Source organism: Bacillus sp. FSL L8-0099, assembly GCF_038006385.1.
Classification (GTDB): domain Bacteria; phylum Bacillota; class Bacilli; order Bacillales; family Bacillaceae_G; genus Bacillus_A; species Bacillus_A toyonensis.
The window spans coordinates 3,217,985-3,275,655 of sequence record NZ_JBBOVC010000001.1 but is presented as its reverse complement, the minus strand read 5'-3'; the positions used below and the strand labels follow the sequence as shown (position 1 = coordinate 3,275,655).

Genomic DNA, 57,671 nt, shown 5'->3' with positions numbered 1-57,671 from the left:
AGGATATGGGTTGGCAGAAGTCTCATTGAATGTAGAAGGCTCTTCAATAGAGCAGAAATTAGGAATGACACTTCTACCGAAATTCCACGGTTTTTTTAGCGTAGGAACTTTAGTAGGCGCGCTCAGTGGCACTGTCGCCGCCTCGCTTCACATCCCAATCCTGTATCAGTTTCTTGCGATTTCGGCCGTGTTTTTATTACTTGTATGTATGGTGTATCGTTATCTTCCGCACGGAACAGGAAAGAAAGAGAAATCGCAGAACAAAAAGCGAGCGAAGCGTACTTCCTTACGTATGGAAAAAAAGGTGCTTTTAATTGGTCTTTTTGTGTTTGGAATGGCATTTGCAGAAGGAAGTGCAAATGATTGGCTGCCTATCGTGATGGTAGATGGACATCAGCAAAGTGTAGTGACAGGTTCTATTATGTACACAATTTTTGTATTGGCAATGACGTTAGCTCGTATGTGTAGTAGTTATTTCCTTGATCGATTCGGTCGTGTCGCTGTCGTACGTGCTACTATTATGGTGGCGATTATAGGAATTTTAATCGTAATATTTGGGAGTAACTCGTATTTTCTAGCAGTTGGTGTAGTGCTGTGGGGGATTGGTGCGGCGTTAGGTTTCCCAATTGGTCTTTCTGCTGCTGGAGATGATCGTGAAAATGCGACTTCTAATGTTGCTGCAGTTTCTATCATCGGTTATACAGCTTTTTTAGTCGGACCGCCATTTTTAGGTATACTAGGGGAATCATTCGGAATACGTAATGCCTTGCTAGCTGTTTTATTATTTGTTCTCTTATCTGGAATTGTATCGTCTGTTACGAGAGAGAATAAATCGAGCTAAACAAGGGGTGCATGCAGTGGAAATATATCATCTCTATTGCTTTAGAAAATGATGTGTGATATATTGTCAACGCAACTTATTAAAAGTGTTTAATAAGTATGTTGATTAAGGTGGTGAGCGATTTGAGTGAACAATTTGTTACTCAAAAATCGATTAAAGAGACGATCCTTCGCGGCATTCGTACAGCTCTTTTAGAGCGAGGTAGTGCAACGAAAGTTGAACTTAGTAATACATTAGAAATCAGTTTTCCAACGATAAGTAAATTTATAGAAAATATGAAACAAGACGGTGAAGTCACTTTAGTCGGTTTAGATGATTCAAGTGGTGGAAGAAGAGCGAAACGATATGCTTATAATCCGGAATATATGTTAGGTTTAGCGATATTTTTAGAAAAAAATGAGACAAACTATACGATTTTTAACTGTTTAGGGGAAGTAAAAGAAAAAGGAAGTACTTCAAGTGTATTAATTGATACTGGCGTAAACCTATTATCTAAACATATTGAAAGTCTTATCGCTACATTCCCGAAAATAAGCTCTATATCAATTGGTGTGCCCGGTTCGGTAGATAATGGTCGTATTTTTTATATACCTGGTTATGAAAAGTTCCAAAATTTTAATTTAAAAAGTCATTTGGAGAATCTGTTCTCTATACCTGTAGTAATAGAGAACGATATGAATGCCGCAGTGCTTGGTTATTATAAAAACACTGGAAACCATGACAATTCCTCTCTTGTATATTTGTATTCAGGTCAAAATGGTCCAGGTGCGGGTATTATGATAAATGGGGATGTAGTCCGAGGAAGTACATTTTTCTCGGGAGAGATATCTTTCGTTCCGCAGTATGATAATAAAAATTTCTTACAAGCTTTGAGAAGTGGAGATGAAGTGAGAGATTCGAATAATCCAGAGGAATATAATATAGATGCTATTACTCGATTAATTTCTACATGTATAGCTATTATTAATCCACATGCGTTTATTTTCTGTGATGATGAAGTGAATCAATTTGTAATAGATCAAATTGTAAAAAGTTGTCCACAGTACATTCCGGCGGAACATATTCCGAAAATAACAGTAAGCGATTGGAAAGAAGATTATTTATATGGATTAAAAAGCCTTGGACTTGATCTTATGATTACAAGAACAAGCAAAGAAAATTAAATATCAAATTGTTGGTTGAATACCATAAAAAGAAAAGGTGTCGATTATGAGAATTGAACATGTAGCAATTTGGGTGAATGATTTAGAAGGCATGCGTGATTTCTATAAACAGTACTTCAATGGTGAAGCGAATGTATTGTATCACAATCCGAAAAAAAAGTTTGAATCTTACTTTATAACTTTTGAAGGTGGTGCGCGTCTAGAACTTATGAGACAGGTAGGGATAGACGATGTAATAAAAAAACAAACAGTAGGATATGCGCATATGGCATTTTCTGTAGGTAGCAAAGAAAAAGTAGACCAATTAACGGATAGGTTAAGAGAAGCAGGATATCCTCTGTTAAATGGCCCACGCACTACAGGAGATGGTTATTATGAAAGTGTAGTAAGTGATCCTGAAGGAAATCAGATCGAGATAACAATCTAACATTTTATTTACTAATAACGAATAAAAAATATAAAACTTTGTTGTTCCCCAAAATGTTTAAGAGAAAGCTATTATTTCTTCAGAAAGGGGGACATAACATTGAGTGAGTCAATTTTTATTTTCTGTATATATCCATTGCTTATTTGTATGTTTTCAATAGCTGTGACATATAAAATAGGTACATTTTACGCGATGCCAATGGTAACATTTCTTATTTTTCTTATGTTCAATGTTACATTGTACGATCCATCATTTTTCTTTTGGGTGGGCATGTATACTGTTTTTTCATTCATTATTTCTTATATAACTATTTTATTTGTAAAGGGATATAAAGCTGTAGAAAAAGAACGTTAAATCATCTAATTATTTTTTGGGGAAATAGGGATTTACGGTGAACGATAACAACCTCATTTCACGTTGTAATGACGAGAAATGAGGTTGTTATATTTTTATATAAAATATAAGGTACTTATTTTGTAATGTTTTTTAATTAGAGTGCTGAAACTCTTTAATAATCCGCTCAATGACTGGATGAAGAGTAATAGGCAACCTATCAAGCGGAAAAAAGCGTAATTCTTTTGACTCAGCTTGATCACATATAAGTTCACCGTGGAATTCTCGGCAAATATAAATAACGAGTACACCGTGTACTTGATCGCCGTTTGGATAGATTTGAAAAAAATCTGGTCCTGAGTATGTACGGAACAGTTCTGGATTTTTAATGATAAGCCCAGTTTCTTCAAATACTTCTCGTTTTAAAGCATCTTCTAACGTCTCGTTATATTCTAAGGCACCACCAATAATACCCCAACGGTTAAAGTCTGTTCGGAGCTGTAGTAATACTTCATTTTTCTCATTTAATATAATGGCGTGTGAGCCTATTAATATAAGTGGATGATTTCCTACTAGATTTCTTACGTCTTCAATATAACCCATAATTTTTCTCCTTGTATTTAATAATAGTTTGGAAGTTCTTTTAACATTTTTTCTGTTTTACGTGCTGTATAGGCTAAGTTATGATCATCTTTTGTTCTAAAAAATAATGTACGTAAAAAGGTTTTAATGTTGGCACATAAAATACAATACTCATTAAGCGAAAGGCGTTTTCTAATTTGAGGAAGCCTTTTTATTTTTTTATAAATAATTGAAATTAACTCATCTTGCTGGAAGTCATGATACAGCATGGATATTAATGGCGTAACAATACGCTCATCTTCGTTATTATGAAAAATATCAGATGGAATGAAGATTTTATTTAATAAACAATGAATGAGCTCTTCATACCACTCAAAAGTCGTATGTGAATTATGAACAATTTCAGTGAAAGCATCAGATACGTGGGCGATACAATGAGCCCATCCTTTATTTTCGATATATCCTCGAAAGTCCATTTCTAAGTTTGTATATGTAATAAGTTTATTTTTTATCTCTTCAATATCCTCTTCTGTAAAAAAGTAGTGAGAGTTAGCGAATTGAAGTATTAACGCAATTAAAGAAACAGTGTAAGAACGTGTGAAAACCCCATCTGTATGTGGGGAGTAAATGTCACAATATAAATACTCATCACTTAAACATGTTTGCAACAGTAATTTCAGCTGATCGTCCATAAGGAATTCATGATGAATGAAATGCGCAAAACATTTATATATAAGTTGGTAACGAACGTAACTATCAGTCGTTCCGATGTACTGAAGCATGTTCAAAGTTAACTCATTTACATTTATATGATGCAGTTGCGTATAGTCATTTTGTTGTATAAGCTCTAACTGTTGTTGCAATGCTGTAATATCCAATGGAGAACCTCCTCCGCACTTTAAAGATGCGATCTTTTCTAGTATTCTATATATTCAAGGACAATCCTGCTCATGCAAGGAGAACCATTAGAAATTCGAGTATGACATAGATGAGGGAAGAATATGACGACAATAGAACAGTTAGAAAAACATTTTAAAATAAGAAGAAGTGCTTCTTCTATCATGATAAAAGAAAATAATGCAGAGGCTTTTACAGAAAAGCAATTAAAAGAGATCATGCAATATTGCGTTGCTGAGGCTGAAAAAGAGGGGGTAGAAAAATTACATTTTGAGATCTCTTCAAAAAGTCCAAATTATGATGTGTATAAGAAATGTTTTGAAACGTATTCATTTGAATATGTTACTGAAAACATGATTGTATTTAAGGATATATATGAAGTAGAAGATGTAGAAAGTGAAATTGATTTTAAGCTGATTGAAGAAGTAGGAGAGGATACTTTTTATTCTTTTTGGAACGAAATGACGGAAGAACAAGTCGACTATAATCAATTTGTACATATGATGGAACAAGAAATTGGTGAGCAATGGAAAGAACATTGTTTAACAGCAGTTGCAAGCGAAGAGCCAATAGGAATTGTAATCCCGCATATTGAGAAAGGTACGTTAGAAGAAGGGAAACTTATGTATTTCGTAATGGCTCCAAATATGCGAAATAAAGGGTACGAAGCAGCATTCTTTACAGGTGCAATGTTTGTCTTAAAGGAAATAGGTGCATCTTATTATATTGGCGAGACAAATGTACAAAATGAGTGGATGAAGGATGTTTTTGGGAAGAATGGATGTCAGCTGCTTAGTTCTACTGAGCGATATGTGAGGAAGTTTTAGGAGGATGAATGATGTACTCTCTCGAACTCATTTCGAGGCAATCCGTGTACAAATTATGAACAAGTAAAAGAACTTTTTGCCTGTTTGTAAGATAAAAAGAAAAATGAGAACGACAAAGTAGATATTCCTATAATACAATAGAGAAAGATTCGATTATAAGAGAAAGCGTTGGTGAAAGAATGGAGCAGCAAGAAAATTGGCTACAAGCAACTGTAGAACGAAATGAAGATAATATGTTACATATAAAGTGGGAAAATAATATAGAAGAAGTACGCATTTATTGGAGTACTTCACCAGATTATATTGAAGAAAATGGAGAATTACTTGTAACTGTAAACGGGGAATCATCATGCACTATTGAAAACCCGAGTGAAAATGAACGCCCATATTTTAGACTAGTAGGAAATAATGGACAAGCAGTGACAGTAGCTGAGCGTAGATTGCCACTACAAGGAGCGTTTAACTTCCGTGATATGGGAGGATATGAAACGACAGAAGGCCGTAAAGTAAAATGGGGCAAATTGTACCGTTCTGAAGAATTAGCGGGACTAACAGAGTGGGATATTGCGTATTTACAGAAGTCTGGATTAAAGTTAATCTGTGATTATCGTACAGACTTTGAAGTGAAGCATAAGCCAAATCCAGAGATTACAGGTGCTCGTCAAGTATGCTTACCAGTTATGCAAGACTTGGCGAAAGACTTAAATATAAATGAGTTTTTCCAAGTTGGTGACCTTTCTCTGTTGGGGAAACCAGGTGAATATCTTGTGAAAATGAACCAAGATTTCGTAAGTGGTAACGAGGCGTTCGTGAGCTTCTTACAACTTGCACAAAATCCGGAAAACTTACCATTAGTAAACCACTGTACAGCTGGAAAAGACCGTACTGGATTTGGATCAGCATTATTACTACTTCTATTAGGTGTGCCAGAAAAAACAGTAATGGAAGATTATTTACTAAGTAACGGTTTCCGTGAAAAATTAAATGAAAAAATGATGGCCTTTTTAGGTGCAAAACTACAAAACGATGAGAGTAGAGCGATATTAGGTGCAATGTTTGAAGCACGCGCCGAATATTTACAAGCTGCGATTGATGGAATCCATAAGCAATACGGATCAGTTGAAGCATACGCTGAAAAAGCTCTTGGCTTTACGAAAGAGTCGTTAGAGGAAATGAAAATGTTATTGTTAGAAGAAAAATAAGAAGAAGGGAGGCTGATTTGGATTAGCCTCCTTTTATTATTATTGCTATAATTTTGTTTATGAGGATGTTGTGCACCGAGGAGAAAATGGATGAAAAGAACTTACGAATCGGGGGATAAAATGATCCATACACGTTTAAAAGCAGAGGAGTTAAGGGAAAGTTTAACAACAATATTAAGTCAAGAATATAAGGAATTAGCTGTGCAGGATTTAAAGGTGATTGGAACGGGAGTGCAAAATATTGTTTTTCGCGGAGATTCAGGAAAGGGACCTTTAGCATTTCGAGTGCCGTGGGAAAGAGAAGTAGAAAATATAAATGAAGATTTATTTAATAGTCGGATTTCGTTGCAAAAGGAAGCAGAGCTTTCTAAGTATTGTCATTCAAAAAGTATTCCAGTACCAAGTATACACAGATTGCATCTTTCTACCGAACTTGATTTTTTAATATCGGATTATGTGGCTACGGATCATATGCCAATTTCGGCATACGAAATAGGGAAGTTAGTCAGCAAGCTTCATAGTATGCCAATTGAAGGTTTACATTACGAGCAGAATATTAAAGAGCCAATTAGTAAGTATATAGCGGAACGCATTGTGAAACGAGTAGAAGGTTTTAATACAATTACGAATTGTGGTATTAAACTTCCAGATGCACAAACAATTGAACATATTCTTAGTACAGCTAATCATGTAAAGTGTTTATTACATATGGACATTCGACCAGCCAATTTAATTGGGTATAATGGAGAAGTTAAAGCAATAGTTGATTGGGATAACGCTTTAATTGGTCATCCGTTATTGGAGCTTATGAGAATAGCTGAAACAAATGAGGTTAGTTGGGATGAATTTAAAGATGGATATAAGAATGATAGTATCTTTAATGCTACCCCTCATATTGTTAATTTATTTTATAGACTAGATACAGCGGTCATGCTAGCAAACTTATTTATAGCACATTTGAAAATAAAGGATAAAGGTGTATTCTATAAAGAGCGAGTCAAAGCACTTTATAATGAAATATATAAAAGTTTATAATGAAGCTATGAAAATGAAGTTTTGAAAATAGGAATTGAGGAGAACATCATGAAATACAACGTTATATTATTCGACGTAGACGATACATTATTAGATTTCCCTGAAACGGAAAGAAACGCATTACATAACGCGTTTGTACAGTTCGGCATGCCTACAGGGTATAATGATTATCTTGCAAGTTATAAAGAGATTAGTAATGGGTTATGGAGAGATTTAGAGAATAAAATGATTACGCTAAGTGAATTAGCGGTAGATCGATTTAGACAATTATTTGCACTTCATCATATAGAAGTAGATGCGCAGCAATTTAGTGATGTATACCTTGAAAACTTAGGGAAAGAAATACATCTTATTGAAGGTGCAGTGCAATTATGTGAAAATCTACAAGATTGCAAGCTAGGTATTATTACGAATGGATATACGAAGGTGCAACAATCGAGAATTGGAAATTCGCCTTTACGTAACTTCTTTGAACATATTATTATTTCTGAAGAAGTGGGGCATCAAAAACCAGCACGTGAGATTTTTGATTATGCGTTTGAAAAGTTTGGGATTACGGATAAATCAAGTGTACTAATGGTTGGAGATTCGCTAACTTCTGATATGAAAGGCGGAGAAGATTACGGCATTGATACGTGTTGGTATAATCCGAGTTTGAAAGAAAATATGACGGGTGTTAAGCCGACTTATGAAGTGGAGAGTCTGCTACAAATTTTAGAAATTGGGGAAGTGGCGGAAGAAAAGGTAGCTTCATTTTAATTGTGCTGATATTTGTCGAAAAATCGATATATTGAAAAAATCGTTGATATATTGTAAGTTGTGATAGATATATTAGAAAAATCGTTGATATATTGTAAGTTGCGATAGATATATTGAAAAAATCGTTGATATATTGTAAGTTACGATAGATATATTAGAAAAATCGCTCATATAAGTTCATATACTAAGATATAGAATAAAAAATAGCGCTACTATACAAGGTCATTCACGTGTTATAATGCGTGAATTAAATATACGTATATAAATAGTTTCTCAGAGTAATGCGATGTCATGTATGATTAGTGTAACAACTAGAGGTGAATAAAGGATGTTAACGTTTTTATTTGAGTTAGACAAAAGTCTCCCGCAGAAGGATGAGTCACGGTATGATGCTTATTCAAAGGGCTTTATCGAAGGAGATGTAACGATTTGCGCGAGTGAAAGAGTACTTTTTCAAAAGTCATGCATGAAGGTTGCAGAGCTCGGCATTTATTTAGGACAGTGGATGGAACAAGTTCAATACGGGCAGAACGTACATATGAATTATGAAACGGCTGACCGTGATGAGATAATTCTTGGTTTTTCCTATGAAGAGGAAAATCAGTGGAGAATTTATTCCAGTTGGCAACAATTTGAACTTCAGGAACGTATATCTACTACAGCATTAATAGAGAGCGTTGGGCGTTGTTTATATGAGCTAAATAAGGAACTGCGTGCGATAGAATATCCTGTGACGTTTGATCAGTACTTAAGAGGAGAGCGAATGATGCAGCTTTCTTACAAACGACCGTGTGATAGTAAAGCGGATACAATATCAATAGAAGTTTATAATGAAAGCAAACAAGTAGGCGTAGTACGGGGCTACTATAAAAATACGTTGATGAGAGTACTAGACTTCATTCCAAAAATCGGTAGTAATATCATTTATGAAATAAAGGATAGTAAGGATAATATTCGCGTCATTGCAAAGGATGTAAGTAGGCAGCGCCAAAGAAAGATTTTAGTAACGTACAAAGATAATAATGATGCAGAGCATGAAATACTTGTATGTGACGGAAAGTTATTAGACGCAAATTTCTTATTTACCTTTACATATAAGAGAGAAGAATATGTTGTTCACAAAACTTCAATTGGGCTTGGAAAGTTATTACGAAAGGGCTATGTAATCGCAGATTGGAATATTCGTCTTGAGGAAGATATGTATTACATCGAGATGAATGTGTATGATGATGATTATATAGAGGATCAATACTTACTGTTAGGCGTATTTCATGCAGTTTTATATGGATAATCAATGAGAAATACCGTCATTCTTTTTGGAAAGAATGATGGTATTTTTTTATGTGATTATGGTGACAGGATGCCTTTAATCAATCCTCAAAAATAAAAATCTCATCAATCTTACTATGAAGTGCTCTCGCTATATCGTGAGCAAGTTGTAAGGAAGGATTGTACTTTCCTTTTTCAAGATGGCTAATTGTTTCACGGCGTACACCAACGCTCTTTGCTAAATCTTCTTGTGTCATATGTAGCTTGGCGCGGTATTCTTTTATTTTCGTTACGAACGCCATGGTACATCTTCCATTTCATCAACTGGTTTATCGTAAAAGAACATAGAGAAACCGAACGTAAGAATAAGTGTAGCGAAAATAACAGCAATATCAATCTCTTGTAAAGTAGGGTTTGGAAATAACATTTCAATAAACAGAATGATAGCGGTAGTTAGTAATGTAACGATAAATGCATTGCGGCACGATTTATTGACAATTTGTTCAAACCGTTCATCGTGTTGAACCGTTCTATACGATGTGAAGAAGGAGAAGAAACAGAACATAGTAAAAAATCCTTTTTCATAAAAAAATCCGAGAAAACCGAAGAAACCGAGAAATCCTAAATATTTAATCCAAGTTGTTTTCATAAATATATCCTCCTTATCATGTTAGAAATAAATCACATTATGTTATAAATATATCACGTATAGAAATGTATGGTAATAATAGTTTTCCAATTCTTTTCATAATAATAGTAAAAAGAGGAAATATACTGCGAAATAAAGAGGATAATATTGTAAAATGATTGTAAGGAAGGGGAGGAAGGAATGCTAACTTGGATCATGATTGTTGTATTACTTGTAGTGATTACTGTAATTGCGACGGTGTTAATTGGGAGAAATGGTGATGCGAATTATAGTAAAGCGACAAAAGGAAATATTAAACGTCTTACGATGATTTATATTATATTAGCCGTCGTTTTAATTGTTGGATTAGGGGTGTACATTTATTTTAAAGGTTAAATAAACTGAAAAATGTAAAAATCTCAAAATAGAAGTATGCTATAATATCAATATAGTTATTTGGTAATTAAGGAAAGGATTGGATGGAATGATTGAAATTACGAATGTGTCAAAAAGTTATAATGGGTCTACCTATGCAGTAAAAGATTTAAGTTTATCTGTGCCTAGCGGAGAAATCTTTGGTTTTTTAGGACCGAATGGTGCTGGTAAATCAACGACAATTAAGATGATTACTGGTATTCATGGGGTGGACAAAGGGACTATTACGATTAACGGCAAAAATATTATGGAAGAGCCGATGGAAGCGAAGAAGACGTTTGGTTATGTTCCTGATAGCCCAGATATGTTTTTACGATTAAAGGGAATTGAATATTTAAACTTTATGGCAGATATGTATGAAGTGCCGAAAGAAGTACGCCAAGAACGAATAGAGTCTTTAGCGAAGAAATTTGACCTTTATAATGCTTTATCTGATCAAATTCAAAGTTATTCACACGGTATGAGACAAAAGATTGTTATTATTGGTGTGCTCGTGCATGAGCCAGATGTATGGATTTTAGATGAACCGTTAACAGGGCTTGATCCGAAATCTGCCTATATTTTAAAAGAAATGATGAGAGAGCATGCGGATAAAGGAAAGATTGTATTTTTCTCTACACACGTATTAGAAGTAGCGGAAAAAATATGTGACCGGGTTGCTATTATTAATAAGGGGAATTTGCAGTTTAAAGGAAATTTAAATGAAATGAGAGATCATTTTAAATCCAATGAATCACTTGAAAAAATGTTCTTGGAGATGACGGGCAATGAGTAAAATTTGGACGTTAACGAAAGTATTATTGAAATTAAATTATGCAGATTTCATAACAGATAAGAAGAAGCGATGGGCATATGTATTTTCATTTGCAGCTATTTTATTTGTTGGTTTTTTAATATTTGGTTCGATGACGCATGGAATGTATGAAGGTATGAAACAATTAGGGCAAGACCCAGGAATGATTATCGCAATGGGACTTGCGATTGCGAGTATATGGGTATTTTTAATGAGTATTACGAACATTTTAACTGTATTTTACTACAGCAATGATATTGAAATGTTATTGCCGTTACCATTAAAACCAGCGCAAATTATTTCGGCAAAATTTTTAACGGTATTAATTACACAATACGTAATGAGTTCATTCATTTTATTACCCATCTTCATTACGTACGGTTTAAAAAGTGGCGCATTTATTACATATTACATATATATGATTTTTATTTACTTACTTTTCCCGATCGTGCCGTTAGTATTAGCTTCGTTACTGATGACAGTAATCATGAGGTATACAAATATAGCAAAAAATAAAGATCGAGGAAATATATTTATTGGAATCGTAAGTATACTATTTATTGTAGGAATTAACGTATTTATGCAGTGGAGAAATAAAAGTGCGTTTTCTGGAGACGGGGCTGCGGAATATCTTGTAAATAATCAATCTTCTCTTATAGTACAAATGACAAATTATTTTCCAACTACATATTTTGGAGCAGTGGCATTAGTAGAAAGTGCAAATTGGAAGGGACCTTTATATGTAATGATCTTTGCCCTTATTTCATTTGTCTTCTTTGTGTTGTTTTATTACATTGCAGAGCGTACATATTTAAAAGGGGTTATTGGACTTTCAACGAGTACAGCAAAAAAAGAGGTCATTTCAGCAGAAGGTTTACAGAAATCAACCGTACAAAGTTCACATTTGAAAGCGTATGTGAAAAAAGAATTTAAAACGTTATTCCGTACACCACAATTTTTCTTAAATTGTATCGTACAAACTTTCGTTATGCCGATTATGTTGTTCTTTATTTTATTTGTACAAGATGGGAATTTAAAGTTTATTACAGAGTATATTAACAATCCAGAGACAACGGGGTTTGCAATCGGTGTTGGTCTTTGTGCATCGTTATTTTTGATGGGTAGTAACGTCATTGCAACGACGTCATTTTCACGTGATGGAAGCTCATGGTTTGTGAATCGATATTTACCAGTAAAAGCTTCGGATATCTTTTTTGCGAAAGCGATCACTGCTTGGTTAATTAATGTGATTATTTTAGCAGTATTTGGTATTACGATGGCAGTTGTAGCTGGAATTTCTCCAGTCTTCATGATACTGTGGTTTTTACTAAGTGCGAACGGGTTGTTATTAATTAATTTAATTGGAACACGCTGGGACGCACAAACTGCAGATATTCATTGGGATACAGAGCAGAAATTATTTAAAAGTCGATATACAACTTTGTGGAATTTTTTAGCTAATATTTTAATAGCTTTAATTATTGTAGCCGGAGTAAGTGTATTATACTTCTTCCTTCAAGTCGGACTTTGGGTTATGTTTATCGTTTTATTTGCAATGTTTACGATTGTAAATTATATCTTTATTAAAATTTTAAAATTAGGTGCAGAACGTATATTGTCAAATATTAATTAAGAAGGTAGATCCTCTGTATTCGTGCAGGGGATTTATCCATAGATGGAGGAGAAAAGGTGAAGAAAATAGCAATTGTAACAGGGGCAACTCGTCTGAATGGAATTGGTGCAGCTGTATGCAAGGTGCTTGCTCAAAAAGGGATAGACATTTTTTTCACATACTGGTCTCAGTATGATAAAGCGATGCCATGGGGAATGAATGATCAAGAGCCCTTTTTGTTGAAGAAGGAGATTGAAAGTTACGGTGTTCGATGTGAAATGGCAGAAATCAATTTATCACAGTCTTATTCACCAAATCGTTTGTTTTATATGGTATCAGAACGATTAGGTGATCCATCTATTTTAATTAATAATGCAGCGTATGCTACTCATACGAGAATTGAGGAATTAAATGTAGAACAGTTAGATAAACATTATACAGTGAATGTTCGGGCAACTATGTTATTAAGTTCATTATTTATAAAACATTATGCATACAAGAAGAGTGGAAGTATTATTAATCTTACTTCAGGGCAGTCATTAGATCCAATGCCAGATGAACTAGCATATGTGGCAACGAAAGGAGCAATTGAAGCATTTACAAAATCAGTAGCACCAGTTGCGATGGAGAAGGGGATTACCGTTAATGCCGTTGATCCAGGACCGACGAATACGGGGTGGATTACAGAGGAATTAGAACATTATTTAGTATGGAAATTCCCGCAAGGTAGAGTTGGAGAATCATTGGATGCTGCGCGCCTAATATCTTTTTTAGTAAGTGAAGAAGCGAAGTGGATTACTGGGCAAGTCATTCATTCGAATGGTGGTTTCTCATAAAAACATTATGTTAACAATTGTTGAGAAACAAAAAAATTAAGATATTTATATTTTTTTGTATAAATAAAATGTCAAGAAAGAGAAAAATTTGATAGGAGAGTATATTGTCATATGAGGATAGTAATTCTTGATGTGACAATATACTCTTTTTCTTTTACAGCAGAGAGGAAAAATGAAGTAGAAGAAACTCGAATATTCAAATCGGTTTATCAGTTTTTGTACGTATTATTATGAAGATTACTGTCGGAAAGATGGTGATTCGTATGAAAAGGGATTTTTTAAGGGGAAATAGAATCGTAAAGGGGAGGATAAATTAAGTAAACATAGGGGGATTTATATGAAAATGAAAAAGGTCGCTATCGCATCGATAACAATTGGTACAATGCTTACTATGGCAGCTTGTAGTCCATCAGCAGATAAAGAGGCAGAAAAGAAAGAGCAAGTAACAGCACAAAATGAAGGAGAAACAAAAACGACAAGTACAGATGAAGCGTCAAAAACAACGAAAGATACTGAAAAAGAAACAAATACTTCTTCAAATGAAAAAACAGATAAGGATGCAAAAAATACAAAAGAATCATCTGGAACAGAAAATAACGGCAAAACGACAAAAGAAAAAGAAACGACAGGAAAAACGAATGAGCAAACTACAAGTGGCAAAGCAACCGATCAAACTACTAGCGGGAAAACGACAGACCAAACGACAAGTGGAAAGACTACTAAAGATCCGAAGAAAAGTGTTGCTGTGAAAACGAACGTAAAAGAAGTCGTTACATTAATTGAAAGCTTAGACAAGCAATTAGCTGCTAACCCTAAATTAGAAACAGTGAATAAACTTGGAAAACAAATTAATGAGAAGTGGGATGTCATTGAAAAAGAGTTAGAAGCATCACATCCGACGGATTCTAAAACAATCGGTCAAAGTATGTATCCGTTAATTGTAGGCGCGGAAAAAGAAAAGATCGATATTACGAAAATGAAGTCGTTAACGTCGAAAACGAAAAAAGATTTAAATCAGTTATTGACGAAGTTATCGTAGTATGAAAAAGCCTACTTGTGTTGAACTGAACCCAAAAAATTAGACAAATATATTAAGCAGCTACTAAGGATTGAACTCTGTATTGCACAGGGGACAATCCTTTTAGTTTTGTTTTAATTCTTTTGTGATTGTAGTAATGAATATAAGTTTCTAGTTCTTGCTTAAATTGTTCCATACTTTCAAACTCTTTAAGATAAAGTAATTCAGACTTTAATAAGCCAAAGAAATTTTCCATGACTGCATTATCTAAGCAATTTCCCTTACGGGACATACTTTGGATAACGTTATGTTTTTTAAGCGACTGATGATATTGTCGCATTTGATAATGCCAACCTTGATCCGAGTGTAAAATAGGAGTTTCCTTATCATTCAAACGTTGAAACGCCTTATTCAACATTTTAGAAACAAGGGAATAGGCAGGTCTATGTTCTATATTGTAAGCTATAATTTCTCCGTTATATAAGTCTAAAATGGGTGATAGATATAGTTTTTTACCATGTAAGTGGAACTCCGTCACATCTGTTACCCATTTTTCATTTGGTTTTGATGCGTGAACATTACGTTTTAAAATATTAGGAGCGAATTTCCCGACAGTCCCTTTATATGAACGATATTTTTTTAATCGAACAAGACATTTTAATCCCAGGATATTCATTAAACGTCGAACGGTTTTATGATTTAATGCATGGCCTCGATTACGTAATTCCAATGTAATACGACGATAACCATACCTCCCAAAATTCTCACTAAAGATCTCTTTAATTAATTCTTTAACTTTCTTATATTTATCTGGACGTTTCGCTTGTTTCATCCAGTAATAGTACGTACTACGAGCGATATTAGCGACTTTCACAAGGTCAACGACCTTGTATTTATGCCTTAATTCATAAATCAATTGCGCTTTGTCTTGGTCTGTGATGTTTTCTTCTTTTGAACTAAGGCATTCAACTTTTTTAAATAGTCATTTTCCATACGCAGACGTTCATTCTCTGCTTGTAGCGCTTCTATAGAACCTTCAAGAGATACTTCGTTTTGTTTTAAATGTTGTAGCTTAGCTTTTTCTTTGGCCATGGTTAGACGCCCCTTTTTCTTTGATTTTAGGGCATCTAATCCTTCTGTTTCATATGCTACTTTCCATTTTCGGAGTGTTTCGCAAGAAGGAATATTAAAAAAAGCAGCTGTTTCTCTCAGAGATGTCCCATTTTCATTCATATAATGAATTACATCTAGTTTATACTCGAGAGAGTAAGTTGTATAGCGTTTTTCAAACGCCTTTTCCCCTGAAAATTCAAACCGTTTAATCCATTGATAAAGTTCTCTAGGATGAACCCCTATAGAATTAGCAATGGTTTTTCCGCCTTCCGTACCTTCTAGATATCGTTTTACTGCTTGTATTTTATCTTTTGAAGAAAATTTAGCCATAAAAAATGCACCTCCAATTGTTAATTATGTGTCTAACAATTGGGGTGCACTTCAGTGTGAGTAGGCTTTTTACGTTGTTGTAATTGTATAAAGTGGGAACATATTTATTTTTTATTTTCAATTACGATACGAAATGAACCGTATGCTTGTTGACTGACATAATGATCTTCACTAACTTTATAAGGAAATGGGAATGCGACTAGTTGAAAATTACTTTCCTGTTCCACTGTAGGTAGTGTGAAAGTAAAAGTTTGTCTCGTTTCTGGTGCCACTGTAGTATAAGCGACGTTTTTATTATGGAATAATTCAACTTGTTCCCAATCTTTAAAGGCCACGATTGCATAAGGTATTTCATCTTTTGTTTCATTTCCGTTCGATAGAGTTAATGTTTCACCTTCCTTTTCAGAAAATACCGTTTGTAATTTCTCTTCATTGCTCGTAACAAATAATGGCTCATAAAGACCATCTTTTAAAATAGTATTTGGCTGTATAGGGGTAGACTTTAATGTTTCACTTTCTTTATGAGGATGATGTATTGAATATCGCATACTTAAAATCTCTTCTAGTATAGACGCTTTATGTAAGTCATTATCTTTTAACTTATATTCAGGTTTTTTAATAATTAAAAAGGCTAATTCGCTTGCGTTAGGAGAAGTGTGTAAAGAGATTTTCGTAGTAATCGAACTATTTGGTTTCATATCGAAAGAGTAGTGTGATAGTTCATTTACAGTATTTTCTATTTTGAAAGGTTTTTGTACGTAATCTTCTAGAACAATTAATCCATACTTTCGGTCTTCGTCAATATTATGTATAAAGGATAAAGATACGTTAATTGTATTATTCTCACTAGTAATTTCACTACCGTTGTTAATATGTTGGCCTTGATTATCCTTCAAGCCGTATGAAATAGTATTGGTTTGTTTCTCTCTCTTATTTTCTTTGGAAGGTGTATAAGGTTGTATAATTGAAGCATGGAACAAAACATACATTGTAAAGAAAGAAATAAGTAAAAAACCGATAATGATATATATATTTTTCATAAATAACACCTCAATATATTTAAAATATAAGAGAAAAAAGATATGCAAGATGCATATCTTTTTTCTCTTTCTTACCAGGAAGCTTTTGTTTCGTGATTCACATCATTATAACCATTTAATTTATAGGTATGATTACCAATAGCGTAATCATCTCCATAATAAACGCTTGTGTTGGTCGCTGTAGCACTTACATAAGATGATTTTTTTGCATTATTACTTTTCGTATTCACTAATGAGCCATCGCCATTGAAAGTCCTTGCTTTTGCATAAATATAGTCTTCGGTCGTAGTTGATTTCGATTTAGCAACTGCATATGGGTTACCAAAAAAGGGAGTATAGACGCTAATGTTAGAATCATTCTTAGGTGCAGCTGCAACAGTCAAACTAGAAACATTGGATGTTTTTGCTGATTGAATTGTATCAAAGTCAACTAAAACAGGCTGCTTGTCTGCAGCACCCACCTCTGAGGCACTTGCGTTATTAGTAAAACCAAAACCTAAAACCGCTAACCCTAAAGTTGTCACCGCTAAAGATTTTTTCATATTCACTAATTTTCCCACCTTTTTTAATTTTTGAGTTCGAACTCAACTCATACAATATACGAAAAATTCGAAACTCTCAACAACCTATCCGATACTTAACTTTTCTTTTACTTTTGATTTAACATATCTTCATTTTAATAATTTGAATATAGCTTTAACTGCTTAGCGAACATGGAAATAGGGTTACCAATATGAAATTCATGTAAATGTAGATTTACACTTATAGAAGAGCACATGAATGAAAAGTAGGGTGGTAATGAAAGAGAGTTAGAAGAATGTAATACAAAACAATCGGATTATGTATTCATTAATTGTAGCGGCGGAAAAAGAAAAGATAGTAAAGGAGAGTATTAACGGTAAAAACGAAACACGGTATAAATCAATCATGTACGAAGCAATTCTACGTTTGTATGTAGGATTACTTCGTTTGTAAAGTTTAAAGCTGTTATTGTATTCCCTATGTTATTTTTAAATTTTTGTGGGAAACCTATCTGAAAAAGGATGGTGGCAAGAATGACAATTGATCGAGTGTGTACAATAGGACCAGCAAGTAATAATAAAGAAACGTTAGTGCAGTTAATAAAGAATGGTATGAAAATTGTTCGGCTAAATTTATCACATGGCACGCATGAAAGTCATAAAGACATCATTCGTTTAGTGAAATCTTTAGATGATTCTATTAAAATTTTAGGTGATGTGCAAGGTCCTAAAATAAGATTAGGTGAAATGAAGGAAGATCAAATTACACTTAAGGCCGGGGATTCTTTTCTTTTACATACGCAACCAGTCATAGGGAGTAATACAGAAGCAAGTGTGGATTATGTAGGTATTGCGAATGATGTGAAAGTAGACAGTAGAATTTTGATTAATGATGGAGAGGTTGAATTAATTGTTGAAAAGGTAAGTAAGGAAAAAATAGAAACAAAGATCAAAACAGGTGGTAATATCTCATCTCATAAGGGGGTGAATTTACCAGGTGCGACAGTTAGTTTACCGGCTATTACAGAGAAAGATAAAAAAGACATTCAATTTCTTTTAGAAGAGGATGTTAATTTTATTGCGTGTTCTTTCGTACGAAAACCTAGTCATATAAAGGAAATACGAAATTTTATACAAGAGCATAAAGAAACGTCCCCAAGTTTAATTGCAAAAATAGAAACGATGGAAGCAATCGAGAATTTTCAAGATATATGTAAAGAAGCAGATGGAATTATGATTGCAAGGGGGGATTTAGGAGTGGAATTGCCGTATCAAATTATTCCGCTTTTACAAAAAATGATGATTCGTGAATGTAATCGAACGAATATATATGTTATTACAGCAACACAAATGCTTCAATCTATGGTAGATCATTCTATTCCTACAAGGGCAGAGGTCACCGATGTTTTTCAAGCTGTACTAGACGGGACGAATGCAGTGATGCTTTCTGCTGAAAGTGCATCAGGAGAGCATCCAATCGAAAGTGTGAGAACACTACGTCTCGTTTCGGAATTTGCGGAGCAAGTTAAAAAAGATGGTCCTTTTGCGATGAAAGATGTACTGGAATGGCTGCATAAGTCTCTTTAATACATGTAGCTTGGTAAGTGATGAATAAAAAAAAGAGGGCGGATATGCATCCCCCTCGAGTTTTTAACGAATATTACTCTTGCTCTTCTTGCTCATCCAAAATCTTATCAAAAGCAGCCGATACTTTGTCAAACTCTTCGTCATTTTCGATGTATGAAAACTCATTATCTTCTTCTACTTTTAAAAAGAAGATATCAATGTCTTCCTCAGTTTCTGTTTGAATGTCTTCTACGAAGGCAACTGCAATATATTCTGCACCTTCGACATCCATCGCTCCAAGTACTTCTACTTCCTGATCCTCATTATTCTCATCACTAAGAGTAAACACTTCGCCAACTTCAATATCAGACATATTCATTCTCCTCCTGTTCGACTCTAAAAATAGAGCACTCAAACTGTATACATACTAACATATCTTTCCATGAAAAAACAAATTCATACGTAAGAAAACAACTGATTCTTCTTTAGTATGAGTATACAGCTATAAGGAGCATTATTTTTTGCGTGCTATGTTACTAAATCCATTCAACAATTATATCCGTAGTCTGTCTTGTTTTATCACGCTTTGGCTCTTCTTTACGGTAACCAAAGGCAACCATAACAGATACTTCAAAATTATCGTCTTTTACAATGCCTTCTTGACGAAGTAAAGAATCTACTTTCTCTTTATCAAATCCTTCTATTGGACAAGAGTCAATACCAATTTGAGCTGCACTCGTCATCATATTACCTAAAGCGATATAAGATTGTTTTGATGCCCAATCAAATACAGCACGGTCGGATTGTAATAAGTTAAAATCTGATTCCTGGAACTTTTTGAAGAATTCATATCTAATTTTTTGAGTGTCTTCAGGCAATCCAATAATATCGTTCATCATATATTTAATATAATCTGCATCATAATGCATATCTTTAATGTTTCTTGAAAGAACAATAACAAAGTGACTAGCTGTTGCAAGTTGCCCACCAGCACCCCATGAATATGGTTGTAGTTTTTCTCTTACTTCTTTATTTTGTACGATAACAAATTTCCAAGGTTCATATCCAAAAGAAGAAGGAGATAATCTGGCTGTTTCTAAAATGAAATTAAAATCCTCTTCTGAAATTTTTTGCATAGGATCGAACGCTTTACATGCATGTCTGAAATGAAAAGCCTCCATAATTTTTTCTTTTGTAATTTCTTTTATATTTGTCATAAAAGTTCCTCTTTTCATTAATTTATTTTGTAACCAAATTATATTTTTAAAGTAACATAGAAACAAGTACGCACATTTATGTGGTATAGTATCAAAAAAGATACTAATGTTAAGGGAAGGGATTTATTATGGATTGTTCAAACGAAAATAATATAAATTACCCATTTTTAAATAAATATTCTTGTCCAGTGGAAGCGATGGTTGAGGTCATTGGAGGGAAATGGAAAGGGGTTATTTTGTATCATTTATTAGATGGTACAAAGAGGTTTAATGAATTAAAAAGATTAAAACCTAATATCACACAAAGAATGTTAACACTGCAGCTTAGAGAACTTGAAGCAGATGGTATCATACATCGCGAAGTGTACCGCGAAGTACCTCCAAAAGTAGAATATTCGTTAACTGAGCTTGGTGAATCACTTCGTCCAATGATTCTATTAATGATGGAATGGGCAACTCATAATATGGAGAAAGTTTTGGAAAGTAGAAATACACAAAATAAAAGTTAAGAGTTGAAATGGATATAGGAGAGATATGTGAAATAGTTGTAGAAATAAAAGGTGTTTCCATATGTGGAAACACCTTTTATCCCGCATTAACGGGCAGTAAGACCCCCACCTCAAAATTCAGTGGAAGCAAAGAAGTTAGGTGGGGATCGGGCTGCCCGTAAAAGCCCGATTGGTGAAGGCTAATAATCAGTGGGGGATCAACAAACCCCCCACTGATTAAAGTTTCACTTTATTTCTATGTTTTTTACTTTTTAACTTCAACTGCTGAAGTTAAAAAGTCACTCAAGTTTGCAGTTTTACCATACCAATCAGCATGTCTAAAAACAACACCTTTTCCATATCCTTCAGTTGAAGTACGTTCCCATAGCGTTGTTGAATAGCTAGCAGTAGGAGCTGCTGTACGTACAGAAACAATTTGATTTTGCCAACTAGGAGACAAGTTTTTATAACCGCTACTTAGAGAAAAATACTCGCTACCTGTACGTTTATAGAAGTCTGTACTACCAGGTCCGCTCCCTCCAACACCAAGGGGAGTGATTGTATGATTCAACCTTTGTTTATCTTTTTCAATAAAAGACTCTAAACTTTCTTTGTTCGAAAATCCATAAGATAACCAGTCTCCATTTTGATTTTGTTTCGGTAGAACTAAAGTTATTTTTACGTCTTCCTTTGATGGAGCACCCAATTTGTGAAACGAATCTACAGCCTTTTCATCCACAGTTACATATTCGAAAGAGGCAATCGTATAATCCTTTTCGGTACTAGCTAATACTGATCCCAATCCGACAGTTAATGATGAAGCAGCTAACATTGCACCTACTACCAACTTTTTAAGCATGAATTCATCTCCTTTAAACTTAGATTTTTTTGTGTAACTAAAATGTATGTTAGTTTGAGTTTATTGTAAATATTTAGAATTTTATAAAAATAAATTGGAATATTCTTTCATTAATCCAAAGTAAGGAATTCGCTTTTCTATTAAAAAAGGATCTACTTAAAAAGTAAATCCTTTTTGGATATTAGCAATAAGGCTAGAGTGTGCTACTGATTTTGCTCTTTGCCGATTCACCTCAAAACTTTACTGAAGCAAAAGAGTTAGCGGGAGGCGTGCTACTTGTGAAAAAGACTTTGGTGTGTGCTAATATAGACAACACCATCGGTAATAAAAATTTCGATTTATCCTACTATGAGTTAAAAACTTCATTTTTAGTAGTGGAAGTAGCGTTTAATAAAAGGAAGATTGCTGCTATAATATGTAGAACGATTGCTATATAAGGAAAGAAGGCAACTAGAGTAACGATAATACCGATATAATGAGGATACGTATTCATGCCTTCTTTTTTAGCTAATAAAAAAGTAGTGATATGTAAAACAATCAATAGTAGTAAAGGTATCCCATATAGGTTAACAAGACTTGGAAATAAATAATAACAAGGAAGTAATAAAAGATGATAGATCCCTGTAGTCCATTTTAGTGCTTGGATGTAGGTTTTCAAAGTTAATCCTCCTAAAACAATCTATATCTATATATTACCAAAAATAACAGGTGATTGGATATTATATATTTGTAGTTTTGAGTGGATTATAATTATTTTATGTAAACTAATTATAGGTTATTTATAAAATAGAAAAACCACCCAAACGAGGGTGGTTTTTATTATAAATAATTACTTAAAGAAGCAAGAGGAACTTTCACCTCACTACCTTCTTTCATATTTCTTAGCATAACGGTTTCTGCACTAAGTTCCTCTTCACCAATAATAAGTACATAAGGGATGTTCTCTTTATTGGCATAATTAAGGGCGCGTTTTAGTTTGCGTCCTGCTAGTTCAAGTTCAATTTTCAATGAAGTAGTGGATCGTAATTGCTGGGCAATTTGCAAGCATTGTAATTCTGTCCCGAGTGGGATAATAAATAAGTCCGCTGTAGAGGATTTTGTTTCTTTTTGTGAGAGTGCTGTATAAATAACGTCTAAACCGAATGAAATACCGACTGTTGGATAGTTCATATTATCACCACGGAATGCTCCGATAATATTATCGTAACGACCACCACTACCGATGCTAGATGTAATCGAGCCATCTTTTAGAAAGATTTCATATACGGTACCTGTGTACATTGTGAGTCCTCGTGCTAAAAACGGATTGAATATAGCATTCTCGTTTATTCCAAGAGCAATTAAATATTGCTGTAATTGTTGTAATTCGTTTATTCCATCGGTAACGAGTTGATTATTGAAAGCTTCTTTAAAGTCAGCAATTGTAAGCTTTAGACAAGATAATACGGTATTACATATCGTATCAGCCATTTCTTCAGTAATTCCACGCCCCAATATATCTTTCCGTACACCATCAATCCCGATCTTTTCAATTTTGTCTAATGATAATATTACGTCACTCATTAATTCAGTAGGGATGTTAATCGCCTGAAGAATACCGTTTAATAATTTTCGGTTATTATATTGGATCGTTACTTCTAAGTTTAACGTTCGGAACAGTTCAAACGCCATGCTCATAAGTTCAGCTTCTGCCATGACAGACTCAACACCGACTATATCAACGTCGCATTGTATAAACTCACGAAATCTCCCTTGTTTAATCGGACCATCTCGAAATACTTTCCCAATTTCATACCGTTTAAAAGGTAGACGAATATTTGGATTCATCGCCACGACTTTTGCGAATGGAATTGTTAAATCGTAACGTAAAGCAAGCTCACGTTTTCCTTGATCTTGAAGTGTATATATTTCCTTTAAAATTTCATCACCACCGCCATACTTGTAAGACATAAGTTCATACATATTTAACGTAGGTGTCTCTAACGGTTTACAGCCATAACGTTTAAAAGTATCTTCACACGCTCTTTTAATTTTATTTCGCAGCACTTGCTCCTCTGGTAAATAGTCCTTTGTTCCTTTTACATTTTTCATTTCCACTGTAATCACTCCTTTTTTAAATTAAAAAAAGCTATGCGGGTATAAAAATACCCACATAGCTTTATGAACGCTTCGTGGGTAAACAGGAAAAGCCCTGTACCCACGAAGAAAAAATTTTCTTCGGATACACGGCGTTACGTATGATGATGAAGTTGGAAAGAAGTATTAAAATTTCGCATTACAAATCTCTCCTTAACATAAGTTTTTCCAAATTATATCAGATGATTTTTGAAATATCAATATTTTCAGTTTTGAAAAATGCGTGAAGTTATGTAGGAGAAATGGAAAAGGGTGTATAATAAAAGAAAACTTAATAATATGAAATAACCTTTTAAGGAGAAGCACATGAAAAAAGATAAAACGAATGCGATGCGAATATTAGATAAAGAAAAAATTGAATATTCGATGATGTCATATGATCCAGACGATGGGAAAATTGATGGCGTGTCAGTAGCCGAGAAAATTGGACGAGAAGTGAGAGAAGTATATAAAACGTTAGTCGCTCAAGGGAATAGTAAAAATTATCATGTGTTTATCATTCCGGTAGATGAGGAACTGAATTTAAAAGCAGCGGCAAAAGCAGTTGGTGAAAAGAAAATTGAAATGATTCCAGTAAAAGATATTACGAAAGTGTCAGGATACATTCGCGGTGGTTGTTCACCAGTCGGAATGAAGAAGTTATTTTCTACATGTATCGATGAAAGCGCCCGATTACTTGAAACGATCATTGTAAGTGGCGGAAAAATTGGTATACAAATTGAGCTGAAAGTGGAAGATTTGGCGAAAGTAACGAGAGCGCAGTTTGGTGAGATAACGAAGTAAATATACATAGGGGAAGAAGTTCTAAATATTATGGAACTTCTTTTTATTTTAGATAGATGTTTCTTAACGGTTGTTGTAGGATAATCTAATTAAGTATACGGATTATGTTTTTCGCGGTATAAAACATCAAAAAAAAGATTTTTTCAGTATAAAACATTTTAAAGACGAACATTTTTAGGGTGAAATAAAATAATGTTCATATTTATATTGCGTCTACACTAATAGTTTGTTATATTATCCATATAATAATTTTGAATAACATCACTCGTATATACTCGGTAATATGGTCCGAGCGTTTCTACCTAGTTCCCAATGAAAGAACTGGACTACGGGTTAAAGTATTCGGTCGGTTTGTGTATGGAGCCGCTACCGTTCTATAATGTAGCATTGACCTCGTCTTTTGCTTCATTAACTTTGACTACCGTAGTTCTAGAAAGTAGAGATTCTTCTACAATTTCTAGAACTTTTTTGTTTGGACCAAAAGTATCGAGTATAGAAAACAACAAGAGAAAGAGGAGATTATTTATGAAGAAGAATACGTTGAAAAAATGTGCTGCCCTAGTAACTACTGCTGCATTGTCACTCTCGATACTTGCGGGATGTAATGCGAGTCCGAAACAAGTTGAGGCAAAAACCAATCAAAAACCAATCTTAATTCAAGGGCCAATGCCGATAGAAGCTGAAAGTTTTGCGAAAAGGTTGAAAAATGTGAAAGAAGAAAAATCTGGAACATTTGTATTTTATAAAGGAACTGTCGACAATTATCCTGTAATCGTTGCGAAAACAGGTAAAGGAATGGAAAATACAGCAGCTGCTACAGCAGTGGCTATTGAAAAATATAAGCCTATAGCGATTATTAACCAAGGAACATCGGGTGGCCATGATCCTAATTTAAACGTATTTGATATTGTGTTAGGAAAACAAGTTGCAAATATAGGTACATTAAAAACCACAAATATGGATGAGAATCAAGGGATTGAGCCAACAAAATGGATATCTATGGATTTAATGGCTTCTGAAGGAAGTGCAGGAGAAGATCCAAATGCTGAGAAAATCCGATACTACGAGGGAGATAAGGATTTACTTGCAGCAGCTAATGCAGTGAAAGATACATATACAAAAGGTAAAGTGGTTGAGGGTACGATAGGTTCAGCAGACGTTTGGAATAATGAAGTTGATAGAATTAAGTGGTTCCATACAAAATACGGTACATCTGTAGAAGAAATGGAAGGCGCTGCTGCAGCGCAAATCGCAAAAGCTTATGACGTACCATTTTTAGGAATTAGAGTATTATCTAACAATAAAACAAACGGCGGAAAATACAATCCAAATACAGCAGCGGCAAATCAAGAATATGTATATGAAGTAGTTAAAAAGTATATGGCTTCGATGCCAAATAAATAGAAGTAGTTGTATGCTCAACATAAATGTCAATTAACTCCAAAAGTTTCCGAGACAGATAGATTTACCTTAGGAATGATAGTTGAAAAAGAAAAGCTTGTTTCTTATTGAAAAATATAAGAAATGAGCTTTTTTATTTAGAAAAAATTGAGTAATTAGTTTATAGCGTTAATATATAACATTGAATATCGTAATAATATAATGGAGGTGAATGTAAAATGGCTTTTACTACAGGTCCTATTGAAAACTTGGGAAATCAACCTGCTAATGCAAATAGAGTTAGGGTGAAAATCCTTAACCGTACTGCTGGCCCGCTTACTGGAGTAGCTAGAGTTTTTAGACTTGACGGTTCAATAGTATTAATTGAACAGGTGAATTTCAATGTGAATTCTAATGCTTCTACTATTGAAACTCTAAGTTTAGTTCATCCTGCTTTTGGACAAGCATTAGAATATGAAGTTCAAATTGTTCCTAATCAACCTGGTGGACTATATAGTGTTTATGGAATAACAGCTGAAAGTGTTATCATTACTGCACAACGTGTTGTCAATGCAGAATTAACACAGTTTCTTTAATAAAAATAGATTGGTGCCTACATGGTATCCAATCTATTTTTGTACTTATTTTTCAGAGAAAGAAGAGTTTTACACAAAAAATAAAGACAGTTATGGAAAAAGGAAGAGCCGAGCTATCATCTCGATTTGTACGATTGCTGTCCTAGACTCTATCTGTTTTATTGCACGGTTTTTTTTGAAAAATTTATTAAATATGCATAATTGCATAAAAAAATTGAAATTTATAAGTTAACATTAAACTACTTTTTAATTGTAAAGAATAGTTTAATAATCTTTACTAGGGAAGGATATTCCTTGTGAAAAGTGAATTTGTTTGAAAAGTAGATAAACCAAAAGTATGGAAATGATACAGACTGAATAGGGTTTTGTATTAAATAAAAAGAGAAGGGGAATGGAGTTTTAAACGTTTTCGTAGTTTTAGGGAGGACATTTTTAGTAAATGACTTCAAATTATATTTTAAAGGGGAAATGGGTATATGAAGTTTCGAAATACAAAGCTTGCTATGGTTACACTATCTTCATTCTTTATTTTAGGTTCTGCATCTCTATCATTCACAGATACTATACATGGTGAAGTAGCTTCTGTATCACCACAAGAGATGACTGTAAAAAGCTATGACGATACATATTATAATAATGCAATAGGAAAAACGGGTTTGGAACTAAAGAAGGAACTTCATAATATTATTGATGATCATACAAAGTTATCATACAGTGCGGTTTGGGAAGCGCTAAGAGATACGGATGAAGATCCAAATAATAAAAACAATGTAATACTCTTATATACTGGGCGTTCGCAAGGGAAACTTACGAATGGTTCAGGAGTTAATAACTGGAACCGAGAGCATGTTTGGGCAAAATCTCATGGTGATTTTGGAACGGCTGCAGGACCTGGAACAGATCTGCATCATTTAAGAGCGACGGATGTATCTGTAAATAGTTCACGTGGAAATCTGGATTTTGATAATGGTGGTGTGAATCATTTGGAAGCGACAGAATGTAAATATGATAGTGATTCTTGGGAACCTCGTGATAGCGTAAAAGGAGACATCGCTAGAATGCTGTTTTACATGGCTGTTCGTTACGAAGGGGATAGCGGTGAAATAGATTTGGAACTAAATGAAAAGGTGAATAACAATAAAGATCCGTACATGGGGAAACTCTCTGTATTACTAAAATGGAATGAACAAGATCCGGTCGATGATTTAGAGCGAAAGCGTAATGAAATAATTTTTACAAAATATCAACATAATCGCAATCCTTTTATTGATCATCCGGAATGGGTAAATAAAATTTGGAACTAAGATTTGTAAAGGTATTATATTTTGTAAGAAGGGATTGATCATAATGATCAATCCCTTCTTACATCTATACTAGAATCAATAATTTTCATAGGATTGGAGAGGAAAATAGAATAGATGTTTTTGTATCATCAAGTTAAGTATATTGTAAACCTTTTAGTACGGTCCCCACTCAATATTCACTCCAATAATAAGAAAAATAAGTCCAATGATAAACCAAATGAATGCAAGAGGAGCCATAAATCGAATCCATTTTCCGTAAGAAATGCCGCTAGCTGCGAGAACGCCCATTAAAACACCGGAAGTTGGATTTAAGCAGTTCACTACACCTTCGCCGAGCATAACAGCTTGTACTGTAACTTGGCGTGTAATGTGCATGAAATCAGCTAATGGAGCTAATATCGGAATGAAAATAACAGATTCTCCTGTCCCAGATGAAATGAGGAAATGTAATGCGGCACTACTTACATACATACCGATAACGCCAAATACAGGGCTATGTCCTTCGAGAGACTGTGCGAGTTGATTAACAATTGTATCAAGTAATTTGCCTTGTTCTAGAATGACTGAAATAGAGCGAGCCATTCCGACGATCAAAGCACCGTATATGAGATTTTGGCAGCCTGCTAGAAAAGTAGAAGCGATATCGTTCGCTTTCATACCGCCTATTATTCCTGCTGTAATTGCGATGAAAATAAAAGTAGCGGTCATTTCTGCATCTGTCCAATGTAGTCGAAAAGCCCCTATTAAAAATACAATTAATGATAAAGCTGAGACGAGTAAAATTAATTTGTGACGTATTGTCCAAGGAACTTCAGTTTTCTCTATTTCTCTCTTGAAAGAGCATTACTTGGAAACCAGTTATCGCCGAGTATGCTTCCTTTATTCGATTTTTTTAAACGTTTTATATACCAATTAATATACAAAATGGTAGCAATTAAAAAAGAGATATAGATTGCTGTACGTAACCCAATCCCTGAAAACATCGGAAGTTCTGCGATTTTTTGTGAAATGCCTAAAGGTGAGGGAGATAATATAGTAGCATTAAAACCAGCATAAGTGCCTAAATAAATAATTGCTACGCCAACGATAGCGTCCCATTTCAATGTGCGTGCAACGATGATGCCGATGGGGATAAAGCCGATAACTGAGTTAACGATAATGCCAGTCGTTCCGAGAAGAGAAAAGAGTGCGGCGACAATACAAATGAAAAGTAATTGCTGATTCCGAAATTTGTTAATCACATGATAGATTAAACCGTCAAGAGCACCTGTTTTTTCAAGAATGGCAATGGCTCCACCTGTAAATAAAATTAAGAAGATGATAGGAGCAGCAAGTGTCATTCCTTTTTCAATAGCGGTAAAAAAAGAAACAAACCCTACTGGCGATTGTGGAACAGAATGATAACTTCCTGGTATTGTCGTTGTAACAGTCCCGTTTGTTACTCTTTTAAATTCTCCAGCAGGAACGAAATAAGTAGCTATTGCACAAAGTAAGGCAATAAAAAATAGTAGTACGTACGCGTCAGGCATTTTAAACTTTCGTTTACTAGGTTGTTTTTTTACCTCAGTTTGTAATTGCATAAAATCCCTCCTTTTTCACTTGGTTGATTTTTAATATTCTGAAATTTATCTGTGAAATAGATTATAATAAAGGTGGCTTCTTAAGGCAATAGTTTTTCTGTCCTTTCCTGCACATACAAATTATTGCAACATTAGACAGGGAAACGAAAATAATCCAAGAATATGTTAAATAGAAAGTAAAAGGAAAAGAGGGAAAAAGATGTGGAAAACTACGGATCTATGTGATGAGTTTGAAAAGGAGTTACAAATATGTCGCCAGTCTTTTCGATCTTTTGGGAAGAAAGAACAATTCCACGGGAAAATTGCAACGGTGAAAGTGAAGGATGATAATGTACTAGTGAAGGAAGGATTACAAACATTACCGGAAGGAACGGTATTAGTTGTTGATGGTGGAGCGTCTACGAATTGTGCGTTACTCGGTGATAATTTGGCAGCTATTGCAGAGGAAAGAAAGCTGGCAGGAATTATTGTAAATGGATATGTTCGTGATTCTAGTGAACTAAAGAATATTAATATTGGTATTTTAGCGTTAGGGACGATGCCAAATAGAAGTGTAAAAGAAGGGAAAGGAGAACGAAATATTTCATTGCAATTTGGACAAGTAGAATGGAAGCCAAATGATTATGTTTATGTGGATGAAGATGGCGTCATTATTAGTGAAAAAAGTTTGCGTCGTTAAAGGTTAGTAAGTTACTATTCTTAGAAAATAAATCCGATAAAGCATGGACAAAATTCTTTGTCAATAGTAAAATAATACAGAAATTTAAAATTAACAGAATGTATAGGTTTATCGTTTTACGATAACTTAAATGGAAGTAAGTCGTGCCTAAAAAAGTGAATGTTATCACAATGATACGTTCATGAACAAAATTATTTTTCCTATACAAATATAGCGGCGAATGATGCGGGTAGGAGGTGTTGCACAGTTTGTTCGACACTTACAAAAAAAGAGTGTCAATTGCACGCCCTTGAAGGGTCTTTTTTTGTGTGAATAGTAGTAAGGGAGGAAATTTTGGGATGGCAATGTTGAAAAAATGGCTGCTTACGTCGTTAATGGCAGTTATACTTGTATTTGTTTCTTTTGCGAATACAGTACATATTACGTTTGCTGAAGGAAATACAGCAAAACTTGCAATTGTTGGTGAATCACAAAATGGCATTATGTTATGTCCGAAAGAAGAGCAAATTAAAGATGGGGAAACAGCTTTAAGTTTGCTGCAAAAAATCATGGGGGACAAAGTAGAAGCTGAAACGATGTCGTTTGGAACGTATGTAAAAGGCATTGATGGGCTAATGGCCGGGGCTACAAGTGGCTGGCTGTATGATGTAAATGATAAATCTGCAGAAGTTGGAGCGGATAGTTATAAATTAAAATCTGGAGATGTTGTTGTTTTCCGTTTTGTTTCAGACTGGAGCAATATGAGTCAAGAAACATTACAACAAACATTAGATAAATTTGGTACTTGTAAAACGGTAGAAGAACCAAAAACAGATGATCCAAAACAAGAAAAACCAGAAGAACCAAAGACGGATGATCCAAAACAAGAGAAACCAGAAGAACCAAAGACGGATGATCCAAAACAAGAGAAACCAGAAGAGCCAAAAACAGATGATCCAAAACAGGAAAATCCAGATGGAACAAAAACACCAGAACAACCAAAGCAAGAGAACATTCAAGTTCCAGCAGCGCAAGTAAACGAAGCAATTTCTAAAACGTCTGAAAAGATGTTACAAGATGGAATAGAGAGTGATTGGGTAGCTCTAGGGCTTTCTCGTTCTGGAAAGAATGTACCAATTGAGGCGCAATTAAATTATGTTAAGGCAGTAACAGAAAAAGTGGAAAAGCGTATAAATCGTTTTTCAGCAACAGATTTAGCTAGAACGATTATTATGATGAATGCAATGAGTGCAGACCCTAAAAAGGTAGGCGGACATAACTTAGTTCAAAAATTGTATGAATCTGATAAAGTAAATTCTGTTACAGGTTATACATTTGCGTTACTTGCCTTTGATACGAATAAATATGAAATTCCAGTCGAAGCAAAGTGGAATCGAGTTGCTTTAGTAGATGCAATTTTAAACACGCAACATACAGATGGTGGCTGGACTTATACTAGTTCAGGTAGTAAAGATAGTGCTAGTAGCGTCGATGTAACAGGTATGGTTTTATCCGCGTTAGCACCTTATCAAGATCGATCAGATGTGAAACCAGCTGTACAAAAAGCTGTTGCGTATTTATATAACGAACAGCTAAAAAATGGTGGTTTTTCTGCTGATGGACAAGAGAATTCTAATAGTACTGCGCAAGCAATTATTGGATTATCACTTGTTAAAGATGTAGATCAAAATCGTCTTCATAAGGCAGTGCAAAGTCTGCTGTCATATCAACTTCCAAATGGTGAATTTAAATGGTTACCAAGTGATCAAAATGGTAACGGAATGGCTACAGAGCAAGCTCTTTTAGCGTTAGTTCAATTTAAAGAAATCGGAAAGTCTATTTATGACTGGTCTAATGTAGGCGATGATGAAGTAATTAAGCCGAAACCGATTGAAGAGCCAGAAAATAAGGTAATAGAAAAAGAAATTACTGAAGAACCGAAAGAACAAAAACAAATACAACAAGAAACAAAAGATGAAGATGTAAAAGTTGTTGTAGATAATAAACCAGTTAAAAATGAAAACATGCTACCGAAAACAGGAGCATCTTCTCATAGTACAGCTACAGAAGTAGGTATGGGTGTATTATGTATTGCTTCTGCATATGTATTATGGAGACGTAAAGCAGCTTAACAAAAATTAGGAGCAATGATTTGCTCCTAATTTTTATATGAAAGGTGAGAGAGAACATGAGTAAGATGAAGTGGTTCATTTCTTTAATGCTTTCACTCGGGCTACTTGCCGGATGTGAAGAGGCGGCTGTAAAGCCTGAGAAGAAAGTAGAGCCAAAGCAAGAAGAGGTAGCAAAACAAGAAGAACCGAAAGAAGAAGTGAAACCGGAAGAGAAACAAGCTGAGCCGGAACAGAAACAACAAGAAGAGAAACAAGAACAAAAAGTAGCAGAGCAGCCGAAAGAGGAAAAGCCGCAGGAACAACCTGAAGTAAAGAAAGAAGAGAAACCTCAGGAGCAATCTGCTACTAAACAACCAGAACAACAAAAAGCACAAGAAGAGAAACAACAGCAACCGAAAGCACAGGAAGTAAAAGAAGAAGCAAAGGTTGTCAATCAGCCGAAAGAAACACCAAAGCAGGAGCAAAAGGTAGATCCGAATAAAGAGAATAAAACGATACCGACTCCGCCCGTACCAACTCCTGTACCACCAAAACCAGATCCAGTACCGGTACCTAAACCACAGGTAAAACAAGTTACTATCTCCGTAAAAGGACATGAAGGATACTTATTAGGTGCGACAAAGGTTGATGTACAAGAAGGCGATACTGTTTATAAAGTGTTGCAGCGTACAGGATTAGATGTTGATGCAAGTGGATCAAAAGATAGCATTTATGTAAAAGGTATTAATGATTTATATGAAAAAGATATTGCTGATACTAGTGGATGGAAATATCGTGTGAATGGTGCATTTCCGAACCGTAGTGCTGGTGTAGTTACAGTAAAACCAGGAGATACAATTGAGTGGGTATATGTATTAAAATAAGAAAGGCATTCGGTAAAGGACTATGAAAATAAGTTTTTCTTCTTTACATCCTTTTGTGAATTTTTTCTATTATATTGGGGTGATGATACTATGTATGATGTGTCTTCATCCTCTTTTTTTAATTGGAGCAATTTTATTAATCGTTATATTAAATGTGATGCAAGGGAATAGCGAAAAGATAAGAAAGATGTTACCGAGCACAATCGTATTCTTTTTTATGGTAATTTTATTTAATTCGTTATTAACGCATAGAGGTCGAACTACGTTATTTTGGTTAGGTGATAGCCGTATTAAGCTGGAGGCAATTATGTTTGGACTAGTAATGGGGTTATTACTAGTTGCAATTATGTTTACGTTTGCTTCGTATAATGATATTATTTCAAGTCATAAATTTTTATATTTGTTTTCGAGAATTTCACCGAAAGTTGCATTGTTAACGATGATTACAGTGAGATTTGTGCCTTTGTTTATTAGACGATTACAGAAAATAACACTCGTCCAAAAGACAAAAGGTGTGCAGGTAGATTCAGGTTCAATTGTTGAACGAGTGAAAAATGGCATGCAGTTACTGCAAGTATTATTAATTTGCTCGTTAGAAGATGCACTTCAAACGGCAGATTCTATGCAAGCTCGTGGATTTGGTGTAACGAAACGTACGACGTATATTCGGTATAGAATGGAAAAACGTGATTGGTATACGCTCAGTTATTTAATGATTTTATTTATAACTGCTATCATATGTAGTAAGTATGGCGGGGGAAAATTGATCATTTATCCGAAAGTCGAATCTATTCTATTCCAGCAATACGATGGAATGATGTTTGTAGCATTTACGCTGTTTATTAGTTTACCAATCATAATGGAAGGAAGGGAATGGATATGGTGGCGCATGCAGAAATAAACAATTTATCATTTGTATATGCTGATGAAAATGAAAAAGCGTTACAGCATATTTCTCTTTCTATTCAAAAAGGAGAGTTTATAGCGCTAGCTGGAGGATCGGGATCTGGGAAGACGACATTATTAAAACATTTTAAAAAGGAGTTACTTCCAATTGGCACGCGTTCGGGAGAGATGTTTTATGAAGATGTATTATTAGAGGAAGTACCTGACTTATTATCTGCCCAAGAAATTGGGATGGTATTTCAAAACCCAGAAAATCAGCTTGTAATGGATACAGTGATTCAAGAATTAGCATTTTCTTTAGAAAATATCGGATTACCATCACATATTATTCAAAAACGAATAGCCGAGCTCATTAGCTTCTTAGGATTTCAAGATTTATTGCATCAATCTGTTCATACGTTATCTGGTGGGCAAAAACAACTTGTCAATTTAGCTGCGGTATTAGTTATGCAGCCGAAACTATTATTATTAGATGAACCAACGGCGCAATTAGATCCAATTGCTGCGAAAGAGTTTTTAGGATTGTTAAAACGTATTAATGAAGAACTTGGAATTACGATTATTTTAAGTGAACATCGTTTAGATGAAGTGATACCACTTGCAACACGCGTTGTTTGTATGGATAACGGCCGAATTGTTTATGATGGTAGTCCTAAAACAGTTATAGCGAAAATGTGGAAAGTAGAAAACTTCCGTCCATTTATTCCGCAAATTCCAAGGTTGTTTTTAGAATGGAATGCGAGAGATATTCCGTTTACAGTGCGAGAAGCACAAATGAAAATGAATGACTTTTCAGCGATATCATATGTGAATGAGCAGATGGTACAACGTGAAAAACAAGAAGTAATGTTAAGTGCAGAACATATTTCTTTTCAATATGAAAAAAATAGTCCGCTTATTTTACGAGATTTAACAGTTGCGATTGAAAAAGGAAAATGGGTAGCGCTCGTTGGGAAAAATGGTACTGGGAAGTCTACACTGTTAACGATTTTAGCAGGATTGCAAAAAGCGAGAAGAGGGAAAGTAAAGTGGCATGGTAAAGTGATACATAAAATTGATTCGAAAGAACGATTTAAAAGGATCGGGTATGTATCACAGCATCCGTATTATCATTTTACATTTGATACAGTGTGGCAAGAAGTTTATGAACGTGCTCGTGAATTATATGGAGAACAAGGAAAAGAAATAGCAGAAGATATGTTGAAACAGTTTTGGTTACATTCGCTTAAAGAGCGCCATCCACATGATTGTAGCGGGGGAGAGCAACAACTACTTGCATTATGTACAACGTTATTATCAAAACCAACGCTATTACTACTTGATGAACCGACAAAGGGGTTAGACCCATGGAAGAAAGAAAGAGTAGGGGAGCTATTTAGGAAATTACAAAAAGAAGGTACAACCATTGTAATGGCAACGCATGATATTGAGTTCGCAGCGAAATATGTTGATCAGTGCATGATGTTATTTGATGGAACAGTCATTATGAATGATGCACCGAAAGAATTTTTTAGCGGTAACTTCTTTTATACAACATCTATTAATCGATTCATTCGAAAAGAATTGCCATATGCATTAACGTGGGAGGATGTGTACGAAGCGTGTCCAAACGATATATTGCATTCATAATATGTATTTTTGCGTTTATAATAGGCACATTACTCTTTACTACACTCCTCATGGACGGCTATTACATGGTAAGTAGTTTGTTTTTATTAGCTGTTATTATGTTACCTTTCTATATCCGTTTTGAAAGGAAGGCGTTTGTTTCACGTGAAATTGTTCTCGTTGCCGTGTTAGCAGCAATTGCTGCGGTTAGCCGCGTACCATTTTCTATTTTACCAAGTGTACAACCAACTTCCTTTGTCATTATCGTTTCTGCAATCGTGTTTGGGAGTGAAACTGGTTTTATGATCGGGGCAACAGCCGCTATCGTATCGAACATTTTTTTAGGACAAGGTCCGTGGACACCGTGGCAAATGTTTTCATGGGGTATGATTGGTTTTATAGCTGGACTATTACGTAATACATTTTTCATGAAAAAGCTATGGGGAAGACTCCTATACGGATTAATTGTTGGATTTTTATTTGGTTGGATTATGAACTTCTGGGGACTTCTCGGTTTTATACGAGAAGCAACGTGGGAAACCGTCATTGCGTACTATATCGCGAGTTTTTACTTTGACTTAAGTCATGCGATTTCAAATGTTATTTTCCTACTACTATTTAGTACTTCGTGGATTACGATTCTCACAAGGTTTAAAAAGAAATACGGTATATTAGATGAGCATAACATGACATAGAAAAGCATACTTATATAAGGTAGGGTCGCGACTTACATATTCGTTTGCCTCTTTCATGCTTCTTACATATTGTAAGAAGCATTTTTTATTGTCAAAAAATAGATCCAATATACATCCGTTATTATATAAAATTATTTGTATAATAGTAGGTGAGAACTTCTTTCAAGAGGGAGGTGTATAGTTAATGAAGTTAGTTATTCCGAAGCAACATGGTGCATGGGCCATGCTTGTTATCCCATTTCTATTAAGTGTCATACTTGGGAAACCTACTTTTTATCATATTCCATTGTTTTTAGCTTGGTTCTTTATCTATTTAGCTACGTATCCATTTCTCATGTACATAAAACAAAAACGAAAAAAAGAGTTTTTACATGCAGCAATTGTATATTTTATTATTGCGTTCGTATTTGGGATGATTTCTCTATTATATGAATGGCGAGTTCTTTTATTCGTAGCAGCAATGATTCCATTATTTATAGTAAATATGTATTACGCTCGTCAAAAGAATGAAAGAGCACTGCTAAATGACATTTGCGCAATTATCGTTTTCTGTATAGGTGGTTTAGTTAGTTATTATTTTTCAATGAAACTCATAGATAAAACAGCTTTATTTATTGCGATTATTTCATTTTTATATTTTTTAGGAAGTACGTTTTATGTGAAGACAATGATTCGTGAAAAAAATAATCCGAAGTATCGTATTATATCATGGGGTTATCATATCTTATTAACGATAATTATATTTGCTATCAATCCATGGTGCTCTCTTATTTTTATACCAAGTGTCATTCGGGCAATTATGTTGTATGGCAAAAAAATTTCTATCATAAAAGTAGGGATTTTAGAAATTGTTAATTCTGTATATTTTTTAATCATAACGGCAATAATTATGAAGTATGCCATTTGAAAAAACTTCCCACCTTATGATGGGAAGTTTTTTTCAATCTTGTTCTAAAATGTGAACCGTGTAATCGCAGCGTTGAATAGCTTGTTCGATCGCATAAAGAGATTGCTCAATACGAGCACGATTAAAATCTTTTTCGACAGTCTGTAATGCTTCTTCTAAACAATGTTTTGCTTCTTGTAATGATTGAAAAGAATCTTGTACATATCCGCGAGCATTTTCGTGCATTTCATAATCCTCCTTGCATATTCATATATGTATAGTATGAACAGGAAGAAAGAAAATATAATTTGTTGTATTTGTTTGACAATTGAAATGAAATTACGTATAGTAAGATTTAAGTGAATATTTTCTTATCCAGAGAGGTGGAGGGACTGGCCCGATGAAACCCAGCAACCGCGATGCAGGTGCTAATTCCAGCAGAACATATTTGTTCTGGGAGATAAGACGAAGATATATACGTAACTTCTTCTTATCGGAGAGGTTTTTTTGTTGCAAAAAAACCGATTACGAAAATTTATATTAAGAAGAAAGGGGTTGCGGATTACTGTGACACTCGAAAAATACGTAAAACTGCGTAGTACAGTTTATGAATATATGATAGAGCAAGATAAGCCAATATCATTGTTAGATATTCAAGAACATATCGTTTCGCATCATGAAGGAAAATTCACGAAAAAAATGTTACATCAATTTTATTTATCAAGACTATTAGATGAACTCAAACTGGATGGGAAAATTACATTAGCTGATGATGAATATCTCTATACTGAAAAAGGGGTATTTTATAAGGCGAGAAAAGGGAGCTAGTCTCTCTTTTTTTCTTGAAATAGCGAAGTATGTAGAGTAAAAGACTGCTAATGCAGCCTGATACAGGGAATGGTGTTGAGTGTGTAGTGTCAAAAATTGAATGTGCCTGAAAGAGGCAATTCATATCGGCTGCAAATGAAAAGAGACACCTCCGCCGAATAGGTGTCAGTCGTTTTGTCACGTAGACTCGCTACTTGACAGTTATTAGAATAACATGCAGGTTTTTTGAAGTCAAAAGGGAATTAAAGGAAGAGGTGCAAATATGTACGCTTACTTATTAAAAGATATAACGAAATGGATCCCAAAGTACATTATAGATAAGGGATATGAATATTATGAAGATGGACATGTAGAAGATGTTGAAATACAAGACAAGAAAGTAATTGCTTTCGTTACTGGAAATGCAGGAAATTATGAAGTGATTATTGATCTTGAAGATTTTACAGAAAGTAGCTGCGAGTGCCCTTATGAGAATCTTTGCAAGCATATGGCGGCAGTTGTTTATGATATTCAAGGTGCTGGTGAGCGTACGGTGAAAGAGAAACTGAAAGATTTAGACAAGGAAGAGTTACTTACCGTATTAAACCGTTTATTACAAAGTTCGAAAAACGTACAAATTGTAGAGAAGATGTTAAAGAAGGGGAAACTTTAACTATAGAGGGAGTTGTTTTGTAATGAACGTATTAATTATATACGCTCATCCTAATCCTTCCAGTTTTAACGAGGCGATTTTAGAGCATGTGCAAAAAGGACTACAGGGGACAAATCATTCTGTTACAGTACTTGATTTATATAAGGAACAATTTGATCCGGTGCTCGTATTTAATGAAGAGAAGAAAAGGCGTGATTTAGTAAATGAAGAAGAAACAGCTTGGTACAGAACGTTAGTGGCAGAAGCAGATACTCTTTTATTCATATATCCGATATGGTGGTGGGGGATGCCTGCTATTTTAAAAGGGTTTATTGATCGCATTTTCGTAGCTGGATTTGCTTATAAATATGAAGGTGCCTTGCCGAAGGGCTTATTGAAAGGAAAGAAGGCGTGGGTAATTAATACGTTAGATTCACCGTTATGGTACGTCGCCCTATTATATCGATCAGCAGATTGGATTATGATGAAGAGAGGTGTGTTACGTTTTTGCGGCATTCGCGATATAAAACGATCTGTTTTTCAATCTGTGAAAACGAGTAAACGAGAGAAGCGGGAAAAGTGGTTATTACAAATAGAAGAAAAGGCTCGTACATTATGAATGAAATTGATCGTATTATAAATTGTTGTCAGTATGATAACGAACTTTTTCGTACCTATATTAATTGCTTAATCCAATTGAAGAAATATAGTGAAACGTTTCAACAAATGAAGATCCAATTAAGAAATGATTATTTAATAAGAGGGATTTGTGAAAGAGAAGTCGATGAGGTAGTAAGAGGAAGTAAAGAGTATGAAACGTATTTTCTTCCTAAAGCGTTACAGTGGAATTTCTTGAGGGAAAATCCATATCTGATTGAAAAGATATGTAAAGATTTTTTTGCATTTGAGGCATTAAACCTTACGGAGATAGAGTGGAAGACGATTATAAATTGCGTGGGAAATAAAGTGAAACTTTAATCAGTGGGGGTTTTGTTCTTCCCACTGATTATTAGCCTTCACCAATCGGGCATTTACAGGCAGTTGATTTCCCACCTAACCGCTTTGCTCTAGCTGGTATGGGTGGGAGTTTACTGCCTGTTAATGCGGGGTAAATGATTTATTATGTAAAAAAGCTAGTATAAAACTAGCTTTTCGTTTAAATAAATAAGAAGCATAAACTAATGATAAATCCTGCATATAGTAAGTTCACAACGCAAAATCCCATAATATCACGAGCACCTAAACCAGCTATCGCTAACGCTGGTAATGCCCAGAAAGGTTGAATTAAATTCGTCCAAGCATCGCCCCACGCAATTGCCATTGCTGTTTTTGCAGCAGGTACACCAAGTTCAGCACCAGCTGGAATCATAATGGGTGCCTGTACAGCCCATTGACCGCCACCAGATGGAACAAAAATATTAACGATGCCAGCACTTAAAAAAGTAAAGAGCGGGAAAGTCGTTTCGTTTGAAATACTAATAAAGAAATTAGAAATAGCTCCTCCAAGAGAAAGACCTTCACTATTTACTCCAATCATCATACCCATAATTCCTGCGTAAAACGGAAACTGAAGTAGAATGCCAGAAGCACTTTTTGTAGAGTCTGAAAAAGCACGAATATATTGAATCGGAGTCCGGTGAAAAATAAGACCAGCAATTAATAACATAAAAATAACGATATCGAGTGTAAGGTTAAAACCTTTCGTATAAAAGTAATTGAAAATATAAATGAGACCTAATAACCCAACGCAAAGTGTAATAATGATGCTATTTTCCATTTTTTCAGCGACTGTTTTTGGCTCTACTTCTATAGCAGCAGCTTCTTCATGAAATACGCTAGGATCTACTGTTACCGTATGTTTTTCATCGGGATGCATTGCCCGGTTAATGAGTGGCATCGTAATGAGAAAGATAATAACTGGAACGAGAGCGTATGGTGAGAATAACGTTTCTGTTATTGGAATCGCTTCTTTAATACTTCCAGCTGTCGTTTTAATTAACGTTTCACCGCCAGTAGCTAACGTAAGAGGGATAGAAGCGGAAAGACCCGCATGCCAAATGAGAAATCCAGAGTAAGAAGAAGCAATTGCTAATCTGTAATCTAATCCTTCAAGTTGTCTTGCAACTTCTTTTGCATATAAAACAGATACAACAATACCAAATCCCCAGTTTATGTATGCACCAAGTAAACTTACAATTGAAATGGCAATAATACCTTGGCCATTCGTTTTCGGTAGCCTGGCAGCTTTCATTAACCCCTTTTTAATAAGAGGAGCGTTCGCTAAAGCAGATCCAGTGACAAGTACTAGTGCCATTTGCATAGAAAAGGCGAGAAGTCCCCAAATGCCATTACCCCAATGATTAATCATTTCGACCGGTGTTTGGTGAGTTGCAAACATGCCGAAGAAGATAACAAAAACAGTTAATAAACATGATAAAATAAACGGTTCTGGCAAGAAACGTTGCACTAAGGTGACGCAACCATTTGTAAAAGAACGAAACAAAATAGATCAACCTCCTTATGTATGTTTCTTACAATGTTCGAGGTTGTTTGGAGGATAACCTTTAATAAATTGAAAATTCTGATATTTATAGATTTTTGTTGTAATGTATTGATAGATTGAATTTATATTTCAAAACGTTTTTTCATTTTGATTTGAAATATTTTTAAGAGGGGGAGTACTACATGCCTTTCAATATAAGAGGAACGAATGGAGCAAATGCTTATTTCTACCTGTAAAAAAATGAATGAACTTATAGGAGCATTGTAATGAATATAAAAGAGAGGTGAAAGGATTGGTAAGGAGAAATTTGAATGTATTTACTAAAATATCCTCTTTGACAGCGATTGCTACGATTATTATCTTACCAATTTACAATTTATTAAGTAGTGTAGACGATAGTGGGAATTATATGATAAGAATGTTAGTATTACTCACATTCTATCTTTCTATATTTAGTGTACCTGTAAGCATTCTTTCAATGTTCAGCACAGAGAAATTAAGTAAAAGAATTTTCGCTTTAGTTGTAAATGTATTACCTATAAGTCTTATCATTTATGCTTTGATTATGAAATTTATAGATGAATTTGTCAGACTAGCACCTTAGTTAAAAAGGGTTCTGCAACACCTCATTGACGGCATGTTTTAAATCCTCGGCCGATAATTGCTGAATATGTAACATAAACCCTGCGCCAAGTTCGTGTACTCGTTCAGCGATTGTATGCTGATCATTTATTAAAGGGAGCATAACTAGAAGAACTTCAAAATAAAGTGATTCACTTATGCTGTTTATCCCACAATGGCTAATATTGTGCGCCTGTTTTTTTTCAAAATCATTTGCTGAATACTAGACACTATTATCTCCAAGTTCTATTAAATTGTGCACTAATCTTAACGTTGGATTTAGGTGTCACATGAAGTGATTTGTTTTTATCGTTGTGGGGGACACCAAAACTTCAGGGTGATGGGCATATGGTTCTATTCCATCATCAATCTAGCAAAAAAATGTTCTTCCTCCAATATGTAATATTGCATATAAAAATGAATTGATGCAAATGTAAAAGCTTATTATAATGAAGACATAAATATTCAACACATCTTTAATACAACAAAGAGGAGGAAGCAATATGGAAATCGCAATGGCAGTTTTGAAATTTTTAGGTGGGGTAATTCCGTTAGTTCAAGAACTTTTAAAAGCATTTATGTAAGTTTATTAATTAGCAATCATTATCATATTTAATATAAAAAAAGAACGGGGTGATTTTTCTGAAAATTAAGAAAAGTAATAAAAAAATAAAATTCCTAGCATGTGTGTTAGTTAGTTTATGCACTATTCATTATTCATCTATTTCTTTCGCGGAAACGCAAACAGGTAATGCAACTGATGCAGCAAAAAATGCTAGTGACATTAATAATGGTATAGCAAATTTAAAGTATGATAGTAGAGATATTTTAGCAGTAAATGGTGATAAAGTAGAGAGTTTTGTTCCGAAAGAAAGTATCAATTCAAATGGTAAATTTGTAGTAGTTGAGCGTGAAAAAAAATCACTTACAACGTCACCGGTCGATATTTCGATTATTGATTCTGTAGCTAATCGTACGTATCCAGGAGCAGTACAACTTGCAAATAAAGCTTTTGCCGATAATCAACCTAGTTTATTAGTGGCTAAGAGAAAACCTTTAAATATTAGTATAGACTTACCTGGAATGAGGAAAGAAAATACGATATCTGTCCAGAATCCGACATATGGTAATGTGTCTGGAGCAGTAGATGATTTAGTATCTACTTGGAATGAGAAGTATGCATCAACACATTCGTTACCTGCAAGAATGCAGTATACAGAGTCCATGGTGTATAGTAAATCACAAATCGCAAGTGCTCTTAATGTCAACGCTAAATATCTTGATAACAGTCTAAACATTGACTTTAATGCAGTTGCAAATGGAGAGAAAAAAGTGATGGTTGCGGCATATAAGCAAATATTTTATACCGTAAGTGCTGAACTACCTAACAATCCATCAGATCTTTTTGATAATAGTGTTACTTTCGGTGAGTTAACTCGTAAAGGGATAAGTAATGCGGCTCCGCCTGTTATGGTGTCAAATGTAGCCTATGGCAGAACCATTTATGTGAAATTAGAAACAACATCTAAGAGCAAAGATGTACAAGCTGCTTTTAAAGCGTTACTTAAAAATAACAGCGTCGAAACGAGTGGACAGTACAAAGATATTTTTGAAGAAAGTACCTTTACCGCTGTAGTATTAGGTGGAGATGCAAAAGAGCATAACAAGGTTGTTACAAAAGATTTTAATGAAATCCGAAATATCATTAAAGATAATGCAGAGTTAAGTAAAAAAAATCCAGCATACCCAATTTCATATACGAGCACTTTCTTAAAAGATAATGCAACTGCTGCTGTTCATAACAATACAGATTATGTTGAGACTACAACTACAGAATATTCAAGTGCTAAAATGACGCTTGATCATTACGGTGCATATGTTGCTCAATTTGATGTATCTTGGGATGAATTCTCATATGATCAAAATGGGAAAGAAGTACTAACACATAAAACTTGGGAAGGAAGCGGCAGAGATAAAACTGCTCACTTCTCTACAGTTATACCACTTCCACCGAATTCAAAAAATGTAAAAGTCGTAGCGAGAGAATGTACAGGTCTTGCATGGGAATGGTGGAGAACAATTATTAATGAGCAAAATGTTCCTTTAACAAATGAAATAAAGGTTTCAATTGGAGGAACGACATTATACCCAACTGCTAATATTAGTCATTAGGTTGGAGCAAAGCGCCCTGTGTACAGGGCGCTTTTTTACTTGTTTGAAAGTATATCGGTGTTTTTAGATGTATCATAATCAATTCGCAAATCTTGTAATCATATTTTTAAATGGATGTATCAATGTTTTTAATGATTGCATTCTCCATTATTAAATCCCCATAAATGTAGCCTATCTTAGGTTGATAGTGATGCATGGTGCCTCCATGTATATAAATGCATTTTGTCGAAATTATTAAAAAGGGGAATTTTTCTATTTGAAGAACTAATAATTGATTGTCAATATGTATTAGAAATCTCAATCTAAACTAAAGGAGAACAAAATGGGACAAAACAATAAGGGCTTTTCTGAAACAGGATTGCGCAAAATGCGCAATGTATTGGCGCGGCATGTCGATTCTGGAAAGATTCCTGGGCTCGTCGCCTTAGTCAGCCGAAACGGCGAGACGCACGTCGAAGCGCTTGGAACAATGAGGCATGATGGCGGTGCACCAATGCGTCGGGACACGATTTTTCGATTGGCGTCCACTAGCAAGCCAATCGCAGTTTCACCAGTAATGGTTTTGCTCGATGAATGCAAACTGCATTTAGACGACCCAGTAGACAAATGGCTACCGGAACTCGCCGACCGGCAAGTGTTGAAACAGCCCGATGGCCCGCTAGAAGAGACCGTCCCAGCACGGCGTCCTATCACTGTACGAGACTTGTTGACCTCCACATTCGGGCTCGGAGTGGATCTCACGTTGATGGGTTCTCCCATCATGAACGCGTTCTTCGAGAGTGGGATATTCGACACGCCAGGGCAGGATATGCCCGATCCAGATGAGTTTATGCGTCGCCTAGGTGCACTTCCGCTAAGCTATCAGCCCGGAGAGCGGTGGCAGTATCATATCAGTTTAGAAGTAATCGGCGTTCTTGTTGCCAGGGTCACGGGTCAGACTTTCGAGTCGTTCTTGCGCGAACGCATATTCGATCCGCTAGGAATGAAGGACACTGGATTCTACGTACCTGAGCTCAAGATTGACCGGCTTCCACCAGCCTTCAACCCCGATCCGCAGACAGGTGAATTCATCGTGTGGGATGAAGGTGTGGGCGGACGTTACAGCAAACCTCCAGCATTCCAAGCAGGCGGTGGTGGACTGCTTGGAACCGTCGACGATTATCACGCGTATTTGCAGATGCTTTTGAATAAAGGGATGCACGGTACTAAACGGATCCTGTCTAGGCCCACAGTCCAGCTGATGACCACCAACCGTCTTACTCCTGAACAACAAGTATACCGAGACGATTTGGCCAAAAATAACATCCATTTGTCGTTCGGACAAGGGATCCAAGGTGGCTGGGGCTTTGGGATGGCGGTGCGTACCTATCTTGGAGACTACGCGTCTATCGGTCAATTCGGCTGGGATGGCGGAACCGGCACTTCAGCTTACGCTGATCCAGATAAACAGTTTATTGGAATTCTGTTCACACAGGTTGGGATGTCCACTCCAGCCCCATCGCATCTTATCCAAGACTTCTGGACCACGGCCTACCAAGCGATCGAAGATTAGGGTATCGTTTAAAGGAAAACGCCAAGACGGATAGATAATCATAGGCCTGATGGCCACGATCAACACCATGGTTAAAAGTTATGATAGGACGGTGTTGGAAGTACTGCGGTAACAGTTGAGCATTATTAATAATAGCACAACAAAAAATCCTCTTGGATGCAAGAGGATTTTTTTATTGGGAATAGTAAGGAGGAGGGAGGTGCATTACATATGGGAAAAGGTAGAAGTAATAATGCTGGTAAAAAGCAACCAAATTTCGATGATTCATCTAATTTCGCTAAACAAAGCCAACCGACAGAAAAGAAGAAGAAGTAAAAAAAGGATCTCTCTATATTAAGAGAGATCCTTTTTTACTATATTGACGTTTCAGCACAACATATCGATTGATTAATCAAATAGTCATTCATGCAAGGATTAAAATCCTGCTTCCACTACTGTGAAAGCTTCTCCAAATGATGGGCAATATCAACATACATATTGGAATAAACCGAATGTATTTCATTACTAGGTGTAGCATTAGAAGAGAAGTGGACGATTACCATATTTGCTTTCGGGTCGATATAAAGCGTTTGTCCGTAACTGCCTAACACTTCGAAAGCACCTTGTCCATTGTGCGGAATCCACCATTGATTATGATAAGAAATAGAAGCGCCATTGCCAATTGCGAGTTCACCTTCTTGTACATTTTCCACACTTTCTGTAATGGAGGAAGGGATGATTTGTTTTCCGTTATATTCCCCGTTATTTAATAGTAGTTGACCGAATCTTGCCATATCTCTAGCAGTTGCATTTAAACCAGCGCTTGCTTGTTCTACTTTTGTTTCGTCTGTAACGTAATACGCATTTTCTTCCATACCAATTTGAGACCATATTCGTTCGCTAACATTTTCAGCTAATGATTTACCAGTGGTAGTTCGAATAACCCAAGCGAGTGTTTCCGCTGATCCGTTATCGTAAGAAAAACCGGAACCAGGCGGTGCAGTTTCTTCTGCTTCTCGTAACATATCATAAATTTTCATCGGACCGTCGTAGTTTTTACCTCGGGGTAAAATATTGCTCGCTAAATATAGTTGTGCATCTTGATTTTCTAACGCTGGATGTTCATATCCATGAGTAGGGTACTCTACAGAAACTTGCATGTCCATTAATTGCTGGAGTGTCGCTTTACCGAACGGTGTATTGTTTAATTCTTTTATATAAGTGTCAGCTGTTTTCTCTAAATCGATACGATTTTCTTCAGCGAGAGATTGTATCATTGCCCCAGTAAAGACCTTTGCTAATGAAGCCATACCATGCGGTTCACTCTCGTTATATCCATTGAAATATCGTTCATATACAAGTTGCCCATTATGTACAACGACAAAAGCATCTGTTTTGTTATCGTCTAAAAGTTTTCTTAAAGGAGTCGTAGTTCCAAATCCACGCTCCACAGCAAAATCATCTAATTTTTGTAACGCAGTAGGGAAGTGAGCCACTTGGTCGGGATTGTTTTTGACTTCATTAATTAAAGTGAATTCTTTCATATGTGTGTACGACCAACGTAAGTAAGGATCATCTAACCAATTCTCCTTTGTCACGTTATTTTTTGATGGGGTTGTTTTATTATGTTTGAAGTATGTAAAACCAAGCCCTGTAATTACAAATATGCATGTTAGTATAAGTAAGAGTAGGGGAGATTTTTTTAGTTTCATATAGGTCCCTCCTTTATTTGCTACTATAAGTATACGCTCGTCTTGAAAGAAATACAAAATAAGGAAAGTAAACAGGGAAGTTTACTTTCCTTATTAACGTTAAGCGGAAATTTGTCCGTCTGTACGTTGTTTCTTGAATTTTTGTTTTCGACCGTGTAATCCATAATATAGAAGTAAAGTGAACGCAACGATAATAGCTGCGATAAAATACATATTATGATAACTTGATTTCGCCGCGACGATACCTAAAATGAAAGAACCAAAGCCAATACCACTATCAAAGAATGAGAAGTACGTAGCTGTCGCAGAACCACGTCGATGATTTGGCGCCGCAGAAATTGCAATCGTTTGGAAACTTGGAATTAATGTTCCATAACCTAAACCGATTAATACACCTGCGCTTAGGAACCAAAATGGAGTTTGTGCTTGACTTAATGCGAACATCCCAATTGTGAAAATAATAATAGCTGGATAAACAAGTACGTTTTCGCCGTAGCGGTCAAAAATCTTTCCTGTAAATGGACGAGAAATTACAACAACAAGTGCGTATACAATGAAGAAATAACTTGCAATATCGGCTAAACCGAGCTCTTTCGCATATATAGGAATAAAGGATAAAATACCACTATAAGAAAAGGCTAAAACAAATCCTGTCAGAGCGATTGGAATAGAAGATGGTTCAATTAAATCTTTCCACTTCATTTTTTCTCGTTTTTGTTTTTTCACTGGTGCTTCATGTGGAATATTTACAAGTAATCCTAATAAAAATGCAAGTAATGAAAATACGGAACAAACGATAAATAGTACAGTAAACGAAAAATGAGAAATAATTGTTAAACCTAAAAAAGGACCAATTACCATCGGCAGACTCATAAATACGCCGAAATAAGCAAGTGCTTCGCCTCGTCTATGAGCTGGCGCAACATCAGTTACAATCGTACCAGTTGCTGTCGTCGCCATCCCAAAGCCAATACCATGTAAGAAGCGAAGGGCAAGTAATAAAAATAAACTTTGCGCACCGAAATACATAACAGTAGCGGCTAAAAATAGTGAAAGTGAAATAAATAATATTTTCTTTCTTCCTAAGTCATCGAGCCATTTTCCTGTAAATGGTCTACATAAAACAGAAGAAATAAGAAAAACAGTTGCAACTAAACCAATTTCCTCAGGTTTTCCTTTTAGGCCGTCTATTACATAGACAGGTAAAGTAGTCATAAGCATATAGAATGTTAAAAAGAGAAATAGACTACTAAAACAAGTTCCGAGGAAATCCTTCGTCCAAAGTTTTTCACTTTGCATCGTCATCCCTCCAATTTAATCTAAGTTTTTAATAATTTGTTGTAACACTTGAAATGCTTGATGTAAGTCATCTTCGTTAATACCATCTAGCGTCTTTTCTTCGAAAGTATCCACTTCTTCTTGCCATACTGGAATCATTTTTATAGCTGTTTCGGATAAAGAAATAAGCTTCTCACGGCGATCTTTTCCTTCTGTACGAATAATCCAGCCCATCGTTTCCATACGTGTCAACGTACGAGTCATTGTTGGTGATTCAACATTTAAATACTGGCATAATTCTGTTTGTGTACAAGAACCGGTTTGATTAATACGAAAAATAACAGCCCACTGCGCACTAAATAACCCAGTTGGAGATACGCGTTCATTAAATTTCTTCGTAAACTTTCGAGAAGTCTGGCTGACGATGTGAAAAAAATGTTGTTTTTCGTCCATATATTTTGATCCTTTCAAATTAGTTACCTAGCTAACTATATCTTTTTTTATTATAGTTGTCTAGTAATAGGCATGTTGTTTTATGTAAAAATTTCGCATAGATTTTATGTTGAGAACGTATATTCTGTATGTTATTCTTTAATTATATAAAGAATTTTCTTTCTATTAAAAAGAACGGGGGAACTTGTGATGATTAAGCCTGCAACAATGGAGTTTGTTGCACTATCGAATGGAGAAACGATTGCGTATCAGGAAGTTGGAAGGCGAAATACAGAAACTCTCGTACTCATTCACGGGAACATGACATCGTCACAACACTTTGATTTAGTTATCGAAAAGCTGCAAAATCAATACCATATTTACGCTCTTGATTTAAGAGGATTTGGACAATCGACGTATAATAAGTCGATAGATTCATTACAAGACTTCGCAGAAGATGTAAAATTATTTATCGATCAATTAAAGCTAGAGAAGTTTTCGTTAATGGGATGGTCAATGGGCGGTGGTGTTGCGATGCAATTTACAGCGAATCACCCAACTTTTGTAGAAAAGTTAATTTTAGTAGAATCAGTAGGGATGAAAGGCTATCCAATCTTTAAAAAAGATATTAACGGGGAACCGATCGTATCAAGTTTAGTAAAGACGAAAGAAGAAATCGCGCAAGATCCTGTACAAATTGCTCCAGTACTAGATGCGATAAAAAATATGAATAAATTATATTATCGTACAGTGTGGAATCTATTAATATATACACACAATCAACCGGAACCGGATCGTTATGAGAAGTATTTAGATGATATGTTAACGCAGCGTAATTTCGTAGATGTGAATTATGCGCTCATCACATTTAATATTTCGGATGAACATAATGGTGTGGTAGAGGGAAATAAACAAATTCATCGTATTAAAACTCCTACACTCGTCATACAAGGTGACAGGGATTACGTCGTACCGCAAGTAGTCGGTGAGGAATTAGCAAAACATTTGCCAAATGCAAAGTTGCAGGTGTTAGAAGATTGCGGGCACTCACCGTTTATTGATTGTTTAGATGTATTTATAAATCATGTAGAGAATTGGTTAGAACAGAAATAGTCCCCGAAAGCAAAAGTATTGCATATACTATAACATTTGTAGGTAAAAGGGGAGATTACTAGTGCATCAACCGTTTTTAATTGCGCATTCGCCATATAATCATCACTTATATGCAAAAATAATGATAAGCCCGATGTATTTGCAAGTTTCACCAGCTGTAGTTCCTTTACAAATACAGCAGCCACCAATCGCTCATTCACATCCGTACTTATATGGCCCTTCATTTTATGAAAATCCATATTTTAAACATTTTCATTACAATGTGAAAGCACAAGTTTGGGAAGGATAAGAAGCTAAAAGGCTCATTCTTTTAGCTTCTTTTTATTGTTAATATTCGTACACGCATTTGAAGAAACCGTTTATAATGAAAAGTGGAAAGCGTGAGAAGGAGAGGGAACAGGATGTCGATGCGTTTTACTTTTTGGATTATGGTTGGGATTGTGGCAATCTCAGGTTTATCACAGGGGATGCTCTTACCTGCCATTGCAATGATTTTTGAACAAGAAGGGGTTAGTTCAAGTATTAATGGTATTCATGCGACGGCATTATACATTGGGATATTAGTTATTTCACCGTTTCTTGAAAAACCGATGCAAAAGTTTGGAATGAAGCCAATTATCGTCATTGGTGGGTTTCTCGTCATTATTTCATTATTCTTTTTTACACAAACATTTTCATTTTGGGTATGGTTTATCCTTAGATTTCTAGTTGGAGTCGGCGATCATATGCTTCATGTTGGAACGCAAACGTGGATTACGACAACATCGGATCCGAGTAAAATAGGTAGACAAGTATCGATATACGGTGTATTCTTCGGAATTGGTTTTGCCGTCGGTCCGTATTTAGCAAGCACTGTTCAGTACGGTCTTGCAACACCATTTATCATATCTACTATACTTTGTTTAATAGGTTGGCTTTTACTACTCCCAACGAAAAATGCATTCCCAGCACAAGATGAAAGAGAAGTGAAGAGTGGATCATCATTTTCTCGTTATAAACAAGTTGTTGGATTAGGGTGGATTGCATTACTGGGACCACTTGCATACGGTGTGCTTGAAGCAATGTTAAATAGTAACTTACCAGTATACGCACTTCGTAAAGGGTGGTCTGTATCGGAAGTTTCCTTCTTATTGCCAGCGTTTGCAGTTGGGGGCATTATTACACAAATTCCTCTCGGTATATTAAGTGATAAATACGGAAGGGACCGTATATTAACGTGGACGTTCAGCATAGGTACGAGCATTTTTCTACTTGCGGCCGTATTTGATCAATATTACTGGATAGTCTTTGCCTGCATGCTGTTAGCTGGTATGGTCATTGGATCTTGCTTCTCTTTAGGACTTGGATTTATGACAGATTTATTACCGAGACACTTACTACCAGCAGGTAATATATTATCTGGAATCGCCTTTAGTTTAGGAAGTATTATGGGGCCTGTATTAGGAGGCGTATTTATAGAAAAAATACAGTATACAAGCTTTTTTATTGCGGTTATGATTATAATAGGGATTCTCGCAATGGTATATATGATCTACATGAAGAATCAATTCGCATCAAGAAAAATAGAAAGTAGGTTAGGGCATGACAAAACAACCTAATAAAAAGAAATTTGAAGTACTCGAAAACGAAGCAATTACAGACTGCTTAGCTCGCATGGAACAAGAAGGATACGCCCCGTCTCGTCGTATGGAAGAGCCAATCTTTCATGAAGTGAAGAAAGACGGAAAAACAGTAGTTGAACCGTGTGGTAGAAAAATTGTTTTTGAGGGAAAATTGAAGTAATACAAATAGAACATTTTCTTTCTAGTATAAGGCCATCCAATTCGTTCGAGTTGGATGGCTTTTTTTACGACTGGTCAATGGAGGAAAAGGGATTTTAGGAGGGGGATAGAATGAAGAGATATTTTCTGGGAAGAACGAATAAAAATGAGTTGCGCTGTCTTCGTTAGTAAAGGTAGTACTGTGAGACCTTCACTAAATAAAAAAATCTAATAGTAGTCCGAAGAATGCTAAACGTATAGAGTTTTGGAGTTGGGACAGGAACTATAGAGCCGTGACTATAATTCATTTAAATAAGATTGATATGTAAACGTTGTAGAATGAAATTGGCAAATCGAAAATGGTAGTGCGGATGCTGATACCCGCACTACCATTTTAGCTACAAAGGTGCTACTCATTTGTGAAATAGCATATTTTTCGGACAAATACTTTTTGTATGCTATTTGTTCGTACTAGCCAAATACATGAGCATGTGGAATTTTTCGTCTATTACATGATAATCGAAATAAGGTCCTGGATCTGTACAGTAACCGATATTTTCACTTTGCGTAATTTGAAATCCATTGACTGATAAATTTTCTTCTAAGTATTTGGGATACAAAATATGCTCGTTGGAATTTGGATATAAGCCTGAAATGTTTTTCAAGGATTTGGCCGAGCTATCATAATACGAGTATCCGCCGACAATTGTTGAACTGTTATGTAAATAGTTTTTTAGAACGTGAATGGGGAATTGCGGATTGAGCAATGAAAAATCAGTTACTGAAAAACTATCTACAAAAACATCGATGCTAAGCGGTTTCAATGGCAAATTTAAATCGGAATTCAAAATATAAAGGACGCGTGGCTTCGGATTCATACGCTCAATTCTGTTTCGAACCTTCTTGAGCATCTCAAGTGAATAGCCACTGAATACATAGGATGCGCTCGTTTCAAGAACATCGATATATTTAGGTAGTGACACGAAAGCGTCAACGTTTGTTTCCACAATTAATTTGTTTTTCAAATCTATATTTTGTAGAACTTTTTGAAATTGAAAATTAATTTTTTCAAATAAGTTAATCATTTTGGGATTAATCTCTTTAATCGTTTCTTTATCGTAAAAATAAGATGGATAAGGAGACGTCTCATACAAGTTCGCGGTAATGATAATACCTTCCTCGATAGCTGCTTCGTATCCACAGGTACAAGTTAAACTTCCCGTGTGAATGTAAACTTTTTTAATCGTTACATCTTTCATTTCAAGGGGAATTTGGCATTTCGGACAATAGAGCAGATTTACAAAGTCAAGCGGAATTCCTGTAATATTCTCTTCTTTGGATGAAGGCGAACTGGTTTGAACCGCCTTTTCAATCAATTGGATAGCTTTTGATATGTCTTCTTTTTTTTGGATCAGTTCGTTCTTTTTATCAGTGAGCAAGTTGTTGTAGTAGTCGATATCCTCATGGTCCGAGAAGCTTGTAACACGCCGATACGATAAAATTCGTTGGATTTCTAACAATGAAAAATGAAATTTTTTCAACTCGGTAATAAAAGCCATGTCGTCGAAACACAATTGGTTCATTTGATACTGGGTGTTTTTTTTGTCTGGTATTAATAATCCAAGTTCAATGTAATAACGAACGGTATCAGTCGTAACATGAAAAAGTTTTGCAAATGCACCAATTTTCATAGATGTGTCCCTCCGATGAAAAAAGTGGAGTTACTCCACTTTTTTCGCAAAATGAATTCAAAAAACTCTTAAATGACTATTGACTTGGAGGAAACTCCAAATCATATTATTAATTCAATAAGAGTGAATATTTCGAATATTTTTGACTGTATTGTAACATACATGTCACGAAAGGAGAAGGATTAGCTATGGAAAAGATGGATCGAATGGATACGCTCTCTCTGTGGACAGCGACTGCAAACAGCTATGACAAAGGAAAACCTCTTGAAGGAAATGAAGAGGCGGATGTTGTCATTATTGGCGCAGGTTTCACAGGTCTTTCTTCTGCATATCATTTGCAAAAATTAGGAAAGAGTGTCATTGTCCTTGAGCAGGAAACAATCGGATATGGCGCAAGCGGTCGCAACGGCGGGATGGTATTGCCGGGCTATAAGTCAACGATGCAGGAGCTTGCTAAAAAGTATGGTGCCGAAGAGGCGAGACAGCTTAACGATCTTTCTCTGCTTAGTGTTGAATTAGTTAAAAACATTATCGACGAGCATCAAATCAACTGTAATTTTAGAAAGACAGGTCACATTGTGGCAGCTTACAAAGCCAAACATTTTGAAGGATTGAAACATGAAAGTGAGTACTTAAACAAAAATTTTGGATATGAATGTAGCGTGCTTAATCGAAGTCAGTTGCATCAAGAAATTGATTCCCCTCAATATTATGGTTGCTTAGTCGACAACTCAAGTTACTCATTCCAACCACTGAACTATGCAATTGGTTTGGGAGAAGCAGCGAAATCAATTGGTGCAAAAATCTTTGAGCATTCGAAAGCATTATCTATTGAGTACGGCCGAAATAGTGTGAAAGTTGTTACAGAAAAAGGTACTGTTACAGCGAAAGACATTATTGTTGCTACAGATGGTTACTCTGGAAAAATCATGGCTGAACTGAATAAAGGCGTACTGCCAATTTCGGCACGCATTATTGCTACTGAACAGCTTTCAGAAACACTTTTGAATAGCGTTATTCCTAAAGATCGCATGGTTTTTGATACGAGTAGTTTCCTTTACTATTTCAGGCGTACACCAGATAATCGAATCGTATTTGGCGGTGGTGATATTCGTCCGAACTTAGGTGATGCCGTTTATCAAAGTGTGTACGATGCTATGGTTAAAACAATGCCAAAACTAGAAGGAAGCAAGATAGATTACAGGTGGGGTGGATTTATCGGTGTGACAATTGATACGTTCCCGGTTATCGGTAAATCTAAAGAAGGTGCATATTTTGCAACTGGTTATACAGGCCACGGCGCGTCTCTCTCAACATTGTTTGGTAAGTTATTGGCACAATGGATCGTTACGGGGAATGCAGGTGGATATCGATTTGAAAAGGAACGTCTCAAATCATTTCCATTCTATAATCAGAAAACGATGCTGGTCAATATAGCACATATTGGTTTCAAGTTGGTAGATATTATTGCGTAAAGGAGAGGTGTTTATGGAAATAAACATGTTCATTGACGGAAAATGGGTAGAAGCATTATCGGGTGCTAGACGAAATATTATCAATCCTGCAACTGAAGAGGTTATTGCAACGTCCGCTCATGGATCAGCAGATGATGCGAAACTAGCAATAAAGGCGGCTCGTAAAGCGTTTGACAGCGGAATTTGGTCAGATTTATCGGCTGATGAAAGAGCTGATTATCTATATAAGATTGCAGATCGTCTTGAAGAGAAGACAGCTGAAATTGCCCGTTTGGAAACTGCAAATAACGGTAAGGTTATTCGTGCAACAACCTATGTAGATATTCCAGTATCGGTTCAATGCTTCCGCTATTATGCTGACTTGATTAAAGGTATAAAAAAGGAATCTTACAATCGTGATGATTCTTCAGAAACGATTGTTATTCATGAACCGATTGGTGTTTGTGGACTGATTGTACCTTGGAACTTCCCGTTTATGCTAGCTGTTTGGCAAATTGCTCCTGCACTTGCCGCAGGGAATACAATTGTAATTAAACCTGCTGACGTCACTCCTGTAAGCGTATTCAAGTTATTTGAAATTATCGAAGAGATTGGGCTTCCAGACGGAGTGGCAAACTTAGTGTTGGGACCTGGTTCAAAGGTTGGGAATGAGCTTGCAGAGAGCCATGATGTTGACAAAATTGCCTTTACAGGTGGAACAAAAACAGGTCAAAGTATTATGCGAGCAGCCGCGGGCAATATGAAAAAAATTACACTGGAACTAGGGGGGAAATCTCCACTTATTGTGTTCGACGATGTGGATTTTGAAACTGCTGTCGATAATGCGATGTTTGGTATTTTCCACAACGCTGGGCAAGTTTGTTCAGCTGCATCCCGTTTGCTTGTACAAGAGACCATTTACGATAAGTTTGTTGAAAGATTGGCCGAGCGTGCGAACAAAATTGTAGTTGGAAACGGAGAAAGCGAGAATATCGAAATGGGAGCTCTCACAACCGAGTCTCATATGAATGACGTTTTACATTATATAAAGAGTGGAATGGAAGAAGGTGCAAAATTAGTTTGTGGTGGTAAACGTTTAACAGAAAATGGGCTTGATCGAGGTTTTTTTATCGCACCAACAATCTTTGCTGATGTAAATGCAGATATGCGTATTGTTAAGGAAGAGATTTTTGGACCAGTCCTTATTGTACAGAAATTTAAAGATGAGGAAGATGCGATCCAAAAAGCGAATGATTCCATTTATGGATTAGCCGGTGCTGTATTTACTGAAGATATGGACCGAGCAAAACGTGTCATTAGTAAATTGCGTGCGGGAATTACTTGGATTAATAGTTATCATCTTGCTTATGTTGAAGGTCCTTGGGGCGGGTATAAGCAAAGTGGAATCGGTAGGGCTTTAGGTGTTGCCGGGCTGGAGCACTTTATGGAAACGAAGCAAATCAATATCCACCAGCATGCCAAGCCTGTAGGTTGGTATGTGAATTAATTGAGCTTAACTTGCTATATAAATTATTTGTAAGGGGATATGCTCATGAAAATAGTGGACAACCGTCCGTCATCGAACATAGAGAAGCCAGAAGGAATGAATAAGTCGGTGGATGATTCAGTGCTCGGAACCAAAAGTATTCCGTTACTATATTTACGGTTTGCTTTGGCAGGAATTATGGCTAATGTAATTCTAGGAGTTGTATCGGTTATTGATGGCTATTTCGTCAGTGGCTTTCAGGAGCTAGAAATCGAAGGAATCGGAATTGGATTTACGGTCATGGTTATTACCCGTATGATTGGGGTTCTTTTGGGGATAGGAGCCGGAGCGGTCATTTCACTTCGAATGGGGAAAGGGAAGATAGAAGAAGCTAGAAGTATTATGGGACAAACTTTATGGTTTACTCTTTTCCTTTCCACTTTGATAGCTGTACTTGGATTGGTCTTTGAAACTGATATTATGATTCTATTTGGAGCAAGTGATGAAGCACTTCCGTATGCGGTGCAATATAGCCGACTACTATGGATTTCGTTGCCATTAACGATATTGGCCGTTGTATTAAGTATTTTAGCTAATATCGATGAAAAACCTATATTGTCAATGAACAGTTGGTTAGTCGCAGCAGTTGTTGCTGGAGTTATGGAATGGATTATGGTAGTGAAGTATGACATGGGGATGATGGGTTCTTCATGGGCTAATACGATTTCGCAATCGATTCCTGTTCTCTTAATCTTTTATTTCTGGTTTGGTAAAACAAAACTGAAGCCAAAAATGAAAGATGTGATGATTAATCTTAAGAAGATTGGTGAAGTAGTTTGGACGGGGTTTGCATCTTTCTCTAGTCAGTTCATGATGTTTATAGCAATTATTTTCACCAACAATTTACTGCAAAGCTACGGAGGTGGTCTGCACGTTGCAGCTTTCACGATTCAAAATGGTTACATTACAAATCTTCTCGCTTTAGCGGCGCTCGGTGGAATGACAGGGCTTCAACCGATTATTAGTTATAATTATGGTGCAGGCAACCTTGATCGTGTGAAACAAGCAATTAAGATGGGACTCATTTTTACAGTTTCCTTCTTTGTAATTGTGACAGCTATATTAATCATTTTTGCAGATC

59 protein-coding genes, 1 pseudogene and 2 riboswitches (2 of these 62 running past the window's edge) are annotated in these 57,671 nt (G+C 35.5%); of the genes and pseudogenes, 40 read left to right on the top strand and 20 right to left on the bottom strand.

Annotated features, from left to right (window positions below):
• From MHH42_RS16525 to MHH42_RS16510, 4 genes are all read left to right on the top strand, one after another.
• On the top strand, positions 1-841 hold the 3' portion of the coding sequence (locus tag MHH42_RS16525; protein WP_070173519.1) for an MFS transporter. 353 nt of this gene lie to the left of the window's left edge; the window shows 841 of its 1,194 coding nt (coding positions 354-1,194); its start codon lies beyond the left edge, outside the window; it ends in the stop codon at positions 839-841.
• A gap of 122 nt (positions 842-963) precedes the next feature.
• Positions 964-2,004: an ROK family transcriptional regulator gene (locus tag MHH42_RS16520; RefSeq protein WP_016108816.1), complete on the top strand. Its 1,041-nt coding sequence runs from the start codon at positions 964-966 to the stop codon at positions 2,002-2,004.
• A 46-nt stretch (positions 2,005-2,050) separates the two neighbouring features.
• Entirely contained in the window at positions 2,051-2,431 is a 381-nt protein-coding gene (locus MHH42_RS16515) for a VOC family protein (protein WP_001217527.1), read from the top strand.
• A gap of 99 nt (positions 2,432-2,530) precedes the next feature.
• Positions 2,531-2,785, top strand: coding sequence for a YbeF family protein (locus MHH42_RS16510; protein WP_000004285.1), 255 nt, complete (start codon positions 2,531-2,533; stop codon positions 2,783-2,785).
• Positions 2,786-2,917: 132 nt separating this feature from the next.
• Here the strand turns inward: MHH42_RS16510 and MHH42_RS16505 are convergent, their stop codons facing one another.
• Both MHH42_RS16505 and MHH42_RS16500 read right to left on the bottom strand, forming a co-directional pair.
• Positions 2,918-3,367: an NUDIX hydrolase gene (locus MHH42_RS16505; protein ID WP_000540494.1), complete on the bottom strand. Its 450-nt coding sequence runs from the start codon at positions 3,365-3,367 to the stop codon at positions 2,918-2,920.
• A 17-nt stretch (positions 3,368-3,384) separates the two neighbouring features.
• Positions 3,385-4,224, bottom strand: a complete 840-nt coding sequence (locus tag MHH42_RS16500) for a DUF2785 domain-containing protein (RefSeq protein WP_000355436.1) — start codon at positions 4,222-4,224, stop codon at positions 3,385-3,387.
• Between the two features lie 123 nt (positions 4,225-4,347).
• Between MHH42_RS16500 and MHH42_RS16495 the strand changes: the two genes are divergently transcribed.
• From MHH42_RS16495 to MHH42_RS16475, 5 genes are all read left to right on the top strand, one after another.
• Positions 4,348-5,070, top strand: a complete 723-nt coding sequence (locus MHH42_RS16495; protein WP_097837329.1) for an N-acetyltransferase — start codon at positions 4,348-4,350, stop codon at positions 5,068-5,070.
• Positions 5,071-5,249: 179 nt separating this feature from the next.
• Entirely contained in the window at positions 5,250-6,272 is a 1,023-nt protein-coding gene (locus tag MHH42_RS16490) for a tyrosine-protein phosphatase (protein WP_000437654.1), read from the top strand.
• A gap of 90 nt (positions 6,273-6,362) precedes the next feature.
• Positions 6,363-7,307 (top strand): phosphotransferase family protein, encoded by a 945-nt coding sequence (locus MHH42_RS16485; protein WP_000831898.1) that lies wholly within the window; start codon positions 6,363-6,365, stop codon positions 7,305-7,307.
• A 48-nt stretch (positions 7,308-7,355) separates the two neighbouring features.
• On the top strand, positions 7,356-8,066 hold the full coding sequence (locus MHH42_RS16480; protein ID WP_000876835.1) for a YjjG family noncanonical pyrimidine nucleotidase: 711 nt from the start codon (positions 7,356-7,358) through the stop codon (positions 8,064-8,066).
• Between the two features lie 328 nt (positions 8,067-8,394).
• On the top strand, positions 8,395-9,357 hold the full coding sequence (locus MHH42_RS16475) for a tubby C-terminal domain-like protein (protein WP_000955128.1): 963 nt from the start codon (positions 8,395-8,397) through the stop codon (positions 9,355-9,357).
• A gap of 79 nt (positions 9,358-9,436) precedes the next feature.
• On the opposite strand, the gene MHH42_RS16470 is transcribed toward MHH42_RS16475, so the two are convergent.
• Positions 9,437-9,637, bottom strand: a complete 201-nt coding sequence (locus MHH42_RS16470) for a helix-turn-helix transcriptional regulator (protein ID WP_000896289.1) — start codon at positions 9,635-9,637, stop codon at positions 9,437-9,439.
• The gene (locus MHH42_RS16465) at positions 9,625-9,984 is read right to left on the bottom strand and encodes a DUF3796 domain-containing protein (protein ID WP_340893623.1); all 360 of its coding nucleotides are present in this window, start codon (positions 9,982-9,984) and stop codon (positions 9,625-9,627) included. Before MHH42_RS16465 ends, MHH42_RS16470 begins: the two co-directional genes overlap by 13 nt.
• A gap of 180 nt (positions 9,985-10,164) precedes the next feature.
• Between MHH42_RS16465 and MHH42_RS16460 the strand changes: the two genes are divergently transcribed.
• The 5 genes from MHH42_RS16460 to MHH42_RS16440 all read left to right on the top strand — a co-directional run bounded on the left by MHH42_RS16460 (position 10,165) and on the right by MHH42_RS16440 (position 14,678).
• On the top strand, positions 10,165-10,359 hold the full coding sequence (locus MHH42_RS16460) for a hypothetical protein (RefSeq protein ID WP_000958861.1): 195 nt from the start codon (positions 10,165-10,167) through the stop codon (positions 10,357-10,359).
• Positions 10,360-10,447: 88 nt separating this feature from the next.
• Entirely contained in the window at positions 10,448-11,173 is a 726-nt protein-coding gene (locus tag MHH42_RS16455; protein WP_000570205.1) for an ABC transporter ATP-binding protein, read from the top strand.
• On the top strand, positions 11,166-12,824 hold the full coding sequence (locus MHH42_RS16450; protein ID WP_000036866.1) for a putative ABC transporter permease subunit: 1,659 nt from the start codon (positions 11,166-11,168) through the stop codon (positions 12,822-12,824). Before MHH42_RS16455 ends, MHH42_RS16450 begins: the two co-directional genes overlap by 8 nt.
• A gap of 56 nt (positions 12,825-12,880) precedes the next feature.
• A complete protein-coding gene (locus MHH42_RS16445; protein ID WP_000716978.1) occupies positions 12,881-13,639 on the top strand; it encodes an SDR family oxidoreductase in 759 nt (252 codons plus the stop codon).
• Positions 13,640-13,976: 337 nt separating this feature from the next.
• Positions 13,977-14,678, top strand: a complete 702-nt coding sequence (locus tag MHH42_RS16440; protein ID WP_000782530.1) for a hypothetical protein — start codon at positions 13,977-13,979, stop codon at positions 14,676-14,678.
• A 52-nt stretch (positions 14,679-14,730) separates the two neighbouring features.
• On the opposite strand, the gene MHH42_RS16435 is transcribed toward MHH42_RS16440, so the two are convergent.
• The 3 genes from MHH42_RS16435 to MHH42_RS16425 all read right to left on the bottom strand — a co-directional run bounded on the left by MHH42_RS16435 (position 14,731) and on the right by MHH42_RS16425 (position 17,688).
• Positions 14,731-16,100 (bottom strand): IS3-like element ISBth167 family transposase gene (locus tag MHH42_RS16435; RefSeq protein ID WP_340893620.1). Its coding sequence is split into 2 segments (ribosomal slippage): positions 14,731-15,635 and positions 15,635-16,100, totalling 1,371 coding nucleotides; the frame shifts between segments, so codons are not numbered across the junction.
• A 104-nt stretch (positions 16,101-16,204) separates the two neighbouring features.
• Positions 16,205-17,140: a hypothetical protein gene (locus MHH42_RS16430; RefSeq protein ID WP_000790517.1), complete on the bottom strand. Its 936-nt coding sequence runs from the start codon at positions 17,138-17,140 to the stop codon at positions 16,205-16,207.
• A 71-nt stretch (positions 17,141-17,211) separates the two neighbouring features.
• Positions 17,212-17,688 carry a hypothetical protein gene (locus tag MHH42_RS16425; protein ID WP_001056341.1) on the bottom strand — a complete coding sequence of 159 codons (477 nt, stop codon included), beginning with the start codon at positions 17,686-17,688 and terminating at the stop codon, positions 17,212-17,214.
• Positions 17,689-18,195: 507 nt separating this feature from the next.
• Here MHH42_RS16425 and MHH42_RS16420 point away from each other — a divergent pair.
• Positions 18,196-19,248, top strand: coding sequence for a pyruvate kinase (locus tag MHH42_RS16420; protein ID WP_000151137.1), 1,053 nt, complete (start codon positions 18,196-18,198; stop codon positions 19,246-19,248).
• Between the two features lie 73 nt (positions 19,249-19,321).
• Here the strand turns inward: MHH42_RS16420 and MHH42_RS16415 are convergent, their stop codons facing one another.
• On the bottom strand, positions 19,322-19,606 hold the full coding sequence (locus tag MHH42_RS16415; protein WP_002039126.1) for a DUF1292 domain-containing protein: 285 nt from the start codon (positions 19,604-19,606) through the stop codon (positions 19,322-19,324).
• 157 nt (positions 19,607-19,763) lie between these two features.
• On the bottom strand, positions 19,764-20,462 hold the full coding sequence (locus tag MHH42_RS16410; protein WP_002039128.1) for an NAD(P)H-dependent oxidoreductase: 699 nt from the start codon (positions 20,460-20,462) through the stop codon (positions 19,764-19,766).
• Between the two features lie 110 nt (positions 20,463-20,572).
• On the opposite strand from MHH42_RS16410, the gene MHH42_RS16405 reads away from it, so the two are divergent.
• Positions 20,573-20,953, top strand: a complete 381-nt coding sequence (locus tag MHH42_RS16405; protein ID WP_000340657.1) for a winged helix-turn-helix transcriptional regulator — start codon at positions 20,573-20,575, stop codon at positions 20,951-20,953.
• 244 nt (positions 20,954-21,197) lie between these two features.
• Here MHH42_RS16405 and MHH42_RS16400 read toward each other — a convergent pair whose 3' ends face one another.
• The 3 genes from MHH42_RS16400 to MHH42_RS16390 form a co-directional block, all read right to left on the bottom strand.
• Positions 21,198-21,791, bottom strand: a complete 594-nt coding sequence (locus tag MHH42_RS16400; RefSeq protein ID WP_000914493.1) for a hypothetical protein — start codon at positions 21,789-21,791, stop codon at positions 21,198-21,200.
• Positions 21,792-22,137: 346 nt separating this feature from the next.
• Positions 22,138-22,449 carry a hypothetical protein gene (locus MHH42_RS16395; RefSeq protein ID WP_000860715.1) on the bottom strand — a complete coding sequence of 104 codons (312 nt, stop codon included), beginning with the start codon at positions 22,447-22,449 and terminating at the stop codon, positions 22,138-22,140.
• A gap of 161 nt (positions 22,450-22,610) precedes the next feature.
• A complete protein-coding gene (locus tag MHH42_RS16390; protein ID WP_016108812.1) occupies positions 22,611-23,888 on the bottom strand; it encodes a histidine--tRNA ligase in 1,278 nt (425 codons plus the stop codon).
• A gap of 345 nt (positions 23,889-24,233) precedes the next feature.
• Here MHH42_RS16390 and ybaK point away from each other — a divergent pair, with 345 nt between their 5' ends.
• The 4 genes from ybaK (at position 24,234) to MHH42_RS16370 (ending at position 27,990) form a co-directional block, all read left to right on the top strand.
• A complete protein-coding gene (gene ybaK, locus MHH42_RS16385) occupies positions 24,234-24,710 on the top strand; it encodes a Cys-tRNA(Pro) deacylase (protein WP_000710868.1) in 477 nt (158 codons plus the stop codon).
• Between the two features lie 245 nt (positions 24,711-24,955).
• Positions 24,956-25,059: riboswitch (purine riboswitch) on the top strand.
• 176 nt (positions 25,060-25,235) lie between these two features.
• Positions 25,236-26,114 (top strand): 5'-methylthioadenosine/S-adenosylhomocysteine nucleosidase, encoded by an 879-nt coding sequence (locus MHH42_RS16380; RefSeq protein WP_097926559.1) that lies wholly within the window; start codon positions 25,236-25,238, stop codon positions 26,112-26,114.
• Positions 26,115-26,329: 215 nt separating this feature from the next.
• A complete protein-coding gene (locus MHH42_RS16375) occupies positions 26,330-26,686 on the top strand; it encodes a hypothetical protein (protein WP_000896124.1) in 357 nt (118 codons plus the stop codon).
• A gap of 476 nt (positions 26,687-27,162) precedes the next feature.
• On the top strand, positions 27,163-27,990 hold the full coding sequence (locus MHH42_RS16370; RefSeq protein WP_002039134.1) for an endonuclease I family protein: 828 nt from the start codon (positions 27,163-27,165) through the stop codon (positions 27,988-27,990).
• A 153-nt stretch (positions 27,991-28,143) separates the two neighbouring features.
• Here MHH42_RS16370 and MHH42_RS16365 read toward each other — a convergent pair.
• Positions 28,144-29,570 (bottom strand): annotated as a pseudogene (locus tag MHH42_RS16365) (YfcC family protein).
• Between the two features lie 199 nt (positions 29,571-29,769).
• On the opposite strand from MHH42_RS16365, the gene rraA reads away from it, so the two are divergent.
• The 7 genes from rraA (at position 29,770) to MHH42_RS16330 (ending at position 37,339) form a co-directional block, all read left to right on the top strand.
• On the top strand, positions 29,770-30,249 hold the full coding sequence (rraA, locus tag MHH42_RS16360) for a ribonuclease E activity regulator RraA (protein WP_000266041.1): 480 nt from the start codon (positions 29,770-29,772) through the stop codon (positions 30,247-30,249).
• Positions 30,250-30,587: 338 nt separating this feature from the next.
• On the top strand, positions 30,588-32,360 hold the full coding sequence (locus tag MHH42_RS16355) for a DUF4430 domain-containing protein (RefSeq protein WP_070173512.1): 1,773 nt from the start codon (positions 30,588-30,590) through the stop codon (positions 32,358-32,360).
• 56 nt (positions 32,361-32,416) lie between these two features.
• A complete protein-coding gene (locus MHH42_RS16350) occupies positions 32,417-33,223 on the top strand; it encodes a DUF4430 domain-containing protein (protein WP_340893615.1) in 807 nt (268 codons plus the stop codon).
• A gap of 22 nt (positions 33,224-33,245) precedes the next feature.
• Complete coding sequence (locus tag MHH42_RS16345) at positions 33,246-34,124, top strand: energy-coupling factor transporter transmembrane component T (RefSeq protein WP_087968969.1); 879 nt, start codon at positions 33,246-33,248, stop codon at positions 34,122-34,124.
• The gene (locus tag MHH42_RS16340) at positions 34,097-35,758 is read left to right on the top strand and encodes an ABC transporter ATP-binding protein (protein WP_002156463.1); all 1,662 of its coding nucleotides are present in this window, start codon (positions 34,097-34,099) and stop codon (positions 35,756-35,758) included. The genes MHH42_RS16345 and MHH42_RS16340 overlap by 28 nt, the downstream gene beginning before the upstream one ends.
• Positions 35,731-36,432 carry an ECF transporter S component gene (locus tag MHH42_RS16335; RefSeq protein WP_097855402.1) on the top strand — a complete coding sequence of 234 codons (702 nt, stop codon included), beginning with the start codon at positions 35,731-35,733 and terminating at the stop codon, positions 36,430-36,432. The genes MHH42_RS16340 and MHH42_RS16335 overlap by 28 nt, the downstream gene beginning before the upstream one ends.
• Positions 36,433-36,616: 184 nt before the next feature.
• A complete protein-coding gene (locus tag MHH42_RS16330) occupies positions 36,617-37,339 on the top strand; it encodes a YwiC-like family protein (RefSeq protein WP_097855401.1) in 723 nt (240 codons plus the stop codon).
• 33 nt (positions 37,340-37,372) lie between these two features.
• On the opposite strand, the gene MHH42_RS16325 is transcribed toward MHH42_RS16330, so the two are convergent.
• Complete coding sequence (locus tag MHH42_RS16325) at positions 37,373-37,564, bottom strand: hypothetical protein (RefSeq protein ID WP_000545000.1); 192 nt, start codon at positions 37,562-37,564, stop codon at positions 37,373-37,375.
• Positions 37,565-37,686: 122 nt separating this feature from the next.
• Positions 37,687-37,785: riboswitch (SAM riboswitch) on the top strand.
• A gap of 40 nt (positions 37,786-37,825) precedes the next feature.
• On the opposite strand from MHH42_RS16325, the gene MHH42_RS16320 reads away from it, so the two are divergent.
• The 4 genes from MHH42_RS16320 to MHH42_RS16305 all read left to right on the top strand — a co-directional run bounded on the left by MHH42_RS16320 (position 37,826) and on the right by MHH42_RS16305 (position 39,755).
• Positions 37,826-38,146 (top strand): hypothetical protein, encoded by a 321-nt coding sequence (locus MHH42_RS16320; protein ID WP_073990648.1) that lies wholly within the window; start codon positions 37,826-37,828, stop codon positions 38,144-38,146.
• Between the two features lie 262 nt (positions 38,147-38,408).
• Complete coding sequence (locus MHH42_RS16315; RefSeq protein ID WP_000271514.1) at positions 38,409-38,798, top strand: SWIM zinc finger family protein; 390 nt, start codon at positions 38,409-38,411, stop codon at positions 38,796-38,798.
• Positions 38,799-38,820: 22 nt separating this feature from the next.
• Entirely contained in the window at positions 38,821-39,396 is a 576-nt protein-coding gene (locus MHH42_RS16310) for an NAD(P)H-dependent oxidoreductase (protein WP_001101577.1), read from the top strand.
• Complete coding sequence (locus MHH42_RS16305) at positions 39,393-39,755, top strand: hypothetical protein (protein WP_001002313.1); 363 nt, start codon at positions 39,393-39,395, stop codon at positions 39,753-39,755. Before MHH42_RS16310 ends, MHH42_RS16305 begins: the two co-directional genes overlap by 4 nt.
• A 178-nt stretch (positions 39,756-39,933) precedes the next feature.
• On the opposite strand, the gene MHH42_RS16300 is transcribed toward MHH42_RS16305, so the two are convergent.
• Positions 39,934-41,280, bottom strand: coding sequence for a short-chain fatty acid transporter (locus MHH42_RS16300; RefSeq protein WP_097896664.1), 1,347 nt, complete (start codon positions 41,278-41,280; stop codon positions 39,934-39,936).
• A 604-nt stretch (positions 41,281-41,884) separates the two neighbouring features.
• On the bottom strand, positions 41,885-42,085 hold the full coding sequence (locus tag MHH42_RS16295) for a glycosyltransferase (protein WP_255253933.1): 201 nt from the start codon (positions 42,083-42,085) through the stop codon (positions 41,885-41,887).
• Between the two features lie 449 nt (positions 42,086-42,534).
• Here MHH42_RS16295 and MHH42_RS16290 point away from each other — a divergent pair, with 449 nt between their 5' ends.
• Together MHH42_RS16290 and MHH42_RS16285 are read left to right on the top strand one after the other, a co-directional pair.
• Positions 42,535-44,073 (top strand): thiol-activated cytolysin family protein, encoded by a 1,539-nt coding sequence (locus MHH42_RS16290; protein ID WP_000576517.1) that lies wholly within the window; start codon positions 42,535-42,537, stop codon positions 44,071-44,073.
• A 322-nt stretch (positions 44,074-44,395) separates the two neighbouring features.
• The gene (locus MHH42_RS16285) at positions 44,396-45,625 is read left to right on the top strand and encodes a serine hydrolase domain-containing protein (RefSeq protein ID WP_340893611.1); all 1,230 of its coding nucleotides are present in this window, start codon (positions 44,396-44,398) and stop codon (positions 45,623-45,625) included.
• Between the two features lie 431 nt (positions 45,626-46,056).
• Here MHH42_RS16285 and MHH42_RS16280 read toward each other — a convergent pair whose 3' ends face one another.
• The 3 genes from MHH42_RS16280 to MHH42_RS16270 all read right to left on the bottom strand — a co-directional run bounded on the left by MHH42_RS16280 (position 46,057) and on the right by MHH42_RS16270 (position 49,047).
• Positions 46,057-47,316 (bottom strand): serine hydrolase domain-containing protein, encoded by a 1,260-nt coding sequence (locus MHH42_RS16280; protein WP_098826978.1) that lies wholly within the window; start codon positions 47,314-47,316, stop codon positions 46,057-46,059.
• 99 nt (positions 47,317-47,415) lie between these two features.
• On the bottom strand, positions 47,416-48,615 hold the full coding sequence (locus tag MHH42_RS16275) for an MFS transporter (RefSeq protein WP_001190323.1): 1,200 nt from the start codon (positions 48,613-48,615) through the stop codon (positions 47,416-47,418).
• A 15-nt stretch (positions 48,616-48,630) separates the two neighbouring features.
• On the bottom strand, positions 48,631-49,047 hold the full coding sequence (locus tag MHH42_RS16270) for a MarR family winged helix-turn-helix transcriptional regulator (RefSeq protein ID WP_000343676.1): 417 nt from the start codon (positions 49,045-49,047) through the stop codon (positions 48,631-48,633).
• A 189-nt stretch (positions 49,048-49,236) separates the two neighbouring features.
• Between MHH42_RS16270 and phaZ the strand changes: the two genes are divergently transcribed.
• The 4 genes from phaZ to MHH42_RS16250 all read left to right on the top strand — a co-directional run bounded on the left by phaZ (position 49,237) and on the right by MHH42_RS16250 (position 51,921).
• Positions 49,237-50,139, top strand: coding sequence for an intracellular short-chain-length polyhydroxyalkanoate depolymerase (phaZ, locus tag MHH42_RS16265; RefSeq protein ID WP_000594846.1), 903 nt, complete (start codon positions 49,237-49,239; stop codon positions 50,137-50,139).
• A 61-nt stretch (positions 50,140-50,200) separates the two neighbouring features.
• Complete coding sequence (locus tag MHH42_RS16260) at positions 50,201-50,428, top strand: hypothetical protein (protein WP_000554163.1); 228 nt, start codon at positions 50,201-50,203, stop codon at positions 50,426-50,428.
• A gap of 112 nt (positions 50,429-50,540) precedes the next feature.
• Positions 50,541-51,737 carry an MFS transporter gene (locus MHH42_RS16255; protein ID WP_000062789.1) on the top strand — a complete coding sequence of 399 codons (1,197 nt, stop codon included), beginning with the start codon at positions 50,541-50,543 and terminating at the stop codon, positions 51,735-51,737.
• Positions 51,721-51,921 (top strand): NETI motif-containing protein, encoded by a 201-nt coding sequence (locus MHH42_RS16250; protein ID WP_000166300.1) that lies wholly within the window; start codon positions 51,721-51,723, stop codon positions 51,919-51,921. Before MHH42_RS16255 ends, MHH42_RS16250 begins: the two co-directional genes overlap by 17 nt.
• 436 nt (positions 51,922-52,357) lie before the next feature.
• On the opposite strand, the gene MHH42_RS16245 is transcribed toward MHH42_RS16250, so the two are convergent.
• A complete protein-coding gene (locus tag MHH42_RS16245; protein WP_000689568.1) occupies positions 52,358-53,590 on the bottom strand; it encodes a MerR family transcriptional regulator in 1,233 nt (410 codons plus the stop codon).
• Positions 53,591-53,778: 188 nt separating this feature from the next.
• Here MHH42_RS16245 and MHH42_RS16240 point away from each other — a divergent pair, with 188 nt between their 5' ends.
• The 3 genes in view from MHH42_RS16240 to MHH42_RS16230 are tightly spaced (at most 45 nt apart) and all read left to right on the top strand, a layout consistent with a single transcriptional unit that may run on beyond the window.
• Positions 53,779-55,065 carry an NAD(P)/FAD-dependent oxidoreductase gene (locus tag MHH42_RS16240; RefSeq protein ID WP_097838188.1) on the top strand — a complete coding sequence of 429 codons (1,287 nt, stop codon included), beginning with the start codon at positions 53,779-53,781 and terminating at the stop codon, positions 55,063-55,065.
• A gap of 13 nt (positions 55,066-55,078) precedes the next feature.
• Positions 55,079-56,551 (top strand): aldehyde dehydrogenase family protein, encoded by a 1,473-nt coding sequence (locus MHH42_RS16235; RefSeq protein ID WP_340893609.1) that lies wholly within the window; start codon positions 55,079-55,081, stop codon positions 56,549-56,551.
• Between the two features lie 45 nt (positions 56,552-56,596).
• On the top strand, positions 56,597-57,671 hold the 5' portion of the coding sequence (locus MHH42_RS16230; RefSeq protein ID WP_000706168.1) for an MATE family efflux transporter. 362 nt of this gene lie beyond the right edge of the window; only the first 1,075 of its 1,437 coding nucleotides appear in the window; its start codon is at positions 56,597-56,599; its stop codon lies off the right edge, out of view.

Coding starts and splice junctions, on each gene's coding strand:
- MHH42_RS16515 (WP_001217527.1), top strand. CDS start 2,051: ATGAGAATTGAACATGTAGCAATTTGGGTGAATGATTTAGAAGGCATG.
- MHH42_RS16505 (WP_000540494.1), bottom strand. CDS start 3,367: ATGGGTTATATTGAAGACGTAAGAAATCTAGTAGGAAATCATCCACTT.
- MHH42_RS16495 (WP_097837329.1), top strand. CDS start 4,348: ATGACGACAATAGAACAGTTAGAAAAACATTTTAAAATAAGAAGAAGT.
- MHH42_RS16490 (WP_000437654.1), top strand. CDS start 5,250: ATGGAGCAGCAAGAAAATTGGCTACAAGCAACTGTAGAACGAAATGAA.
- MHH42_RS16485 (WP_000831898.1), top strand. CDS start 6,363: ATGAAAAGAACTTACGAATCGGGGGATAAAATGATCCATACACGTTTA.
- MHH42_RS16480 (WP_000876835.1), top strand. CDS start 7,356: ATGAAATACAACGTTATATTATTCGACGTAGACGATACATTATTAGAT.
- MHH42_RS16475 (WP_000955128.1), top strand. CDS start 8,395: ATGTTAACGTTTTTATTTGAGTTAGACAAAAGTCTCCCGCAGAAGGAT.
- MHH42_RS16470 (WP_000896289.1), bottom strand. CDS start 9,637: ATGGCGTTCGTAACGAAAATAAAAGAATACCGCGCCAAGCTACATATG.
- MHH42_RS16465 (WP_340893623.1), bottom strand. CDS start 9,984: ATGAAAACAACTTGGATTAAATATTTAGGATTTCTCGGTTTCTTCGGT.
- MHH42_RS16460 (WP_000958861.1), top strand. CDS start 10,165: ATGCTAACTTGGATCATGATTGTTGTATTACTTGTAGTGATTACTGTA.
- MHH42_RS16455 (WP_000570205.1), top strand. CDS start 10,448: ATGATTGAAATTACGAATGTGTCAAAAAGTTATAATGGGTCTACCTAT.
- MHH42_RS16450 (WP_000036866.1), top strand. CDS start 11,166: ATGAGTAAAATTTGGACGTTAACGAAAGTATTATTGAAATTAAATTAT.
- MHH42_RS16440 (WP_000782530.1), top strand. CDS start 13,977: ATGAAAATGAAAAAGGTCGCTATCGCATCGATAACAATTGGTACAATG.
- MHH42_RS16430 (WP_000790517.1), bottom strand. CDS start 17,140: ATGAAAAATATATATATCATTATCGGTTTTTTACTTATTTCTTTCTTT.
- MHH42_RS16420 (WP_000151137.1), top strand. CDS start 18,196: ATGACAATTGATCGAGTGTGTACAATAGGACCAGCAAGTAATAATAAA.
- MHH42_RS16415 (WP_002039126.1), bottom strand. CDS start 19,606: ATGAATATGTCTGATATTGAAGTTGGCGAAGTGTTTACTCTTAGTGAT.
- MHH42_RS16410 (WP_002039128.1), bottom strand. CDS start 20,462: ATGAAAAGAGGAACTTTTATGACAAATATAAAAGAAATTACAAAAGAA.
- MHH42_RS16405 (WP_000340657.1), top strand. CDS start 20,573: ATGGATTGTTCAAACGAAAATAATATAAATTACCCATTTTTAAATAAA.
- MHH42_RS16400 (WP_000914493.1), bottom strand. CDS start 21,791: ATGCTTAAAAAGTTGGTAGTAGGTGCAATGTTAGCTGCTTCATCATTA.
- ybaK (WP_000710868.1), top strand. CDS start 24,234: ATGAAAAAAGATAAAACGAATGCGATGCGAATATTAGATAAAGAAAAA.
- MHH42_RS16380 (WP_097926559.1), top strand. CDS start 25,236: ATGAAGAAGAATACGTTGAAAAAATGTGCTGCCCTAGTAACTACTGCT.
- MHH42_RS16375 (WP_000896124.1), top strand. CDS start 26,330: ATGGCTTTTACTACAGGTCCTATTGAAAACTTGGGAAATCAACCTGCT.
- MHH42_RS16370 (WP_002039134.1), top strand. CDS start 27,163: ATGAAGTTTCGAAATACAAAGCTTGCTATGGTTACACTATCTTCATTC.
- rraA (WP_000266041.1), top strand. CDS start 29,770: ATGTGGAAAACTACGGATCTATGTGATGAGTTTGAAAAGGAGTTACAA.
- MHH42_RS16355 (WP_070173512.1), top strand. CDS start 30,588: ATGGCAATGTTGAAAAAATGGCTGCTTACGTCGTTAATGGCAGTTATA.
- MHH42_RS16350 (WP_340893615.1), top strand. CDS start 32,417: ATGAGTAAGATGAAGTGGTTCATTTCTTTAATGCTTTCACTCGGGCTA.
- MHH42_RS16345 (WP_087968969.1), top strand. CDS start 33,246: ATGAAAATAAGTTTTTCTTCTTTACATCCTTTTGTGAATTTTTTCTAT.
- MHH42_RS16340 (WP_002156463.1), top strand. CDS start 34,097: ATGGATATGGTGGCGCATGCAGAAATAAACAATTTATCATTTGTATAT.
- MHH42_RS16330 (WP_097855401.1), top strand. CDS start 36,617: ATGAAGTTAGTTATTCCGAAGCAACATGGTGCATGGGCCATGCTTGTT.
- MHH42_RS16325 (WP_000545000.1), bottom strand. CDS start 37,564: ATGCACGAAAATGCTCGCGGATATGTACAAGATTCTTTTCAATCATTA.
- MHH42_RS16315 (WP_000271514.1), top strand. CDS start 38,409: ATGTACGCTTACTTATTAAAAGATATAACGAAATGGATCCCAAAGTAC.
- MHH42_RS16310 (WP_001101577.1), top strand. CDS start 38,821: ATGAACGTATTAATTATATACGCTCATCCTAATCCTTCCAGTTTTAAC.
- MHH42_RS16305 (WP_001002313.1), top strand. CDS start 39,393: ATGAATGAAATTGATCGTATTATAAATTGTTGTCAGTATGATAACGAA.
- MHH42_RS16285 (WP_340893611.1), top strand. CDS start 44,396: ATGGGACAAAACAATAAGGGCTTTTCTGAAACAGGATTGCGCAAAATG.
- MHH42_RS16280 (WP_098826978.1), bottom strand. CDS start 47,316: ATGAAACTAAAAAAATCTCCCCTACTCTTACTTATACTAACATGCATA.
- MHH42_RS16275 (WP_001190323.1), bottom strand. CDS start 48,615: ATGCAAAGTGAAAAACTTTGGACGAAGGATTTCCTCGGAACTTGTTTT.
- MHH42_RS16270 (WP_000343676.1), bottom strand. CDS start 49,047: ATGGACGAAAAACAACATTTTTTTCACATCGTCAGCCAGACTTCTCGA.
- phaZ (WP_000594846.1), top strand. CDS start 49,237: ATGATTAAGCCTGCAACAATGGAGTTTGTTGCACTATCGAATGGAGAA.
- MHH42_RS16255 (WP_000062789.1), top strand. CDS start 50,541: ATGTCGATGCGTTTTACTTTTTGGATTATGGTTGGGATTGTGGCAATC.
- MHH42_RS16250 (WP_000166300.1), top strand. CDS start 51,721: ATGACAAAACAACCTAATAAAAAGAAATTTGAAGTACTCGAAAACGAA.
- MHH42_RS16245 (WP_000689568.1), bottom strand. CDS start 53,590: ATGAAAATTGGTGCATTTGCAAAACTTTTTCATGTTACGACTGATACC.
- MHH42_RS16240 (WP_097838188.1), top strand. CDS start 53,779: ATGGAAAAGATGGATCGAATGGATACGCTCTCTCTGTGGACAGCGACT.
- MHH42_RS16235 (WP_340893609.1), top strand. CDS start 55,079: ATGGAAATAAACATGTTCATTGACGGAAAATGGGTAGAAGCATTATCG.